The 56,115-nt window shown below is 72.6% G+C and carries 50 protein-coding genes and 1 pseudogene (1 of these 51 only partly in view); 21 read left to right on the top strand and 30 right to left on the bottom strand.

All coding sequences use genetic code 11. From position 1 onward, the window contains the following. On the top strand, positions 1-350 hold the 3' portion of the coding sequence (locus CR938_RS03435) for an HD-GYP domain-containing protein (protein WP_162123672.1). The gene continues 256 nt to the left of window position 1, outside the view; only the last 350 of its 606 coding nucleotides appear in the window; its start codon lies off the left edge, out of view; the stop codon is at positions 348-350. A gap of 10 nt (positions 351-360) precedes the next feature. Here the strand turns inward: CR938_RS03435 and CR938_RS03430 are convergent, their stop codons facing one another. The 3 genes and pseudogenes from CR938_RS03430 to CR938_RS14755 all read right to left on the bottom strand — a co-directional run. Further along, positions 361-1,932: a phospholipase D family protein gene (locus tag CR938_RS03430; protein ID WP_162123666.1), complete on the bottom strand. Its 1,572-nt coding sequence runs from the start codon at positions 1,930-1,932 to the stop codon at positions 361-363. 82 nt (positions 1,933-2,014) lie between these two features. Continuing rightward, positions 2,015-2,320: a LysR substrate-binding domain-containing protein gene (locus CR938_RS14760; protein WP_281350210.1), complete on the bottom strand. Its 306-nt coding sequence runs from the start codon at positions 2,318-2,320 to the stop codon at positions 2,015-2,017. A gap of 121 nt (positions 2,321-2,441) precedes the next feature. Beyond that, positions 2,442-2,954: pseudogene (locus CR938_RS14755) on the bottom strand (LysR family transcriptional regulator); the annotation flags it as partial. 95 nt (positions 2,955-3,049) lie between these two features. Between CR938_RS14755 and CR938_RS03420 the strand changes: the two are divergent. From CR938_RS03420 to CR938_RS03400, 5 genes are all read left to right on the top strand, one after another. Then, positions 3,050-4,210 (top strand): MFS transporter, encoded by a 1,161-nt coding sequence (locus CR938_RS03420; protein WP_246190954.1) that lies wholly within the window; start codon positions 3,050-3,052, stop codon positions 4,208-4,210. Positions 4,211-4,302: 92 nt separating this feature from the next. Next, positions 4,303-4,434 carry a hypothetical protein gene (locus CR938_RS14750; RefSeq protein WP_281350209.1) on the top strand — a complete coding sequence of 44 codons (132 nt, stop codon included), beginning with the start codon at positions 4,303-4,305 and terminating at the stop codon, positions 4,432-4,434. A 21-nt stretch (positions 4,435-4,455) separates the two neighbouring features. After that, the gene (locus CR938_RS03415; RefSeq protein WP_019398466.1) at positions 4,456-4,965 is read left to right on the top strand and encodes a GNAT family N-acetyltransferase; all 510 of its coding nucleotides are present in this window, start codon (positions 4,456-4,458) and stop codon (positions 4,963-4,965) included. After that, on the top strand, positions 4,962-6,176 hold the full coding sequence (locus CR938_RS14425; RefSeq protein WP_211365164.1) for an SDR family NAD(P)-dependent oxidoreductase: 1,215 nt from the start codon (positions 4,962-4,964) through the stop codon (positions 6,174-6,176). The genes CR938_RS03415 and CR938_RS14425 overlap by 4 nt, the downstream gene beginning before the upstream one ends. Before the next feature lie 60 nt (positions 6,177-6,236). After that, positions 6,237-6,734: an arsinothricin resistance N-acetyltransferase ArsN1 family B gene (locus tag CR938_RS03400; RefSeq protein WP_162123664.1), complete on the top strand. Its 498-nt coding sequence runs from the start codon at positions 6,237-6,239 to the stop codon at positions 6,732-6,734. Here CR938_RS03400 and CR938_RS03395 read toward each other — a convergent pair. The 5 genes from CR938_RS03395 to gpmA form a co-directional block, all read right to left on the bottom strand. Beyond that, positions 6,676-7,050 (bottom strand): DUF3325 domain-containing protein, encoded by a 375-nt coding sequence (locus CR938_RS03395; protein WP_162123663.1) that lies wholly within the window; start codon positions 7,048-7,050, stop codon positions 6,676-6,678. The two genes, CR938_RS03400 and CR938_RS03395, sit on opposite strands and share 59 nt — an antisense overlap. Continuing rightward, entirely contained in the window at positions 7,043-8,731 is a 1,689-nt protein-coding gene (locus CR938_RS03390) for a PepSY-associated TM helix domain-containing protein (RefSeq protein WP_162123662.1), read from the bottom strand. Before CR938_RS03390 ends, CR938_RS03395 begins: the two co-directional genes overlap by 8 nt. Positions 8,732-8,743: 12 nt before the next feature. Beyond that, positions 8,744-9,055, bottom strand: a complete 312-nt coding sequence (locus CR938_RS03385; protein ID WP_019398461.1) for a hypothetical protein — start codon at positions 9,053-9,055, stop codon at positions 8,744-8,746. A gap of 31 nt (positions 9,056-9,086) precedes the next feature. Then, positions 9,087-11,210: a TonB-dependent siderophore receptor gene (locus CR938_RS03380; RefSeq protein WP_246190953.1), complete on the bottom strand. Its 2,124-nt coding sequence runs from the start codon at positions 11,208-11,210 to the stop codon at positions 9,087-9,089. A 797-nt stretch (positions 11,211-12,007) separates the two neighbouring features. Then, the gene (gpmA, locus tag CR938_RS03370) at positions 12,008-12,757 is read right to left on the bottom strand and encodes a 2,3-diphosphoglycerate-dependent phosphoglycerate mutase (RefSeq protein WP_162123661.1); all 750 of its coding nucleotides are present in this window, start codon (positions 12,755-12,757) and stop codon (positions 12,008-12,010) included. Between gpmA and nfi the strand changes: the two genes are divergently transcribed. The 6 genes from nfi to CR938_RS03340 all read left to right on the top strand — a co-directional run bounded on the left by nfi (position 12,728) and on the right by CR938_RS03340 (position 19,123). After that, positions 12,728-13,552: a deoxyribonuclease V gene (gene nfi / locus CR938_RS03365; RefSeq protein ID WP_246190952.1), complete on the top strand. Its 825-nt coding sequence runs from the start codon at positions 12,728-12,730 to the stop codon at positions 13,550-13,552. The two genes, gpmA and nfi, sit on opposite strands and share 30 nt — an antisense overlap. Before the next feature lie 88 nt (positions 13,553-13,640). After that, a complete protein-coding gene (locus CR938_RS03360) occupies positions 13,641-14,501 on the top strand; it encodes a pirin family protein (protein WP_162123659.1) in 861 nt (286 codons plus the stop codon). Positions 14,502-14,622: 121 nt separating this feature from the next. Beyond that, positions 14,623-15,867: a polyhydroxyalkanoate depolymerase gene (locus CR938_RS03355; protein ID WP_162123670.1), complete on the top strand. Its 1,245-nt coding sequence runs from the start codon at positions 14,623-14,625 to the stop codon at positions 15,865-15,867. Positions 15,868-15,944: 77 nt separating this feature from the next. Continuing rightward, positions 15,945-16,859 carry a peptidylprolyl isomerase gene (locus tag CR938_RS03350; protein WP_211365163.1) on the top strand — a complete coding sequence of 305 codons (915 nt, stop codon included), beginning with the start codon at positions 15,945-15,947 and terminating at the stop codon, positions 16,857-16,859. Between the two features lie 76 nt (positions 16,860-16,935). After that, a complete protein-coding gene (locus CR938_RS03345) occupies positions 16,936-17,265 on the top strand; it encodes a hypothetical protein (protein WP_162123658.1) in 330 nt (109 codons plus the stop codon). Between the two features lie 49 nt (positions 17,266-17,314). Beyond that, a complete protein-coding gene (locus tag CR938_RS03340; RefSeq protein ID WP_162123657.1) occupies positions 17,315-19,123 on the top strand; it encodes a DUF885 domain-containing protein in 1,809 nt (602 codons plus the stop codon). A gap of 229 nt (positions 19,124-19,352) precedes the next feature. On the opposite strand, the gene CR938_RS03335 is transcribed toward CR938_RS03340, so the two are convergent. Continuing rightward, entirely contained in the window at positions 19,353-20,993 is a 1,641-nt protein-coding gene (locus CR938_RS03335; protein WP_162123656.1) for a serine hydrolase, read from the bottom strand. Between the two features lie 141 nt (positions 20,994-21,134). Between CR938_RS03335 and CR938_RS03330 the strand changes: the two genes are divergently transcribed. Genes CR938_RS03330 through CR938_RS03320 form a run of 3 tightly spaced genes read left to right on the top strand, consistent with a single transcriptional unit; the run spans position 21,135 to position 23,679 of the window. Continuing rightward, the gene (locus CR938_RS03330; RefSeq protein ID WP_162123655.1) at positions 21,135-21,977 is read left to right on the top strand and encodes a DUF72 domain-containing protein; all 843 of its coding nucleotides are present in this window, start codon (positions 21,135-21,137) and stop codon (positions 21,975-21,977) included. 43 nt (positions 21,978-22,020) lie between these two features. Next, a complete protein-coding gene (locus CR938_RS03325) occupies positions 22,021-22,680 on the top strand; it encodes a DUF2238 domain-containing protein (protein WP_162123654.1) in 660 nt (219 codons plus the stop codon). Positions 22,681-22,725: 45 nt separating this feature from the next. Further along, a complete protein-coding gene (locus CR938_RS03320; protein ID WP_425502416.1) occupies positions 22,726-23,679 on the top strand; it encodes a DMT family transporter in 954 nt (317 codons plus the stop codon). Positions 23,680-23,686: 7 nt separating this feature from the next. On the opposite strand, the gene CR938_RS03315 is transcribed toward CR938_RS03320, so the two are convergent. From CR938_RS03315 to CR938_RS03285, 7 genes are all read right to left on the bottom strand, one after another. Beyond that, a complete protein-coding gene (locus CR938_RS03315) occupies positions 23,687-25,372 on the bottom strand; it encodes a GGDEF domain-containing protein (RefSeq protein ID WP_162123653.1) in 1,686 nt (561 codons plus the stop codon). 116 nt (positions 25,373-25,488) lie between these two features. Further along, a complete protein-coding gene (locus tag CR938_RS03310) occupies positions 25,489-27,291 on the bottom strand; it encodes a DEAD/DEAH box helicase (RefSeq protein WP_162123652.1) in 1,803 nt (600 codons plus the stop codon). 124 nt (positions 27,292-27,415) lie between these two features. Further along, complete coding sequence (locus tag CR938_RS03305) at positions 27,416-28,606, bottom strand: COG3904 family protein (protein ID WP_246190951.1); 1,191 nt, start codon at positions 28,604-28,606, stop codon at positions 27,416-27,418. A gap of 87 nt (positions 28,607-28,693) precedes the next feature. Beyond that, on the bottom strand, positions 28,694-29,086 hold the full coding sequence (locus CR938_RS03300) for an MAPEG family protein (protein WP_162123651.1): 393 nt from the start codon (positions 29,084-29,086) through the stop codon (positions 28,694-28,696). A gap of 104 nt (positions 29,087-29,190) precedes the next feature. Continuing rightward, on the bottom strand, positions 29,191-30,441 hold the full coding sequence (locus tag CR938_RS03295) for an STAS-like domain-containing protein (protein WP_162123650.1): 1,251 nt from the start codon (positions 30,439-30,441) through the stop codon (positions 29,191-29,193). Between the two features lie 67 nt (positions 30,442-30,508). After that, a complete protein-coding gene (locus CR938_RS03290) occupies positions 30,509-30,709 on the bottom strand; it encodes a hypothetical protein (RefSeq protein WP_028914764.1) in 201 nt (66 codons plus the stop codon). Between the two features lie 224 nt (positions 30,710-30,933). Continuing rightward, positions 30,934-31,218: a hypothetical protein gene (locus CR938_RS03285; protein WP_162123649.1), complete on the bottom strand. Its 285-nt coding sequence runs from the start codon at positions 31,216-31,218 to the stop codon at positions 30,934-30,936. A gap of 186 nt (positions 31,219-31,404) precedes the next feature. On the opposite strand from CR938_RS03285, the gene CR938_RS03280 reads away from it, so the two are divergent. Beyond that, entirely contained in the window at positions 31,405-32,412 is a 1,008-nt protein-coding gene (locus tag CR938_RS03280; protein WP_162123648.1) for an integron integrase, read from the top strand. Positions 32,413-33,070: 658 nt separating this feature from the next. On the opposite strand, the gene hutU is transcribed toward CR938_RS03280, so the two are convergent. Both hutU and CR938_RS03270 read right to left on the bottom strand, forming a co-directional pair. After that, complete coding sequence (gene hutU / locus CR938_RS03275; protein ID WP_162123647.1) at positions 33,071-34,744, bottom strand: urocanate hydratase; 1,674 nt, start codon at positions 34,742-34,744, stop codon at positions 33,071-33,073. Positions 34,745-34,855: 111 nt separating this feature from the next. After that, on the bottom strand, positions 34,856-35,263 hold the full coding sequence (locus CR938_RS03270; RefSeq protein WP_162123646.1) for a hypothetical protein: 408 nt from the start codon (positions 35,261-35,263) through the stop codon (positions 34,856-34,858). Between the two features lie 195 nt (positions 35,264-35,458). On the opposite strand from CR938_RS03270, the gene CR938_RS03265 reads away from it, so the two are divergent. Next, complete coding sequence (locus CR938_RS03265) at positions 35,459-36,586, top strand: alkaline phosphatase family protein (RefSeq protein ID WP_162123645.1); 1,128 nt, start codon at positions 35,459-35,461, stop codon at positions 36,584-36,586. Positions 36,587-36,662: 76 nt separating this feature from the next. Here CR938_RS03265 and trpA read toward each other — a convergent pair whose 3' ends face one another. Next, a complete protein-coding gene (gene trpA, locus CR938_RS03260; protein ID WP_162123644.1) occupies positions 36,663-37,466 on the bottom strand; it encodes a tryptophan synthase subunit alpha in 804 nt (267 codons plus the stop codon). A gap of 41 nt (positions 37,467-37,507) precedes the next feature. After that, entirely contained in the window at positions 37,508-38,725 is a 1,218-nt protein-coding gene (gene trpB, locus CR938_RS03255) for a tryptophan synthase subunit beta (RefSeq protein ID WP_162123643.1), read from the bottom strand. A 97-nt stretch (positions 38,726-38,822) separates the two neighbouring features. Between trpB and CR938_RS03250 the strand changes: the two genes are divergently transcribed. Further along, positions 38,823-39,707, top strand: coding sequence for a LysR family transcriptional regulator (locus tag CR938_RS03250; RefSeq protein ID WP_162123642.1), 885 nt, complete (start codon positions 38,823-38,825; stop codon positions 39,705-39,707). 124 nt (positions 39,708-39,831) lie between these two features. Here CR938_RS03250 and CR938_RS03245 read toward each other — a convergent pair whose 3' ends face one another. The 9 genes from CR938_RS03245 to prmB all read right to left on the bottom strand — a co-directional run bounded on the left by CR938_RS03245 (position 39,832) and on the right by prmB (position 51,137). Then, positions 39,832-41,952: a peptidase domain-containing ABC transporter gene (locus CR938_RS03245; RefSeq protein ID WP_162123641.1), complete on the bottom strand. Its 2,121-nt coding sequence runs from the start codon at positions 41,950-41,952 to the stop codon at positions 39,832-39,834. Positions 41,953-42,059: 107 nt separating this feature from the next. Further along, positions 42,060-43,325 (bottom strand): HlyD family secretion protein, encoded by a 1,266-nt coding sequence (locus tag CR938_RS03240; protein WP_162123640.1) that lies wholly within the window; start codon positions 43,323-43,325, stop codon positions 42,060-42,062. Between the two features lie 175 nt (positions 43,326-43,500). Further along, on the bottom strand, positions 43,501-44,157 hold the full coding sequence (locus CR938_RS03235) for a phosphoribosylanthranilate isomerase (protein WP_162123639.1): 657 nt from the start codon (positions 44,155-44,157) through the stop codon (positions 43,501-43,503). Continuing rightward, a complete protein-coding gene (gene truA / locus CR938_RS03230; RefSeq protein WP_162123638.1) occupies positions 44,154-44,927 on the bottom strand; it encodes a tRNA pseudouridine(38-40) synthase TruA in 774 nt (257 codons plus the stop codon). Before truA ends, CR938_RS03235 begins: the two co-directional genes overlap by 4 nt. 12 nt (positions 44,928-44,939) lie before the next feature. Further along, complete coding sequence (locus tag CR938_RS03225) at positions 44,940-46,646, bottom strand: motility hub landmark protein FimV (RefSeq protein ID WP_162123637.1); 1,707 nt, start codon at positions 46,644-46,646, stop codon at positions 44,940-44,942. 94 nt (positions 46,647-46,740) lie between these two features. Next, positions 46,741-47,766, bottom strand: a complete 1,026-nt coding sequence (locus tag CR938_RS03220) for an aspartate-semialdehyde dehydrogenase (RefSeq protein ID WP_162123636.1) — start codon at positions 47,764-47,766, stop codon at positions 46,741-46,743. A 122-nt stretch (positions 47,767-47,888) separates the two neighbouring features. Beyond that, on the bottom strand, positions 47,889-48,929 hold the full coding sequence (locus CR938_RS03215) for a 2-hydroxyacid dehydrogenase (protein WP_162123635.1): 1,041 nt from the start codon (positions 48,927-48,929) through the stop codon (positions 47,889-47,891). 2 nt (positions 48,930-48,931) lie between these two features. Next, positions 48,932-50,056 (bottom strand): chorismate synthase, encoded by a 1,125-nt coding sequence (gene aroC, locus CR938_RS03210; protein WP_162123634.1) that lies wholly within the window; start codon positions 50,054-50,056, stop codon positions 48,932-48,934. A gap of 148 nt (positions 50,057-50,204) precedes the next feature. Then, entirely contained in the window at positions 50,205-51,137 is a 933-nt protein-coding gene (gene prmB, locus CR938_RS03205) for a 50S ribosomal protein L3 N(5)-glutamine methyltransferase (RefSeq protein ID WP_162123633.1), read from the bottom strand. A 116-nt stretch (positions 51,138-51,253) separates the two neighbouring features. On the opposite strand from prmB, the gene CR938_RS03200 reads away from it, so the two are divergent. Continuing rightward, positions 51,254-51,907, top strand: a complete 654-nt coding sequence (locus CR938_RS03200) for an SCO family protein (RefSeq protein WP_162123632.1) — start codon at positions 51,254-51,256, stop codon at positions 51,905-51,907. After that, entirely contained in the window at positions 51,904-52,749 is an 846-nt protein-coding gene (asd, locus tag CR938_RS03195) for an archaetidylserine decarboxylase (protein WP_162123631.1), read from the top strand. Before CR938_RS03200 ends, asd begins: the two co-directional genes overlap by 4 nt. A gap of 28 nt (positions 52,750-52,777) precedes the next feature. Here the strand turns inward: asd and CR938_RS03190 are convergent, their stop codons facing one another. Continuing rightward, entirely contained in the window at positions 52,778-54,343 is a 1,566-nt protein-coding gene (locus CR938_RS03190) for a transglycosylase SLT domain-containing protein (protein WP_162123630.1), read from the bottom strand. A gap of 110 nt (positions 54,344-54,453) precedes the next feature. On the opposite strand from CR938_RS03190, the gene CR938_RS03185 reads away from it, so the two are divergent. Continuing rightward, entirely contained in the window at positions 54,454-55,968 is a 1,515-nt protein-coding gene (locus CR938_RS03185) for a helicase HerA-like domain-containing protein (protein ID WP_162123629.1), read from the top strand. The last annotated feature ends 147 nt before the right edge of the window (positions 55,969-56,115 follow it).

Raw genomic sequence — 56,115 nt, 5'->3', positions numbered from 1 at the left:
ACGAAGCCAAGCGCGCGGCCATGCACGCGCACAGCGAGCTGGGCGAACGCCTGTTCCTGGCCACGGGGCGCGACGACGCGGTGCCGGTGGCCGCGATCATCCGCTCCCACCACGAGACCTTCGACGGCAGCGGCTACCCGGACGGCCTGGCCGGCACGGCGATTCCCCTGGAAGCGCGGATCCTGTCGGTGGCCGACCGTTACGACGCGCTGACCTCGCTGCGCCCGTACCGCGCCCTGCTGGGCGCCCACGCCGCCATGGCCGTGCTCGACGGCGAATCCGGCCACAAGATCGACCCGGACGTGTTCCGCAAGCTGCAGGTGCTGCTGCGCCGCCACTCGCACCTGTGACGGCGGCCGGCTAGAGCTGCGACTCCACCGGCAGCCAGCCCACCAGCGCGGCCCCAAGGCGGCGCCAGAACCCGGCGTCCGGCTCGCGGTCCCAGGCCAGCGGCGGCTGCGCCGCATCGTCGTGCCAGCGCAGCCGGCCCTCGCCGTCCAGCGCCAGGCGGTAGGCCAGTTCCGGCGCGGTCTTGCGCCGGTACAGCGCCTCCAGCTCGGCCGCCGCCTGCTCCGACTCGAACAGCAGCCCCATCTCGGTGTTGAGGTTCATCGAGCGCGGGTCCAGGTTGAACGAGCCGACGAAGCCGCCGCGCCCGTCCACCACGAAGGCCTTGGTGTGCAGGCTGGCGCCGCTGGAGCCGAACAGGCTGCCCTCGCGCTCGCCCTGCGCCTTCAGCTCGTACAGCCCCACCCCGGCCCGCAGCAGCGGCACGCGGTAGCCGGCGTAGCCGCCGTGCACCGCGACCACGTCGTTGGCGGCCAGCGAGTTGGTGAGGATGCCGACCTCCACCCCGCGCCGGCGCATGCCGGCCAGCCAGTCGACCCCGGCCTGGCCGGGCACGAAGTACGGCGAGATCAGCCGCAGACTGCGCTCGGCCCGGTCCATGCGCGCCAGCAGCAGTGGCGTGGTCCAGTCCGGGCCCGGCTCGGCGCCCTCGGCCTTCTCCGGCGAATCGGACACCAGCCGCGCGTGCCGGGTCCAGAGCAGGGGCCGGCGTCCCTGCAGCAGCTCGCGCACCTGGCTGGAGCCGCGCAGCCGTTCCAGGTAGGGCCCGGCGCGGTCGGAGCCGTGGCCGGCGCCGAGGCTGCGCCGCGTCCGCTCCAGTGCGCCCTCCGGCGCCCGCACCAGCGCCGCCAGCGGGATGGCCGAGGCGCTGTTCCAGTAGGCGTCGAACACCGCCTCGGCCTGCCCCACCGCATCGCCGACCAGGGCCAGGTCGGTGTCCATGAAGTTCACGTCGGCGGCGGCATCGAAGTACTCGTCGCCGATGTTGCGCCCGCCGACCACCGCGACCCGCCCGTCCGCCAGCCAGGTCTTGTGGTGCATGCGCCGGTTGAGGCTGAAGAAGCGCAACAGCAGCTCCGCGCCGCGCGCCAGCGTGCCGCTGCGCGCGCGGGTCGGGTTGAACAGGCGCACCTCGATGTTGGGATGGGTGTCCAGCGCGGCCAGCGCCGAGTGGCTGCCATGCGCGTTCATGTCGTCCAGCAGCAGGCGCACGCGCACCCCGCGGTCGGCCGCGCGCAGCACTTCGTTGTGCAGCATGTTGCCGGTGAAGTCGTCGTGCCAGATGTAGTACTGCAGGTCCAGGCTGCGCCCGGCCGAACGCGCGGTCATCGCGCGCACGGCAAAGGCGTCGAGGTTGTCGCCCAGGATCACCATGCCGGTCTGGCCCGGGCGCGCGTCGGTGAGCGGCACCACCGCGCGGTCGATCGCGGTCTGCGCGTCGGCCAGCGGCAGGGCCATGACCACCTCGCCGCGCGCGCGCTCGGCGAAGCGGCCGTAGGCGTACAGCGACAGCAGCGAGGCCATGGCGAACACGGCCAGGCCGAGCGCGAGCCACTTGAGGACCTTCTTCGCCTTCGCCTTCATCGCGCCCTCGCCGGTGTGGATCGGCGGATTGTAGGCACGGACCCGCGAGGACGCCGCATGCGGGCGCGCCGCCGTGTCCGGCCTACTCGGCCAGCAGCCGATGCAGCGGCGCGGTCGCCTCCTGGCCTGCCTCGTCCTCGATCCAGGCAGCCCCCGCCGCCACTTCCGGGCGCAACTCGGCCTCGGCCTGCAGCAGCCAGTAGCCATGCCCGGAAGACGCCGGCGCCGGCAGCTGGTCCAGCACCACCAGCCGCCCCTCCTCCAGCAAGGGCCGCACCAGTTCGCGCCGGCCCAGGGCGATGCCCTGCCCGGCCAGCGCGGCCTGGATCACCAGGTCGTACTGGTTGAAGTGCAGGATCGCGCGCGGGCGTGCCTGGCCCCAGCCGATGGAGGCCAGCCAGGGCAGCCACTGGATCCAGGGATAGCCGGGCTTCTCGAAACTCCAGCAGGGTCAGCCCGGCCAGCGCTTCCGGGCCCTCCAGCGCGCCCACTCGCAGCGCCGGGCTGGCGACCGGGACCACGGTCTCATGGAACAGCAGGCGTGCCCCGGGCGGCGCGCGTTCGGCGCTGGTGTAGCGGATCGCCAGGTCGACCCCGTCGTTGCGCAGGTCGACCACGCGGTTGTGCGCCGACACCCGCCCGTCCACGCCGGGATGCCGGGCCTGGAACCGGCTCAGGCGCGGCAGCAGCCACAGCCCGGTGAAGCCGATGGTGGCGCTGACCGTGACCGGCCGGCTGCGGGCGCGCTCGCGCACCGCGCCCAGCGCGTCCTGCAGCTGCTGCAGGGCGGCGTCGGCGCTGCGGAACAGGCGTTCCCCCTCGGCGGTGAAGGCCAGCGAGCGATGGCCGCGGCGGAACAGCCGGGTCCCCAGCTGCTCCTCCAGCGCCTGCACCTGGCGGCTGACCGCCGACTGGGTCAGGCACAGTTCGCGCGCGGCCTCGGTGATGCTCAGCCGCCGTCCGACGGCGACGAAGCCGCGCAGCAGGTCCAGCGAAGGCAAACGGTGCAGGTCCACTCGCATTCCTCCAGCGCATGCGTGTAGTCCGAAATCTCGTTTGAGCCGGACGCTCCGACCACGGTTAATGGCGGCAACCGCAGCTTACACGGATCGCCGCCATGACTTCCCGCATCCCCGAGGATTCCATGACCGCATGCGAACCCGGACCCGGCCGGGCCCGGGTGTGGATGGTGGTGGCGGCGGCCGGCGTGGTGATGGGCCTGGCCCGGGGCCTGCGCCACGTGCAGGGCCTGTTCCTGTTGCCGGTCACCGGGACCCGCGGCTGGTCGCGGGAACTGTTCGGCCTGGCCCTTGCAGTGCAGAACCTGGTCTGGGGCCTGGCCCAGCCGCTGGCGGGCATGGTCGCCGACCGCCACGGCTCCGGGCGGGTGGTCGCCAGCGGCGTGGTGCTGTACGTGCTCGGGCTGTACGGCATGACCCGCGCCACCAGCGCCGCCGGGTTCGTGCTGGCGGCGGGCGTGGTCACCGGCCTGGCCCTGGCCGGGACCGCGTTCGGCGTGGTCTATGCCGCGGTCAGCCGCCAGGTGCCCGGCGAGCGCCGGGCCTGGGCGGTGGGCATGGCCGGCGCGTTGGGCGGACTGGGCCAGTTCCTGCTGGTGCCGGCGACGCAGGGGCTGATCGAAGGCCTGGGCTGGCAGGGCGCGCTGCTGGCCGGTGCCGCGGCGTTCGCCCTGGTGCTGCCGCTGGCGCGGGTGCTGCGCGAACCGCGCCCGGCCGCCGGTGCGCAGTCCGCTCCCCCGCAGGCGCTGGGCGAAGCCCTGCGCGAGGCCTGCGGCCATCGCGGCTTCTGGCTGCTCAACCTGGGCTTCCTCGCCTGCGGCTTCCAGCTGGCCTTCATCGCCAACCACCTGCCCGCCTACCTGGCCGACCGCGGCCTGGCGCCGGAGGCGGCGGTGGCCGCGCTGGCCACGATCGCGCTGGCGAACGTGGCCGGGATCTACGCCTGCGGCGTGCTCGGCGGCCGCTACCGGCCCAAGTACCTGCTCGCCGGGATCTACCTGGCGCGCAGTGTCGCCATCGCCCTGTTCGTGCTGCTGCCGCCGGGGCCGTGGACGCTCTACCCCTTCGCCGCGGTCATGGGCCTGATGTGGCTGGGCACGGTACCGCTGACCAACGGCGTGCTGTCCGGGGTGTTCGGGCTGCGCTACCTCGGCACCCTGTTCGGCCTGGTGTTCATCGGCCACCAGCTGGGCTCGTTCCTGGGCGTGTGGATGGGCGGGCGCGTGTTCGAGGCGACCGGTTCCTACGCCCTGGTGTGACTGCTGGCCATCGCCCTGGGCGTGCTCGCCGCCGCCCTGCACTGGCCGATCGACGACCGCCCGCTGCTCCGCTCCCCCGCGCCGGCCGCCGCATGAGCCGCCTCCGCGCCGCCGTCGCGCTGCTGGCCGCCTCGGTGGCGTGCGTGCTGCTGTTCGCGGCCTGGCTGCACCCGCGCGTGGTCGCCGCCTGGCTGGGCGCCTGGACCACCGCGCTGTGCGGATGACCCCCGCTCCATGGAGTTCCGATGCGCATCCACTACGACAACGAACAGCATGCCGCCGACTTCATCCGCCTCAACGAAGCCTGGATCGGCGAGTACTTCCGGCTCGAGGAAGCCGACCGCGCGCTGGCACGCGACCCGATGCGGATCGTGCGCGAGGGCGGCTCGATCCTGACCCTCAGCAACCGCGGCGAGGTCATCGGTGCCTGCGCGCTGCTGCGCGAGGAGGACGGGGTGATGCAGCTGGCGCGCATGGCCGTGGCCGCCGGCGAACGCGGCAAGGGCTGGGGCCGGATCCTGCTGGCCACGGCGCTGCAGCGGGCGCGCCAGCTGGGCGCCAGGCGCGTGCGCCTGTTTTCGAACACGCGCCTGGGCGCCGCCATCCACCTCTACGAGGCCTTCGGCTTCCGCGCGGTGCACCGCGGCCCGCACCCCCGGTACGCCCGCTGCAACATCGTGATGGAATGCGAGCTGCCGCCGGTCGAGGCAGGCGGCACGCCATCCACGGATCCGGCCCCGGAGGTCGAGGCATGAGCCCTTCCCACACGCGTCCGGTGGCGATCGTCACCGGCGGCAGCCACGGCATCGGCCGCTGCGTCGTCGAACGGCTGCATGCCGGCGGCCATGCGGTGCTGTTCACCCATTCGTCCCCGGATGCGGAAGCGGCCGCGCTGCAGGCGGCGCTGGATCCGTCCGCGCGCAGCTGCCGGGCGCTGCGCCTGGACGTCACCGCCGCCGATGCCGCGCCCCGGCTGTTCGATGCCGCCGAGGCACTGGGACCGGTGGCCGCGCTGGTCAACAACGCCGGCGTGACCGGGCGGCTGGGCCCGATCGAGGCGCTGGACGACGCCGACCTGGAACGCATCCTCGCGGTGAACCTGGCCGCGCCGGTGCGCCTGTGCCGCGAGGCCGCGCGGCGCTGGCGCGGGCGCCAGGCACGCTCGGACATCGTCAACATCAGCTCGGTGGCCGCGCGCACCGGCTCCCCCGGCGAATACGTGGCCTATGCCGCCTCCAAGGCCGCGCTGGAAGCGCTCACCGTGGGCCTGGCGCGCGAACTGGCGCCACACCGCATCCACGTCAACGCGGTGGCACCGGGCACCATCGACACCACCATCCACCATCCACGCGCACGCCGGCGAACCCGGGCGCGCGGCGCGGGTCGCCGCGCGCATCCCGATGCAGCGTCCCGGCCAGCCGGAGGAAGTCGCCGCGGCGGTGGCCTGGCTGCTGTCCGCGCAGGCGTCCTGCGGGACCGGCAGCGTGCTTGCGGTCACCGGCGGCCTGTAGCGCGCCGGTCCGCCGTTCCGCCACCGGAACATGGCGGACGTATGCTGCCCGCATCCCCCACTAGGAGCACCGCCATGTCACGGGTGACCGCCACCGTCCGCAAGCCCAAGAGCGCGGAATTCAAGACCCGCCTGCTCGATGCCGTGCACGCCGCCCTGGTCGCCTCCGGGGTTCCGGAAACCGACCGCTTCCAGCGCGTGCTGGAGCTGGAAGCGGCCGACTTCCGCTACGACCCCAGCTATCCGGACCTGTCCTCGCCGCGCGGCGAGGACTTCGTCCTGATAGAGATCCTGTGGTCGGCCGGACGCAGCGTGAAGGTGAAGAAGAAGCTGCTGGCCGACCTGATGCAGCGGCTGGAAGCGCAAGGCCTGGATCCGGAGCAGGTGATGGTCTGCTTCAAGGAGACCACCTGGGAAAACTGGGCCTTCGCCGGTGGCCGGCTGATCCACGCCTAGCCCGCATCCGGCCGCATCGCGCGCTAGCATCGCCGCGACGCGCCCCGACACGGAGCCCCCATGCAGATCCGCAGTGCCACGCCAGAGGACGCCGCGGCCATCGCCGCGATCTACAACCCCTACGTCGCCGACACCTGCATCACCTTCGAGACCGCGCCGGTATCGGCGGCGGAGATGCGGACGCGCATCGGCGAAACCCTCGAGGCCGGCCTGCCATGGCTGGTGGCTGCCGAAGCCGGCGCGGTCCGCGGCTATGCCTACGCCTCGCGCTGGAGGGGCCGCTGTGCCTACCGCTACTCGGTCGAAACCACGGTCTACCTCGACCAGGCCTGCACCGGTCGCGGCATCGGGCGGACGCTGTACTCGGCCCTGCTCGGGCAGCTGCGCGCGGACGGCATGCGGACCGCCATCGGCGGCATTGCCCTGCCCAACCCCGCCAGCGTGGCCCTGCACGAGCGCCTGGGCTTCCGCAACGTGGCCCGCTTCCGCGAGGTCGGCTTCAAGCAGGACCGCTGGATCGACGTCGGCTACTGGCAGCTGATGCTGCAGGGGTCCTGACCGCCACGCCGATCCACGGCGCCAGCCAGCGCAACCAGCGCGGACGCCAGGCCAGGGCGAACGCCACCGCCAGCGCCGCACCGGCCAGGGCCATCACCCAGACCAGTACCGCCATGCTGGCGTGGTCGGCGGCCAGGGCCAGCAGGAGGCCGACGAAGAGCGCCGTGCCGCCCAGCACCCGCAGTAGTCGCGCAGCACCCGGTCCAAGCGCCCTGCCCCAGGCCTGGCGCGCGTGCACGTCCATGGCCAGCGCCAGCCAGCCCATGCCGGCCACGCAGGCCAGCAGGGTTGCGGCATGCAGGAGGGCATCAGGCATGCACCGCCTCCCCCTGCCCGGCCGCGGCCCCACGCAGCGCGGCTGCGGCCGCGGCAGGGCGGGCCTTGCGCCCAAGACGGACTGCGACGGAAGCGGAAATCGCCGCGGCCGCCAGCAGCGACAGGTCCACGCCCGCCACCGGCCAGTAGCCCTGGCCGATGGTGCGCAGCAGGTGGTCGCCAGTGGTGATCCAGTTCAGCACCGGCGCGGCCACGGCCAGCAGCGCAATCGCCCAGGCCTGCTCGCGCCAGGCCGGATTGGGCAGTCCGCGCGCCACCGGCGCGCTGCGCCAGGCGGCATGCACCAGCGAAGCCAGCCAGGTGCCCCAGAACGCCCAGCGCTCCCAGTCGCCACGCCCGGGCAGGTCTTCCGGCAACACGCGGTTGGCCACCAGGATGCCCAGGGTCGCCAGGACCATGCCGGTCACCGCGGCCACCGCCAGTGCGTCGACGATGCGCGCCCCCTGGCTGCCGCGCGCGGCATGCTGGCGCTTGCGCTTCTCCACGAAGAACAGGAAGCCGGTGGCGATGCATGCCGCCCCGCTGAGTCCGCCCAGCACGTACAGCCAGCGCAGCAGCCAGTGGCGGAAATGCTGCAGGTGCAGGCCGGTGAGGAACTCCGCCACCCGCGCCGCCGGCGTGGCCGGCGGATCCTCGCGCAGCAGCTCTCCGGTATCGGCCTTGAAGTGGATGCCCTGCCCGACCAGGGCGATGCGGTCGGTGCCGGCGCGGTACACGCTGACGTAGCCGTTGGCATCGCCCACGTGCTGCAGCACCAGGAAGCCGACATCGCCGGCCATGCCCCGCGCCTCCCAGCGTCGCTGCGCCTCGGCCACCATCGCATCCACGTTGGCCAGCCCCGCAGGCACGCCGGAACGGCCGTGCGGCAGGCCCAGTGCGGCGGCCTCGTGCTTCTCGTGCAACTCGTGCAGGTCGTGCAGCTGGGTGTGGCCAACCGGGAAGTAGTAGGTCGAAGCGAAGATCAGCAGTCCGGTGAAGGCGAAGAAGAAGTGGAACGGAAGCGCGACCACGCCGGTGAGGTTGTGCAGGTCCAGCACGCTGCGCAGGCGGGCACGGTCGGGGCGGAAGGTGAAGAGCTCGCGGAACAGCCTGCGGTGCATGACCGCGCCGCTGACCAGGGCCGCCAGCATCGCCATGGCGGCCAGGCCCACGATCCAGAAACCCAGGTTCTTCCAGTCCACGGTCAGGCTGTAGTGCATCGGGTAGAAGAACCCGCTGCCGATCTTCAGCTGGTCGTCCCGCAGCGCCGAGCCGTCACGCGGATCGATCGTGCCCAGCGCGTACAGCTGCTCGTCCGGGTCCCTGGCGCCAGGCACTTCCCAGCCGGCGTAGATCGCCAACACCGGATCGCGATGCGTGGTGTAGGCGCTCCAGTAGGCGATGCGGTCGAAGCGTTCCGGCATCGGCCCATCCACCCGCGGGCGCATCGCCTCGACCAGGGCCGGATCCGGCTGCAGGCGCTCGAACGCCGGCCGCAGCACCCGTTCGAACGAGGGCATGGGCTGCGGCTCGAAGCGCGTGGCCGGCAGCGCCCAGCGGTCGATCTCGCGGTCGAACACCGACAGGGCGCCGAAGAAGAACGCAGCCATCAGCACGAAGCCGAGGACCAGGCCGAACCAGGTATGCAGCCATGCCATGGCCTGGCGGAAGTTCTGGAACATGCGTGGTCTCCTTCAGGCCATCGTCGATTGCACGAACGAGCCCAGCGCCGCCAGCAGCGCACCGCCGCCGAGCAGCCCCAGCCAGGCCCAGGCCGGATTGCGGCGCCCGGCCACCACGCCCAGCAGCACCGCCAGCCACAGCAGCAGGCCCAGCGCGCTGGCGACGAACTCGGCATCGTGGAATTCCATCCCGGCCTTGAACATCAACGCCATGCCAGCGGCAATGAAGCCCCAGGCGAAGACATAGCCGCCCACCACGCCGGCACCGACCCGCGCGGCAAGCTGCAGGCGTGGATGGCGGGAACGGATCGACGTGGCGGACATGGCTGCGTGGTTCCGTGGGGAGCGTGGTCGATCAGAAGCGCCAGTCGAGGGTGACGCTGTAGTTGGCCGGCGCGCCGTAGTAGCCGCTGTAGCGCAGGGTGTTGATGTACTTCTCGTTGAACGCGTTGTTGACGTTCAGGCGCAGGCTGGCGTTGTCGAGGAAGTCCCAGGCCATGAACGCATTGACCACGGCGTAGCTGTCCTGGCGCACGCGCAGGCCGCTGCTTTCGACGTTGGAGACCTCGCTCTGCCAGCGCCCGCCGATGCCATAGGACAGCGGCGCGTAGCCGGGCGCACGCGCGCTCAGCACCAGGTTCGCCGAGCGCCGCGGCACCCACGGATAGGTGTCATCGCCGTTGAGGCCATCCAGCTTGAGCGCGGTATAGCCCAGCACCAGGTCGAGGTTGTCGGTGAGCCGGCCGACCGCTTCCAGCTCGATGCCGCGGGCTTCCACGTCCACCGGCGCGTAGATGCTCTGGCCGTATTGGTTGTACTGGCCTGTCGGCGTGGCCAGGCCCTGCTGGTCGGCCTTGAACACGGCCACGGTGGTCAGCAGGCGCTGGTCCAGCCATTCGGCCTTGATGCCGGCCTCGTAGTTCACGCCCTTGCTGGGATCGAGGTAGCGGTCGTTGGCGTCGACCTGGTCCTGCGGCTGGTAGATGTCCGAATAGCTGACGTAGCCCAGCACGTGGTCGCTGAAGTCGAAGGTCAGGCCGGCATAGGGGCTGGTATGGCTGGTGGTCTGGTCGAAGCCGAGGTCGTAGGACCAGCCGTCGCGGCGGTAGCGCGCGTGGTTGGCGCCGACGATGAGGTTGAGGCGTTCTGTCAGCGAGATGCGGGTGGCGCCGAACGCGCGTGCCAGGCGCTGGTTGAGCAGCGAGTACTGCGACCGTTCGCTCCAGGCCGGTTCCGGGATCGCTTCGGTCGGGTACGGGAACGGCGGCAGCGGGCCCCAGGCCGGCGAGGAGAAGTCGGCGGTGCGCTCGTGGTTGATCGCTTCGCTGCGCGAAAGGGACACGCCGACCATCGCCTGCTGCTCGCGCCCGAACAGCTCGAACGTGCCATCCAGGCTGACCTGGCCCAGGTGCGCGGTCGATTCGTCGTCGCCGCCCCATGGATAGCCGACCAGGCCCAGGCCGGTGCCAGGCTCCAGCCCCGTGCCCTGCCCGTCATAGGCATAGAACATGCGCTCGTCGCCGGTGGCGCGCCGGTAGTTGTAGGCGGCCTTCAGCTGCCAGGCGTCGCCGAGGCGGTGTGTGTACTCGACGAAGGCGGTGTGGTTGGTGGTGTTCCACCAGGTCCAGTCCTGGGTGGTGGTGGCATCGCGCGGCCATTCGTTCTGGGTTCCGTCGCTGTCCATGAACACCAGCGCGCCCCACATGATCCCGTCGGACTTCGCCCGCTGGTACGAGTAGCCGATGGCCAGCGTGCCGTTCTCGCCGACCTGGCCATCGACCACGCCGTAGACGAAGTCGCGCTGGTTGCTGTTGGCGCGCAGCCAGGAATCGCCGTCCTCGTGCGCGGCCACCACGCGGCCGGCCCAGGTGGCGTCGGCGGTGAACGGCGTGGAGTAGTCCGCCTCGGCGCGCATCGTGCTCCACGAGCCGTAGCTGAGGCCGAACATGCCCTGCGCATGGTTGGTCGGGCGCTTGCGCACGTAGTTGATCGTGCCGGCGGCGTTGCCCACGCCGGTCAGCAGGCCGTTGGCGCCGCGGATCACCTCGACCTTCTCGTAGCCGAAGGTATCCATCGCGCCGGTGGCGATCCCCCAGCTGTTGGGCATGCCGACGCCGTCGATCTGGGTGTTGAGGATATCGAAGCCGCGCGCGCTGTAGCTGGTGCGGTTGGTTTCCCATTCGTCCACGCGCACGCCGGTGGCCAGGCGCAGCGCGTCGTTGACGCTGTTGGCGCCGAACTGGCGCATCAGTTCGCTGGACACCACGCTGATCGACTGCGGCGTGTCCTTGATCTCCAGGTCCAGGTTGGTCGCGCCGTTGCTGACGCGGCTGGCGCGCTGCGCGACCACCAGGACCGCGTCCAGCTCGGTGGCGGCCGGCTCGCCGCTCTCCCCGGCCAGCACGGACGCGGCGGGCGCGGCCAGCACGACGGCCATCGCCACCCACGCGGCAAGGGTGCGGCGGCGGGGGGCAGGCATCGGGACGGGAAACGACGGGTTGCAGCGAGGACTCATGTGACGACTCCGGGAAGGACATGGGAGGCCGGCCGCCGGGCCACGGCCCCGCCCGCGCAAGCCAACTGCGATGGCGGCTTCAGGCATGGGCGGCATGGACCAGTGGCATGGCGGTGGCGGCAGCGGAAGCGCCCCGGCCGGCCGCTCATGCGTCCGGTGCCGGGCTGTGCAGCCTGCTGCCTTGGAGTGCCTCGCCTTTCCCCGCGCTGCATCGGCGGGTGCGGGTCCGTGCGGCCGTCCTGGGTGGCGCTGCTGCACGCATTAAATGCGAATCGATCTCATTCCGCAAGCGCCATGGCCCTGCCCCGGCAGTACGGCGCGGATCAGGGATCGATGGCGATGCCCAGCCGGCGGCACACCGGCCCGGCCAGGACCGCACCCAGCACGGCGCTGGGGAAGCCGTACGGCAGTACCGGCACATACGCCATGGACGCCCCCCGGCATCGGGCCGGATGCAGTCCACGTAACCGGTCCACAGCCGCCAGGGCGCGAACAGCGCGCAGGCGCCCACCGCGCGCAGCGGATTGGCGGTGGCCAGCGAGGCCAGCGCCGGCAGCAGCGGCGGCAGGACGAAGACACCCGGGCCGATGGCGAACCGGCGCAGGTCCCGGCCATGGCAGGCGAACCCCGGCACGGCCTGGAAGCCGATCACCGCCGTGACCGCGAGGAGGCCGGCAAGCCGCGCGCGGGATCGTCGGATACGCAGGGGCCTGCCGCACGAAACGAAACACCCGGCCGGGGCCGGGTGTTTCGATGGTTGCCTACCTGGCCTTGCCCTGGGCGGCGACCGCCGCGGCGGCGCGGGCCGCGGCTTCCGGGTCGCCCAGGTAGCGGTGCGAGACCACCTTCAGCTCGTCGTCCAGCTCGAACAGCAGCGGGATGCCGGTGGGAATGTTCAGTTCGAGGATGTCCTCGTTGGAGACGTTGTTGAGGTACTTGTACAGCGCGCGCAGCGAGTTGCCGTGCGCGGCCACCAGCACCGTCCTGCCCGCCTTCAGCGACGGGGCGATGGCGTCGTGCCAGTACGGCAGCACCCGGTCCAGGGTGGTGGCCAGCGACGCGGTCGACGGCAGCGCGTTGCGGTCCAGCCCGGCGTAGCGCGGGTCGTTGGCCGGATGGCCCGGGTCGGCGGCGGCCATCGCCGGCGGCGGGGTGTCGTAGGAGCGGCGCCAGATCTTGACCTGCTCCTCGCCGTGCTTGGCCGCGGTCTCGGCCTTGTCCAGGCCCTGCAGCGCGCCGTAGTGGCGCTCGTTGAGGCGCCAGCTCTTGTGCACCGGGATCCAGTCCTGGTCCAGCTCGGCCAGGGCCAGGTTGAGGGTGCGGATGGCGCGCTTGAGCACCGAGGTGTAGGCCACGTCGAAGCGCAGGCCCTCCTCGCGCATCAGCCGCCCGCCGGCCACCGCCTCGGCGCGGCCCTGGTCGGTGAGGTCGACGTCGACCCAGCCGGTGAAGCGGTTCTCGAGGTTCCACTGGCTCTGGCCGTGGCGCAGCAGGACAAGCTTGCGGGTCACTGTGGGAATCTCCGGGTGGGGATGACGGACGGGCGCCGATTGTACCGGCGCGGCCGCGCCCTCGCCCGCGCTTCACCGCGCCCGGCCATAATCGGGCCGATGAGCGTTTCCGCCTCCGATCCCTTCCCCGGCTGGGACGGCAGCATCGCCGGCGCGCGCCAGCTGCAGCGGCAGCTGGCCGCGCAGGTGCGCCTGCAGGACGCGCTGGCGGACGCGCCGCGCACCGTGGCCGGCTTCGATGTCGGCTTCGACGACGGCGGTGCCACCACCCGCGCCGCCGCGGTGCTGCTGGACGCGGACACGCTGCAGCCGCTGGAGCGCCATCTGGTGCGGGTCCCGACCCGGATGCCCTACGTGCCGGGCCTGCTCAGCTTCCGCGAGCTGCCGGCCCTGCTGCACGCGCTGGACCGTTTCTCCACGGCGCCGGACCTGGTGATGGTGGACGGCCAGGGCATCGCCCATCCGCGCCGGCTGGGCATCGCCGCGCACTTCGGCGTGGCCACCGGCCTGCCCACCGTGGGCGGGGCCAAGCGCCTGCTGTGCGGCCACTTCGACCCGCCCGGCCCGCGGCCCGGCGACCGCAGCCCGGTGCTGCACCAGGGCGAGGTGGTCGGCATGGCCCTGCGCAGCAAGGCGCGCTGCAACCCGCTGATCGTCTCGCCGGGGCCCCGCGTCTCGCTGGACGGCGCGGTGGCGCTGGTCCTGCGCTGCCTGGCCGGCTACCGCCTGCCCGAGCCCACTCGCCTGGCCGACCGCCTGGCCTCCCGGCGCGACGGGGCGGCACGCCGGGGCTGACCCGGTGCAACACTGCATCGCCGGCATACACGCGTCGCGGCACCCGCTCCGTGCCATGCTGCGGGCAGTCCCACCGGAGGTCGCCGCCATGACCACCTTCATCGAACCGCGCGTGCACGAGCTGGGCGAGGGATTCCAGGTGCGCCGCGCCGTACCCACCCTGCAGGCACGCAGCGTCGGCCCGTTCGTGTTCGTGGACCACATGGGCCCGGCGGTGTTCGAGCCCGGCCGCGGCATCGACGTGCGCCCGCACCCGCACATCGGCCTGGCGACGGTGACCTTCCTGTGGGACGGCGCCATCCGCCACCGCGACAGCCTCGGCTCGGACCAGGTGATCCGCCCGGGCGACGTGAACTGGATGACCGCCGGCCGCGGCATCGTCCACTCCGAACGCACGCCCGCGCCCGAACGCGCCCACGGCGCCGGCGTGCACGGCATGCAGACCTGGGTGGCCCTGCCCCGCACGCACGAGGAAGCCGAGCCGTCCTTCCACCACCACGCCGCCGACACCCTGCCGTGGCAGCAGCGCGGCGGCGCCCTGTTGCGGGTGATCGCCGGCCGCGCCTACGGCGAGGAAGCGCCGGTGCGGGTGTTCGCCGACACCCTCGCGGTGGCCCTGGACCTGGAACCGGACGCGGAGCTGGCGCTGGACGCCGGCCACGCCGAGCGGGCGCTGTACATCCTCGAAGGCCAGGCGCAGCTGGATGGCGCGGACGTGCCGGCGCGGCACCTGATCCTGCCCGACCCCGGCCAGCCGAAGCTGCGCGCGCTCACCCCGCTCAAGGCGGTGCTGCTGGGCGGCGAGCCGCTCGACGGCCGCCGCCACCTGTGGTGGAACTTCGTCTCCAGTTCGCGCGAGCGCATCGAGCAGGCCAAGCAGGACTGGCTGGAGGGCCGCTTCGGCCGGATCGAGGGCGACGAGGAGTTCATCCCGCTTCCGCCCTACTGACCCGTATGCCGACCCGCGGCTGGCGCCGTCTCAACGCGATATGCGACTCTTATCGCCTTGCATACGCCCGGCGGGTTAGGATGTTGCGATGCAACACCATCAGCCCAAGCGTGGTCAGTCCATGCTCTACCAGCTGCACGAACTCAACCGCGCGATGATGGCGCCCTGGGTCCACCTGGCCGAGGCCAACGCGCGCATCTTCTCCGACCCGTCGAGCTGGGTGTCCACCCTGCCGGGGGCCGAGCGGATCGCCGCCTCCAACGAGCTGATCCACCGGCTGGGCAAGGACTACGAGAAGCCGCCCTGGAACATCCACGAGGTCGAGGTCGAGGGCCGGGTGGTGCCGGTGCTGGAGCAGGAGGTCATCCGCAAGCCCTTCTGCCGGCTGGTGCGGTTCAAGCGCTTCAGCGACGACGCCGCCACCATCGCCGCGCTCAAGGCCGACCCGGTGGTGCTGGTGGTGGCGCCGCTGTCCGGCCACCATGCCACCCTGCTGCGCGACACCGTCCGCACCCTGCTGCGCGACCACAAGGTCTACGTGACCGACTGGATCGACGCGCGCATGGTGCCGGCCGCCGAGGGTGCCTTCAGCCTGGACGACTACATCGCCTACGTGGAGGAGTTCATCCGCCACATCGGCGCCGAACGCCTGCACGTGGTCTCGGTGTGCCAGCCGACCGTACCGGTGCTGGCCGCGGTCTCGCTGATGGCCGCGCGTGGCGAGCCTGTGCCGCGCTCGCTGGTGATGATGGGCGGCCCGATCGACGCCCGCCGCAGCCCCACCGCGGTCAACAACCTGGCCACGCGCAATCCGCTGTCCTGGTTCGAGAACAACGTCATCCACACCGTCCCGCCGCCGTACCCCGGCGAGGGCCGCGCGGTGTACCCCGGTTTCCTGCAGCATGCCGGCTTCATCGCCATGAACCCCAGCCGCCACTTCATGTCGCACTGGGACTTCTACTGCAACCTGGTCAAGGGCGACCTGCAGGACGCCGAGGCCCACCGCCGCTTCTACGACGAGTACAACGCCGTGCTGGACATGCCGGCCGAGTACTACCTGGACACCATCCGCATCGTGTTCCAGGAGTTCCTGCTGCCGCGCGGCAAGTGGAAGGTGCGCGGCGAGCCGGTCAGGCCGGCCGCCATCCGCGGCACGGCGATGATGACCATCGAGGGCGAGCTGGACGACATCTCCGGCCTCGGCCAGACCCGGGCCGCGCACGACCTGTGCACCGGCATCGCCGAGGCGGACAAATGCCACCTCACCGTCGAGGGCGCCGGCCACTACGGCATCTTCAGCGGCCGCCGCTGGCGCGAGAAGGTCTACCCGCAGGTGCGCGACTTCATCGCCCGCCACGCCGGCTAGCGCGGCGTGGCGGTGGCTGGCCGGCGCCCCCGGGGACGGGCCAGAATCGGGGGCACGTCCACCGACCGGAGCCGCCCATGTCCCTGCGCCTGCGTCCGTCCCTGCTGGCCTGCGCCCTGCTGCTGGCCCCCGCCCTCGCCGGCGCCGAGCCGCCACCCTACCGCGGCATGCAGGAGATCCTGGACGCCGCGCCCGCCGGCGACTGGCGCGAGCTGGACCCGGAGCGGACCCTGTACCTGGAGCTGGAAGCCGGCCGGGTGGTGATCGAGCTGGCCCCCGGCTTCGCCCCGGAGCACGTGGCCAACATCCGCACCCTGGCCGCCGGGGGCTTCTGGGACGGCGCCCACGTCTACCGCGTGCAGGACAACTTCGTGGTCCAGTTCGGCGACGCCCACGCCGACGACCCGGCGCGCGCCAGACCGCTGGGTTCGGCACGCACGAAGCTGCCGGCCGAGTTCGAGCGCGACGCCGCCGGCCTGGACTTCGACGCCCTGCCCGATGCCGACGGCTGGGCGCCCGAGGTCGGCTTCGCCGACGGCTTCCCGGCCGCGCGCGATCCGGCCGCGGGCAAGGCCTGGCTGGCGCACTGCTACGGCATGGTCGGCGCCGCCCGCGACATGGCGCCGGACACCAGCACCGGCGGCGAGCTGTATGTGGTCATCGGCCAGGCGCCGCGCCAGCTGGACCGCAACATCACCCTGGTCGGGCGCGTGGTCCAGGGCATGGAGCTGCTCTCGTCCCTGCCGCGCGGACCGGAACCGATGGGCTTCCTCGAGGACCCGGCGCGCTGGGTGCCGATCCGTGCCGTGCGCCTGGCCGCCAGCGTGCCGGAGGCAGGGCGGGAGCGGCTGCAGCTGCTGCGCACCGGTACGGCCACCTTCCGCGAGCTGGTCGAGTCGCGGCGCAACCGCCGCGACGGCTTCTACGTGCGTCCGGCCGGCCACATCGACCTGTGCAATGTGCCGCTGCCGGTCCGCCGCGCGCCGGACTGACCCCGGCCGGGCGGCCCTCACCCGGCCTTGATGCGGCGCTGGGCAGGCTCGTGCCGCTCCCCGGGAGGAACACGCCATGCCGCAGTTGCGCATCCGCATCATCGGCAGCGAGGACGACCTGCGCGCCGTGGTCGACCTCCTGCAAAGCCTGGAAGGCATCGAACACGTCGAGGAGGTGGCCGACCTGATGCCGCACATGGACGACGAGGATTCCAGTTCGGCCGGCCTGTCCGACGACCTGGGCCCCGGCGTCCACGACATCGAGGTCGAGGCCCCGAACGCGTATACCGCCCGCCGCGTCCGCCAGGCGGTGGAGGAGCTGGCCTGGCGCCTGGGTGTGGTGGCCGAGTTCGAGCACGACGGCCTGTGGGGCGACGGGGACGGGGAGGAGGACGGCAAGGACTGACCGGGGCGGCTATGCTTTGGGGGATTGCCAAACCCTACGGGAGCCGTCCATGCGCCGCACCCTGCTTGCCGCTGCACTGCTCGCCTGCCTGGCCGGTTGCCAGCAGGCCGAATCCCCCAACGCCACCGCCGACGGCGCCACCCGCGCCGAGGCCGTCGACCCGCAGGCCGACGCGCGCTTCGCCGAACTGGCCCAGCGCGCCCTGGAGACCTGGCTGCGGCTGTCGCCGACCTTCGCCACCAGCGTCGGCGACCACCGCTACGACGGCGAGCTGGACGACCTCAGCGCCGAAGGCCGGCAGCGCGCCCTGGAGGCGCGCAAGCAGCTGCTGGCCGAGCTGGACGCGATCGACGTCTCACGCCTGTCGCGCGAGAACCAGGTGGATGCGGCCATCCTGCGCAACCGCCTGGAGGCCGACATCTGGAACGCCGAGGTGCTCCAGTCCTGGGCCTGGGACCCGCTGCTGTACAACAGCCTGGCCGGCGGCTCGATCTACGACCTGATGGCGCGCGAGTTCGCGCCGCTGCCCGACCGCCTGCGCTCGGCCACGGCGCGCATGGAGAAGCTGCCGGCGCTGCTGGCCCAGGCCCGCGCCAACCTCGACCCGGCGCGCGTGCCCAAGGTCCACGCCGAGACCGTGGCCCGGCAGAACCAGGGCATCCGGGCCATCGTCGACTCCTTCATCGTCCCGCACGCCGACCAGCTGCCCGACGACGAGCGCACGCGCCTGGAGGCCGCCGTCGCCCGGCTGCGCGCGGCCGTGGCCGAGCACCAGGCGTGGCTGGACCAGGTGCTGGTGCCCAACGCCGCCGGCGACTTCCGCCTGGGCGCGGAGCTGTACGACCAGAAGCTGAAGTTCTCGCTCAACTCCTCGCTCTCGCGCAGCGAGATCCGCCAGCGCGCCGAGGCCGAGCTGGCGCGCGTGCGCGCGGAGATGTACGCGATCGCCCGCACCGTGCTCGAGGACCGCGCCGACGCGCCGCCGTTGCCGGAGGACCCGGACGAGGCGCAGCGCCAGGCCGCGATCGAGGCGGCCCTGGAGCTGGCCTACGCCGAGCGTCCGGCGCGCGACCAGGTGGTGGAGGCGGCCAGGGCGGCGCTGGAGCAGGCCACCGCGTTCGTCCGCGAGAAGGACCTGGTCACCCTGCCCGACGCGCCGGTGGAGATCATCCTGATGCCGGAGTTCCAGCGCGGCGTGGCGGTGGCCTACTGCGACTCGCCCGGCCCGCTGGACAAGAACCTCAAGACCTTCTACGCGGTCTCGCCCATCCCCGACGACTGGACCGACGCCCAGGTGGATTCGTTCCTGCGCGAATACAACTCGCGCATGATCCACCTGCTGAGCATCCACGAGGGCACCCCGGGCCACTACCTGGAGGGCTGGCACTCGGCACGCCATCCCTCGACCCTGCGCGCGGTGCTGCGCTCGGGCCCGTTCGCCGAGGGTTGGGCGGTATACACCGAGAAGGTGATGGCCGATGCCGGCTACCTGGACAACGACCCGCTGTTCCGCCTGGTGCAGCTGAAGTTCTACCTGCGCACCATCGCCAACGCCATCCTCGACCAGGGCGTGCACGTGGACGGCTGGAGCCGCGAGCAGGCCATGGACCTGATGGTGCGCCAGACCTTCCAGCAGGAGAGCGAGGCGGCCGGCAAATGGGTGCGCGCCCAGCTCAGCTCGGCGCAGCTGCCGACCTACTTCGTCGGCGCGCAGGAGCACTTCGACATGCGCAAGGCGGTGGAGGAGAAGCTGGGCGACCGCTTCGACGCCAAGGCCTACCACGACCGGGTGCTGTCCTACGGCGCCCCGCCGGTGCGCTTCGTACGCCAGCTGATCCTGGACGAGCCGATCCGCTGACGACGCTCCGGCAGGCCGATCCCGCGACGCACGAAGGGCGCCGTCACCACGACGGCGCCCTTTTTCCCCTTCCCGCAGGGGAGTCGGGCCGGGCACCGGCGGCACCGGCCGCCGGCGCCCAACCCCGCCGTTCCACCGCCATCGGTGCGAACGGATGCGCCGCGACCGGAAGCGGCCGCCGCGTCCCTCCGCCCGTCTCCCGCCGGGACCCGGGCCCGGTCTGGAGGACCTACCGCACCGGCCTGAGCACCAGGTCCTGGAAGTCGAAGCTGAAGTCGGTCAGCTCCGAGGCCGCCTCCATCCGCGCCTCGCGCACCTTGCCGTCGGCGTCCAGGTGGAAGGTGACGAAGGCATCGCCGTTGAGCGTGCGCTCGCGCCACTTCACCAGGAAGGTGTCGTGCTGCCAGTGCTGCAGCTCGCCCACCAGCAGCGGACTGCGGGTGAAGCGCATCAGCAGGCGCCCGTTCTCCTGCTTCACCTCGACGTCGCCGTACCAGGCATCGCGGTAGGTCGCGGCGTAGCCAGACAGCGGCAACGAGGGCCTGGAGCGCGCATCGCGCGCGGCCACGCGCCTGGCCCAGGCCTCGTCGGCACGGGCCTTCGACTTCTCCGCCGCCGCGGCGTAGGCGGCCACCCAGTCCACGCGCGCGGCCGGCTGCAGGAAGGCGTCGAGCACGTGCAGGGTGATGGCGTTGAAAGCGCCGCCGGCCTCCTGGTTGGTCAGCACCACCACGCCCAGGTTGCGGCCCGGCACCAGGGTCACGCGCGAGACCATGCCCGGCCAGCCGCCGGTGTGCCAGACCAGCTTCTCGCCGCGGTAGGTGGACAGCATCCAGCCCTCGCCGTAGCCGAGGAAGTCCGGTCTGGACGCGGCCAGCTCCGGCACCGCCGGCTCGGGAATGGGCATGGGCGAGTGCACGGTCCACATGTGCTTCTGCCGCTGCGGCGAGAACAGCCGCTGCTGGCGGCCTTCGGCGTCGGTGTACACGCCGCCGGCCAGCTGCGCGTTCATCCAGCGCGCCATGTCGTGCACGCTGGAGTAGATGCCGCCGGCGCCGGCGGCGTTGTGCCAGGTCAGGGGGAAGGTCGGCCGCAGCGTGGTGAAGTCGGCCTTGGCGTGGCCGGTGGCGACGCGGTCGCCCGGACGCAGGGCGTCGGCGTTGAAGCGCGTCTCCGCCATCCCCAGCGGGTCGAAGAAGCGCTGCTGCAGGAAATCGGCATAACGCTGCCCGGACACGCGCTCGATCAGCAGCGTGGCCGCGGCGTAGAGGATGTTGTCGTAGGCGTAGCGCTCGCGGAAGCTGCTCTTCAGCGGCACGTCCTTCAGCCGGCGCACCACCTCCTCCGTGCTGTAGTCGCTGCCGGGCCAGAACAGCAGGTCGCCGGCGCCCAGGCCCAGGCCGCTGCGGTGGGTCAGCAGGTCGCGCACGCGCATCTCGGCGGTGACGTAGGGATCGGCCATGCGGAACTCCGGCAGGTGGTCGATCACCCGGTCCTCGAGCTTCAGCCTGCCCTCGTCGGCCAGCATGGCCAGCGATGCGGCGGTGAAGGCCTTGGTGTTGGAGGCGATGGCGAACAGGGTGTGGGCGTCCACCGGGTCGGGCCTGCCCAGCTCGCGCACGCCCCAGCCGCCCTCGAACACCACCTGCCCGTCCTTGACCACGGCCACGGCGATGCCGGGCACCTCGAAGCGCTCGCGCGCCGCCTCCACCCACGCGCCCAGCTGCGCCGGATCCAGCGCCGCCGCAGTCTGGGCGGTGGCGGCCGGCGCGGCCGTACCGTCGGCGGACCAGGCCGGGGCATGCGCCAGCACGCCGAAGCCGAGCGCAAGCAGGCAGGAAAGACGCAACGTGGACGGGCGAAGGACCATGGGCGGCATCCGTGATGGGGACCAGCCCCCGATTCTAGGCGCCGCCCCCGCGCCCGCCGCAGTGACGGAAGTCCACCCCGCCCTGCACCGGCCACCACGTCCGGTCCGCTACGATCCCCGCTTTCCCGGACTCCCGCGACCATGCCCGACCTGTTCGACACCCCGCCCGCCGCCCCGTCCCGCATCCACATCGGCATCGGCGGCTGGACCTACGCGCCCTGGCGCGGCGGGGGGTTCTACCCGGAGAAGCTGGTGCAGCGGCGCGAGCTGGAATACGCCAGCCGCCACGTCACCGCCATCGAGATCAACGGCACCTACTACGGCGCGCAGAAGCCGGAGACCTACGCCCGCTGGCGCGACGAGACCCCGCCGGGCTTCGTGTTCACCGCCAAGGCGCCCAGGCGGATCATGGCCAGCCGCCGTCTGTCGTCCACCGGCGCGCAGGTCGAGGACTTCCTGGCCGGCATCGCCACCCTCGGCGATCGGCTGGGTGCGGTGCTGTGGCAGTTCGACCACGGCCAGAGCCCGTCACTGGACGAGCTGGCCGGCTTCCTCGCCCTGCTGCCACCGGAGGTGGACGGGGTGCGCATGCGCCATGCGCTGGAACTGCGCGACGCGGCGCTGTTCACCCTGGCGCTGCCGGCCCTGCTGCGCCGCCACGGCGTCGCCCTGGTGTCGGCCGCTTCCGACGCGCATCCCTCCTTCGGCGACATCACCGCCGACTTCGTGTACGCGCGGGTGATGCAGGCGCGCGCCGGGCTGCCATGCGGCGGCTACACCGAAGCCGAGCTGGACGCCTGGGCGGCGCGTGCCCGCGCCTGGGCCGACGGCCGCGACCCGCCCGACCTGGCCCACGCAGGCCCGCCGCTGCCGCCGGGACCTCCGCGCGAGGTGTTCGTGTTCTTCATCGCCGCGGCCAAGGAGCGCAATCCAGCCGCGGCCATGGCCCTGCTGCGGCGGCTGCAGGCGCCGGCCCCGGCCTGAGGGCCGGTGCCGCGGCCGCGGCGGCATGCGATCATGCGCCGCCATGAGCGCGGCTCCCCTGCACACGCCCGTCCCCCCCCGCCATGCCCTGGCCCTGCTGGCCGTGTACGTGGCGGCCTGGACCGCGCTGGCGGTCAATCCCCGCTACCGCGAGGACTGGGCCCTGGAGAACGTGCTGGTGGTGCTGGCCGTACTGCTGCTGCCGGCGCTGTGGCGGCGCCTGCCGCTGTCCTGGCCGGCCTGCATCGGCCTGTTCGTGTTCGGCCTGCTGCACGCCGTGGGCGCGCATTACACCTACGCCGAGGTCCCCTACGACGCGTTCTTCCGCCAGCACCTCGGCTTCTCGGTGGACGCCCTGTTCGGCTTCACCCGCAACACCTACGACCGCCTGGTGCACTTCAGCTACGGCCTGCTGCTGGCCCCCACCTGCGTGCAGCTGCTCGAGCGCGCGGCCGCCCCGCGCGGGGCCTGGCGCTACGTGCTGCCGGTCAGCTTCATCATGTCCCACGCCCTGCTGTTCGAGCTGTTCGAATGGGCCGCGGCCAGCGTGTTCGGCGGCGACCTCGGCCAGGCCTACCTGGGCACCCAGGGCGACGAGTGGGACGCGCAGAAGGACATGCTGCTGGCCGCCCTCGGCGCCGCGCTCTCGGTCGCGCTGATGGGCCTGGCCGGCTGGCTGGCGCCGCGCCCGGCGCGGCCGTGACGGTGCGCGCAGCCTGCCCGGCCGCCGCCGTGCGATAATGCACCGATGTCCATGACCGACCGCAGCCGCGCGCTCCTGCAGATCCACTTCTGCGTCCTGCTGTGGGGCTTCACCGCCATCCTCGGCAAGCTCATCTCCCTGCCCGCGCTGCCGCTGGTGTGGTGGCGCATGCTGCTGGTGGTGGCCGCGCTGGCGCTGCTGCCGCGGGTCTGGCGCAGCCTGCGCGCCCTGGACGCGCGCCTGGCCACCGGCTATGCCGGTGTGGGCGTGCTGGTGGCACTGCACTGGTTGACCTTCTACGGCGCGATCAAGCTGGCCAACGCCTCGGTGGCGGCCACGTGCATCGCCCTGGCGCCGGTGTTCACCGCGATCATCGAACCGTGGGTGGCGCGGCGCCCGTTCCGCCCGCGCGAGCTGCTGCTGGGCCTGGCGGTGCTGCCGGGCGTGGCGCTGGTGGTCGGCGGCGTGCCGGACGGCATGCGCCTGGGCGTGGCGGTGGGCGCGCTGTCGGCGCTGCTGGTGGCGGTCTTCGGCTCGCTCAACAAGCGCCTGGTGGACCACGCCGACCCGCTGGCGGTCACCGCCCTGGAGCTGGGCACCGGCGTGCTGGCGCTGACCGCGCTGGCGCCGTTGATGCCGCTGCTGGTGCCGGCCTTCGCCGGCAACCTGCTGGCGGTGCCGGGCCTGCGCGACGGCGTGCTGCTGGTGCTGCTGGCCCTGGCCTGCACCCTGCTGCCCTTCGCCCTGGCCCTGGTGGCCCTGCGCCGGCTCAGCGCCTACACCGTGCAGCTGGCCACCAACCTGGAGCCGGTGTACGCCATCGCCCTGGCCATGCTGCTGCTGGGCGAGCAGCACGAGCTGAGCCTGCAGTTCTACCTGGGCGTGTGCATCGTGCTGGCGGCGGTGTTCCTAGCCCCGCTGCTGGAACGCCGCCGCGGCGCCGCGGCGGGCGGCGCGGGGCCCCTGGGCGCGGCCGGCTCCGGGCGCGTGCCGGACTGATCCGGGCTCAGCCCCCCGGCGGCGCGCCGTCGGCGTCCGCCACCCGGTCGCGGCCGGCGCGCTTGGCCCGGTACATGGCCTCGTCCGCGCGCCGCAGCAGGGTCCTGGCATCCTCGCCATCCTCCAGCGAGGCCAGACCGATGCTGGCGGTGACCCGCAGCCCGGCCACGCCCAGGGCCGCGGTGGCGGCGGTGACCCGGCCGCGCAGGGTCTCCATGCGCTCGCGCGCGGCCTGGCCCGCCACGCCCGGCAGCAGCACCAGGAACTCCTCGCCGCCCATGCGGATCACATCGGCGGCGTCACGCACCGAGGCAGCCAGCGCACGCGCCACCGCCACCAGCACGCGGTCGCCGGTCTCGTGGCCGTGCACGTCGTTGATGGACTTGAACAGGTCGATGTCCACGAAGCCCACGCTCAGCGGCATGCCGGTGGCCAGGGCCTCGGCCACGCGCCCCTCCAGGCGGCGCAGGCCGGCACGGCGGTTGGTCAGGCCGGTGAGCGCGTCGGTGGCGGCCAGCAGCTGCATCTCCTCGCGCCGCCGGCGCAACCGGCCCAGGCGCTGGTTCAGCGCGTAGGCGCTGACGATCAGGAACCAGGTGATGGCCAGCTGCATGGCCTCGACCCGGTATTCGATCAGCAGCAGGTTGCCGGTGCGGTCCAGCGCCGCCATCACCAGGAACGGCAGCACCGCGGCGATGCCGGCCAGCGCCCCCATCCAGCCCTGCCACAGCATGTGCAGGCCCAGCGCCAGGATGACCAGGCAGGCCAGTGCGAAGGCCTCGTCCACGCCGCCGATGACCACCGCCAGCGCCGGCAGCGGCAGCCACACGGCCGCGGCCAGCCCCGCCAGCCAGAACACGGCCACGCCCACGCTCAGGCCCCGGCGCGAGCGCGGCCAGCGGCGCGCGCCGCCGACCAGCAGCCACATCACCAGGGACGCCAGCGACAGGCCGATGCAGGACAGCGCGGCCACCCAGCGCCACTCGTTGTCGCCGATCGGCAGCCACGGCTCCGGGTAGCCGGCCAGGCCGCTGAGCACCGCCTGCCACAGGATGGTCCCCACGCACAGCACGGTGTAGCCGAGGAACACGCTGTCGCGCGCGCTCAGGAAGCCCATCAGCGCGGTCACCGCCAGCGCCAGGGCCACCGCCAGGCAGGCGGTGCGCACCAGCAGGCGCGCGGTGTCGATCTGCTGCACCGGACTGGGCGCGCCGATGCGCACGGTGGGGATCCAGCCGGTCTTCAGCGGCTGCGCCCAGGCCACCCGCACCGGCTCGGTGTCTCCGGCCCGGGGTACCAGCACCATGCCCACGCCGGCACGGAAGCGGGAGTCGCGCGTGCGCGCGTCGTGCATGCGGCCGCATACCTGGCGGTCGCCGTAGTGGACCATCACCTCGCCGGCGAACACGTTGAACACGTTGACCGCCTGCGGCACGCCGGACCAGCCGCCCGGCGGAGGCGGCAGCTCGATGTGGCGGTCCAGCGCAGCCAGCGCCGCGGCGTCGCAGGTGCGGCCGGGGAACGGGTCGGAAGCCGGGGCACCGGAGACGATGTAGTCCGGGCCGCGGGTGCGCACGGGCGCGCCGGCGAAGGCGACGTCGGCCAGCAGCCACGCCAGGGCCAGCAGGCACCACGCCAGGCCCCGGCGGACGCCGCCGTGGCCGTTGACGCGTTCCTTGCAGGTTCGTCGCATGGGTCCCCCTGCGGCCATTCTAGTGCCGCTCCGTCCATCCGGGACGGACGCGCGGTCCGGGGAGGTCCGGACACGCGCGGCGCGGCGCCGGCCTGGGGCCCAGAATACCCGGGGGCTCAGCCATGCGGTCGCGGCCTGCCCTTGCGGTGGGGGCGCAGGGTGCGACCCGGACCCGGGCGCGGGAACCGGCGGGCACCGCCCTCTTCCCCGATCCGCCCGTTCCAGCGCTGGATGCGCAGCTGGCAGCCGACCACCCAGGTCTTCTGCAGGTGGGCCAGGATCTCCGCCGGCATCCCGGCCGGCAGGTCCAGCAGCGAGTGGTCGTCGTGGATGTCGATGCGGCCGATGTGGCGGCTTTCCAGCCCGGCCTCGTTGGCGATGGCGCCGACGATGTTGCCGGGGCGCACGCCGTGGAAGCGGCCGACCTCGATGCGGTAGGTCTCCATGCCCGGCTCCGGCTGCGGGCGCGCCTCGCGCGCGCCGCGCGGCGGGCGCGAGGGGCGCGGCGCGGGCCTTTCGCCGTCACGGCCGGGCCGCGGACCGCGCGCCTCGCGCACTGGATGCTCGCGCGGCGGCTCCCCGGCCGCCTCCAGCAGCAGCGGCACGTCGCCTTGCAGCAGCCGCGCCAGGGCGGCGGCCACGTCCTCGGCGGCCACCTCGTGCTCGGCCACGTAACGCTGCACCAGGGTGCGGTACTCGTCCAGGCCGCCGGCCTCCAGGGCGCCGGCGATGCGCTCGAAGAAGCGCGCCACGCGGCGATCGTTGACCGCCTGCACGGTCGGCAGGCGCATCTCCTCGATCGGCTGCCGGGTGGCGCGCTCGATCGCGCGCAGCATGCCCTTCTCACGCGGGGTGACGAATAGGATCGCCTCGCCGCTGCGCCCAGCGCGGCCGGTGCGGCCGATGCGGTGGACGTAGCTCTCGGTGTCGTACGGGATGTCGTAGTTGAGGACGTGGCTGATGCGCTCCACGTCCAGGCCGCGCGCGGCCACGTCGGTGGCCACCAGCACGTCCAGGCGGCCGTCCTTGAGCTGCTGGATGGTGCGCTCGCGCTGCTGCTGCTGCATGTCGCCGTTGATCGCCGCGGCGGCCACGCCGCGCGCCTGCAGCTTGTTGGCCAGCTCCTCGGTGGCGGCCTTGGTGCGCGCGAACACGATCATCGCGTCGAACGGCTCGGCCTCGAGGATGCGGGTCAGCGCGTCGAGCTTGTGCACGCCGCTGACGAACCAGTAGCGCTGGCGGATGTTGGCCGAAGTGGTGGTCCTGGCCGCGATGGTCACCTCGGCCGGGTCGCGCAGGTAGGTCTGGGCGATGCGCCGCACCGGCGCCGGCATGGTCGCCGAGAACAGCGCCACCTGGCGCTGCGGCGGGGTCTTCTGCAGCACGGCATCGACGTCGTCGATGAAGCCCATGCGCAGCATCTCGTCGGCCTCGTCCAGCACCAGCGCGCGCAGGGCCGACAGGTCCAGCGAGCCGCGCTCGAGGTGGTCGATGATCCGGCCCGGGGTGCCGACCACCACGTGCACGCCGCGGCGCAGCGCATGCAGCTGCGGGCCGTAGCCCTGGCCGCCGTAGATCGGCAGCACCTGGAAGCCGGGCATCTTCGCCGCGTAGCGCTGGAAGGCCTCGGCCACCTGGATGGCCAGCTCGCGGGTCGGAGCCAGCACCAGCGCCTGCGGGCGGGCCCGCTCCAGCTCGAGCCTGGCCAGGATCGGCAGGGCGAAGGCCGCGGTCTTGCCGGTGCCGGTCTGGGCGGTGCCCAGCACGTCGCGGCCGGACAGCAGCGCCGGGATGGTGGCGGCCTGGATCGGCGACGGGGCCTCGTAGCCGACCCCGGCCAAGGCCGTGAGCAAAGGCGCGGGCAAGCCGAGATCGCCGAAGCCCGGCGCGGCGGTGGTTTCCTGGTGGGGGGCGGACATCGGACTCCGGGGGCACACGCCCGGAGGCGCGGCGGACACTTGGCTTGAAACCGCCATTGTGCCGCCCCCGCCGCCGCCTGTCGCGTGCGGGCCGGACACCGCCTCGGCGGGCGTTCAGCCGGGTTCAGTCGCCGCCGCCGGCGCCCTCGTTCCCGGCCGGCGCCTGCGCCGCCACCTCGGCGCCGGCCGGCAGCGCGGACGCATCGCCGGTGGCGGTGTCCGCGGGCTCCTCGGCCGCCATCCGCTCCAGCACGTTGAACTCGGCCAGCGGGCTCTCGGACGGGCACTCGTCGTCCGGGAAGCCAAGCGCGCGGCGCAGCTCCAGGCCGCAGGCGTTGCGCGCGTACACCGCCGAGGCGCCGCGGCAACGCTCCTCGAAGGCGCGCACCCAGCGGTCGCGGCGGCGCATGAAGTCGTCCCCGCACTTGGCCAGCAGGCGCACCCGGTCCAGGTCGTCCTGGGCGGCGTTGTTGCCGTCCAGGCCGTAGGCGGCCAGCTCGTCGGCGGTCAGCAGGCGCAGGCTGCGGTTGGGCACGGTCTTCATCACGTCGGCCAGCAGCGGCGAGGCGCCGTTGCGCTCCAGGTAGGCCCGTACCGTGGCGTAGACCGCCTGCAGCTCGGTGTTCAGCTCCTGGCGGCTGGTGGCGGTGGAACTGAGGCGGATGATGCGGTGGATGCCCACCCGTCCGGCCAGCACGCGGTTGTCGCCACCGGCCAGCACGAACACGCAGGCGCTGTGGCAGACCGAGTCCTCGCGCACCCACAGCGTCCAACGGTGGCCGCCGATCCAGTCGCCGGCGCGGATCGCGTCCTCCACCTGGCCGCCGGTGGAGTCCAGGTCCAGCACGCGGTGGCGGATGTCCAGCGTCTCGGCCATGCGCGTGACCCGCTCCACCAGCGCGGTGAAGTCGGCGGCGATCTTGCCGCTGTAGCGCAACCGCACCACCTGGCCCTCGCGGCACGGCTCCATCAGCGCCTGCAGGGTGTCCCGGCCCAGGTCCGGCAGGGCCTGACCGTCGCCCTCGCGGTAGTCCAGCCCGCAGCCGAGCCAGGCGCGCCCGGAGGCCAGCTCCAGCGGCGACCAGTCCGGCTCCGGCTCGGGCGCCGGTTCCGGCGCCGGCGGCGGTACGGGCGCGGCCGCTTCCTCCGGCATCGGGTCGCGGCTGACCGCGCCGCCCTCCTCGGGCGACTGCACGGTCTGCGTCTCCACCGCCGCCCCCCCGCCGGACGGGCGCAGGCACGCGGCCAGCGTCACCAGCACCGCGACCAGCAGCAGGAGGACGGGCAGGAGGCGGCGCGGCGGCAGTGCGGGCACAGGGCGTGGTTCCGGCGTGAAGAAACCCCAGTCTAGGCGGTGCCGTGGCCGCCAACGCAACCGGTCATGAATGCCACGCCGTATGGTTCAGCGCAGCAGCGGCGCCAGCACCATCAGCAGCCCAGCCACGGACACAGCCCAGGCCAGCGAACGCAGGTACGGGATGCCGGCCAGGTACAACGGCACGTACACCACCCGCGCCCAGAAGTAGAGCTGCGCGCCCAGCGCGGTCCAGGCATCGCCCCGTTCCGCAGCCACCACGCCCAGCGCGGCGGCGGCGAAGAACGGGAAGGTCTCCAGCAGGTTGCGCATGGCCCGCTCGGCGCGCCCGGCGACCGCCGGCACCGGCCCCGGCGGCTGGTCGCGCGGGCCGGCATTCCACGCCAGGCCGCGGTGCCGGGTGGCCAGCGCGGTGGCCAGCACCAGCTGCAGCAGCCCCAGCACCACCGTCCAGGCCAGATATTGGATTTCGATCGCCATGGGCATTGCTCCATCGGGGGACCGCACCCGAGGGTACTACCACGGCGTGATGACGCAGCCGCTGCGCCACCTCCGGAAGTCTCAACCGCGGCTTGGACGAATTGTTAGCTCCCTAAGCCGGCAGCTACCCGCTGCGATATGGCTTTATCAATAAGCAGACGAACCGTGTGCTCAACGTTCTTAAAGCGAATGCGCTGCATGAACTCCAGAGGCCCAAGCTTCACGAAGAGCTTTCCGAAGACTTCATCGGCAAAACTACTCGAGACCAGAGGAACCTGCGAAAAATCAATCTCGATAGCTTGGCCTGGGCACATCCGCACCAAATTGTAGAGCTTGTTTTGAACTGGTGTGCCCGCCACTCGGCTGCCAAAGGACGATGCTTCATCGATCATCTTTAGCTGAAGAAGATCGGATCCGTGGCTTTCGTAGCGCGTTTCAATGTAGTCAACAGGAGTGTACGACTTTCCCGAGAAATTCAAGGCGTCTTTGAGCAGGTCTGGATCAGTGAAGTTGATCTTCGCGATGACGAGCGTGCCGTGGACGGGCACCTTTTGGTCCCTGATTTCAAGGCCGTATGGGCCCGGGCGATAGAGGAGGCGTGCATGACCGGATTCGATCTGGAACGCGCCGCCGCTGTGGCAACAGATCTGATAGCTGCCATATAGGCCGTTGCCTTGGCCGACAGACTTGTCGCGCGTCACGCCCTCGCGAATTGCCCGATCTAGTGCATCTGTGTCAGAGCCGGTGAACCCTCCGGACCGTAATGTTGCCGGAATGCCAAGCCCTGCATCCGCGATGGTTAGTTCAATCACCTTCGAAGTTCGCTTGAAGCTGGAGACCTGCACCAGACCTCCAATTGGCGACTCAGAGTGAACAATCACGTTGTCGGTGAGTTCGTTGACCGCCCACTCCAGCGCCGCGAAGTTCTCACGCCGAATGTCCGGAATGCCGCCGAGGATGGCGTTCACAATTCGATTTACCGCATCATTTTGCTCGGCCGGCGATTCGAAGCGCGTCGCGGGAATTTGAGTGTGACCGCGAAACCTAGAGGCGTTGTAGCGCCGCGGCTCGATGAGGTTCGCCCAGTTCGCATTTACGAATAGGCGGGCTAGGGCTTCTCGCTTGGGAAGAATGAGCTGTGCATCGACTTGCTGGCCTCGCAACCGCAAAATTTCTGCGCAAAGTGCTAGCATCGGCCCTGGATAGGTTTCGACGCACTCCGAAAAGTCCAGAACAACATCGCTGTACCCATGGTCGTTGACTGCGTGGTGCAGGCACACTAAGGGATGATGTAGGTCAGCATCTCGGTACTGACCTTGGAACCGAATAGTGTTGCCTTCGCGAATGACCGTCATAGGGAGCTAACACCTGAGTTAAGCCGCGCCGCGAAGCGGCGTCGGCTTGGGCGAATTGTTAGACCAACTATTTCGTCTTCTTGGGTTTCCCCGGGTTCTTGTGCGGCACGGCCTTGTGGACCTCCCGGATCTTTTTGTCTAGTTCCTCAAAGGCTGTGCGAGCGCCGTCCTTCTTGCCCTGAGTGTAGACCGCCTCAAGAACCTGCGAGAGACGAACGCCGTGATAAAGCGTCATGTCCTCCGTAATCTCATCGAGGGCGCGGGACACTCGCGGACTCGCGTAAACGGCAACATGCCCCGACTGCACGGGGATCAAGTTCTTCTGGTTTCTCGGCGCGCCCTTGGCTTTCGCTGGAGCCGCCGTCGTTCCCGACGTAGACGCAGACTTCGTAGGCTTCTTGGATCGAGTTGCCATGACACCTCCCATGTTGGTCTAACACCTGAGTTAAGCCGCGCCGCGAAGCGGCGTCGGCTTGAACGAATTGTTAGCTCTCACCTGAGCCTCAACCCAGCGCTGAAAAGTATGAGCACGATGCCCATAATACCGGCCGCGAATGCTAGCCAACCCAGCACGGTGGAGGGTCGCTCAGTGAGTTTTGTTGGTGTCAGCGGATCGAATACTCCCGAGAAGAAAGCCAGGAACACCATGCCTGCGGTGAGGAGCACCATCGGAGCATCGGGCTGCTTCCGCCCAAGACCAAAGACAACAGCTGCGAATCCAAGCATGACCACGAATCTGCCGACGCTGAAACGTGAGCTGGGCACTTTTTCCTGCATAGACCTGAGGTCCTTCCTGTGAGAGCTAACTACCAGTAGACCCCAAGGCGGGGCGTAGCACCGAGCCTACGGCTCGGCCCTGACGCCGTCAATTGGCAAAGTCCTATGCGGATCAGGCATTTGCCTGATGGGAACGTGGTCGAACGCGGGGCACGCTAGCCGTTTCGACGGCAAGGAGGCCCCGATATGTCTTATGACGGCGAGCTCGCCGCGATAACAGGGGGCGTAGCACCCCGTGGGGCACCCCGGTTACTGGACCAGGTTCGCGGGCGGTTGCGTCTGAAGCACTACAGCCTGCGCACCGAACAGGCGTACCTGTACTGGATTCGCCGGTATATCCGGGCGTGGCTGCCGCGGCATCCGGCGGAACTGGACGGATCGGCGGTGGAGGCGTTTCTCACCGGCCTGGCCACGCGCGACCAGGTCGCCGCCAGTACCCAGAACCAGGCGCTGGCCGCCCTGCTCTTCCTCTACCGGGAGGTATTGGGGATCGAGCTGCCGTGGATGGAGAATGTCGTCCGGGCGAAGCGTGCGCGGCGGCTGCCGGTGGTGCTGTCGCGGGCGCAGGTGGCGCGGCTGCTGGAGCGGCTGTCGGGCCGTGAGGCGCTGATGGCCGGGCTGCTCTACGGCAGCGGGTTGCGGCTGATGGAGTGCACGCGGCTGCGGGTCAAAGACGTGGACCTGGAGCGCAACGAGCTGACCATCCGCGATGGCAAGGGCGGCAAGGACCGGATGACGGTGCTCCCGGGCGCGCTGCGCGAGGCGCTGCTGCGCCAGCTGGCGGAGGTGCGCCTGCTGCACGCGCGCGACCTGGCCTGCGGACTGGGCCGGGTGCACCTGCCGCACGCGCTGGCACGCAAGTATCCCAACGCGGCCGCGGAGCCGGGATGGCGGTACGTGTTCCCGGCCACGCGCATTTCGGTCGACCCGCGCGACGGGGTGAGGCGGCGCCACCATATCGACGAGAAGGTGCTGCAGTCGGCGGTGCGCCGGGCGGCGCGCGAGGCCGGCTTCGACAAGCCGGTCACCCCGCACACCCTGCGCCATTGTTTCGCCACGCACCTGCTGGAGTCCGGCGCCGACATCCGCACAGTGCAGGAGCTGCTGGGCCACAAGGACGTGGCCACCACCCAGATCTACACGCACGTGCTCAACCGCGGCGCGCTCGGTGTGCTCAGTCCGCTGGACCGTTGACGGCCCTGCCCGCGCGTGCCCTGCCGCCGGATACGCGCCAATGTCTGCCACCGGGCCTCGACTGGAAATCACTGGCAGTCGACTGATTTCCATGCGCGCGCGTATCGAAATCACTAGGACGCCGGTGATCTCCATTCACCGTCGTATGGAAATCGCTGGCGCGCCAGTCTTGATCACTGGTCGCCGTATGGAAACCGCTCGGCGTCCAGTGATTTCCATTCATCCGCGTATGGAAACTGCTCGACGGCCACTGATTTCCATTCGTCCGCGTATCGAAATCGCTCGCGCGCCAGCGATTGCCACTCATCGCCGGGTGGGAATCACGCAATCAACCGTTTCCGGCCTCTACCCGGCCGGCTGCCCCCCAGGTCGAGGCTGCCCCGCACCACCGTCCCGCGTCCCGCCACGCCAGAAGCGCCATGGCGTGTGCCGGCTGCCGGGAGGTAAAGGAGGAGGTGCTGGCCCGCGAGGGCCAGGACCGGGGGCGGGACGGCAGCAGGCCACACGCCAGGGCGCCCCCGGCGACCGCCGCCGTGCCTTGACCTCAGTCCCTCAGTCCCTCCGGCATTCCGGGCAATTCGGCAACCTGGCGACCCACTGAAGCGACGGGAACGACCGGCAGGGCCGTACCCGCCGCCACCCGGGGCGCCGGGCGCCCCTACCGCCCCACCATCGGCAGCTGCAGCCCCTGCTCCTTCGCGCAGTCCTGGGCGATCTCGTAGCCCGCGTCCGCGTGACGCATCACCCCGGTGCCGGGATCGTTCCAAAGCACGCGCTCGATGCGGCGGTCGGCGGCCTCGCTGCCGTCGCAGACGATCACCACGCCGGAGTGCTGGGAATAGCCCATGCCCACGCCGCCGCCGTGGTGCAGGCTGACCCAGGTGGCGCCTCCGGCAACGTTGAGCATGGCGTTGAGCAGCGGCCAGTCGCTGACCGCGTCGCTGCCGTCGCGCATGGCCTCGGTCTCGCGGTTGGGGCTGGCGACGCTGCCACTGTCCAGATGATCGCGGCCGATCACCACCGGGGCCTTGAGCTCGCCCTTGCGCACCATCTCGTTGAAGGCCAGGCCCAGGCGGTGGCGCTGGCCCAGGCCGACCCAGCAGATGCGCGCCGGCAGGCCCTGGAAGCGGATGCGCTCGGCGGCCATGTCCAGCCAGCGGTGCAGGTGGGGGTCGTCCGGGATCAGTTCCTTCACCTTGGCATCGGTCCTGGCGATGTCCTCCGGATCGCCGCTCAGGGCCACCCAGCGGAACGGGCCGATGCCGCGGCAGAACAGCGGACGCACGTAGGCGGGAACGAAGCCGGGGAAGTCGAAGGCGTCCTTGCAGCCGGCATCGAAGGCCATCTGCCGGATGTTGTTGCCGTAGTCGAACACCGGCACGCCCATGCGGTGGAAGGCCAGCATCGCTTCCACGTGCACGCGCATGGACTTCATGGCCAGGTCGCGCACGCGCTCGGGCACGACCTCCTGTTCCTCCTCCCACTCGGCCACGGTCAGGCCCTGCGGCAGGTAGCCGCGCAGCGGGTCGTGCGCCGAGGTCTGGTCGGTGACCGCGTCCGGGCGCACGCCGCGGCGCACCAGCTCCGGCAGGACGTCGGCGGCGTTGCCCAGCAGGGCGATCGAGCGGGCCTGGCCGGCCTTGGTGTAGCGCCCGATGCGCTCCAGCGCGTCGTCCAGGTCGGTGGCCTGCTCGTCCAGGTAGCCGGTACGCAGGCGGAAGTCGATGCGGCTTTGCCGGCACTCGACCACCAGGCAGCTGGCCCCGGCCATGGTCGCCGCCAGCGGCTGCGCCCCGCCCATGCCACCCAGGCCGGCGGTGAGGATCCACCTGCCGGTCAGGTCGCCGCCGTAGTGCTGGCGGCCCATCTCCACGAAAGTCTCGTAGGTGCCCTGGACGATGCCCTGCGAGCCGATGTAGATCCACGAGCCGGCCGTCATCTGGCCGTACATCATCAGGCCCTTGCGGTCCAGCTCGTTGAAGTGCTCCCAGGTGGCCCAGTACGGCACCAGGTTGGAGTTGGCGATCAGCACCCGCGGCGCGTCCGGATGGGTCGGGAACACGCCCACCGGCTTGCCGGACTGCACCAGCAGGGTCTGGTCGTCGCGCAGCTCGCGCAGGGTGGCGAGGATGGCGTCGAAGCATTCCCAGTCGCGCGCGGCGCGGCCGATGCCGCCGTACACCACCAGCCGCGCCGGATCCTCGGCCACCTCCGGATCCAGGTTGTTCTGGATCATGCGGTAGGCGGCCTCGGTCAGCCAGGAACGGCAATGCAGGGTGGTGCCGCGCGGGGCGCGGACGACGCGGGACGGATCATGGCGCGGATCGGTCATGCCGGCGGGGCCTGAAGACGGGGGATTGCCGCGATTATCGCCCCACCCTGCCTGCCACCGCTTGCCGCTGCGCCGCAGCACGGTCCGCGGATCCGGGCGGCGGCACCCCGGCTACGGCGGCGGCCCCCGGGCACGCTCGCGCTCCAGCGCCTCGCGCTCGCGTTCGTAGGCCTGGCGACGCTGCTCGAATTCCTGCCGCAGGTGCTCGGACTCGGCCAGCGACGGGGCGGCCGCGCGCAGGCGCTCGGTGCGCTGGCGGTCGGCCTCCAGCCGGCGGCGGGTGGCCTCGATCGCCTGGGCGTAGCGCTGGTCCGCCGCGCGGTCGGTGGCGGACTTCTGCGCCCGCTGCGCCGCCTCGATGGCGGGGCGCTGGCGCTGGTAGGCCGCGGCCGGGTCGTTGGACGGCGGAGTGGCCTGGCTGCCGTAGCGGTTGGGCTGCACCGACGGCTGCGCCTGCGCCCAGGCCGGCACCGGAACGGCCGCCAGCAGCCCCCACAGCAGGAACGCCTTGCGGTTCACGGTCTGGCTCCGGTGTGGGCGACTCCCTCCTTGTACCACCGCCCGCCATGCCCGGGCCGCCGGGCCGTCCCGGGTTTCAGGCACCCGTCAGCCCCGCCGCCACGCCGGAGTGGAATCCGCCCGTGCCGTCAAGGCCATGCATTCGTCATCGGACTCTGCCAAGCTCACCTGATTTTTGGTCCTTCCGTTCCCGTGATGGTTCCGCGACTGCATCGACTGCTCGGCTTCCTCCTGCTGCTGCTCCTCGCCGCCTGCTCGGCCTCCGGCGGCGTGCGCGCGCAGTGGATGCGCCCTTCGTATCCCTCGCTGACCTTCCCCAACCACTACACCCTGGTCACCGGCCTGCGCCCGGACCGCCACGGCATCATCCACAACACCATGTGGGACCCGGAGCTGGGCGAGTTCAGGCTGAACCTGCGCGAGGCGGTGGGCGACGGCCGCTGGTGGGGTGGCGAGCCGGCGTGGGTGGGCGCGCACAAGGCCGGCCTGCGCACCGCCACCATGTTCTGGCCCGGCGCCGAGGCCGAGATCGCCGGCGTGCGCCCGGACCGCTGGCGGGTGTTCGACCAGTCCATGCCCTCGCTGGCGCGCGCCGCGCAGGGGCTGGCCTGGCTGTCGGAGCCGCCGGCCACGCGCCCGCACCTGGTGACCCTGTACTTCGACATCACTGACACCGCCGCGCACTACTACGGCCCGCACTCGGAGCAGGCCCGCCAGGCCCTGCGCGAGGCCGACGCCGCCTTCGGCCACCTGCTGCAGGGGCTGGAGGAGCAGGGCCTGCTCGGGCGCATCAACATCATCGTGGTCTCCGACCACGGCATGGCCGAGGTGCCGGCCGCGCAGGTGATGGCCGTGGAGGACATCGTCGACCCGGCGCGGGCGAAGGTGGTCAGCGTCGGCCAGGTGCTGGGCATCGCGCCCCTGCCCGGCCACGAGGCGGAGGTGGAGCAGCGCCTGCTGGGCGCGCATCCGCAGTACGACTGCTGGCGCCGGACCGAGCTGCCGGCGCGCTGGCGGTTCGGCCGCCATCCGCGCGTGCCGCCGATCGTGTGCCAGATGCACGAGGGCTGGGACGCGCTGCCGCGCGAGTACGTCGCGCGCCGCGCCGCCGAGCCGGTGCGCGGCTCGCACGGCTACGATCCGGCACTGCCGTCCATGGGCGCGCTGTTCATCGCCGCCGGCCCGGCCTTCCGCCAGGGCGAGGTGCTGCCGCCGTTCGACAACGTGGACGTGTACCCGCTGCTGGCGCACCTGCTGGGCTTCGTCCCGGCGGACAACGACGGCAACCTGGAGAACCTGCGTCCGGCGCTGCAGGCGCCGTGACCGTGGCGGCGGCCACGCGCCGCCGCACGCCATCCCCGCGGGCAGGCCACAGGGCCTGCCCGTTTGCTTTGCGCCCTCAGCGCGCGTCGATGGCCTGGCGCAGCGGCGCCACGAAGGCGCGCGCGCGCGCGGCCGCCTCGTCGGCGCCGGCGGCGTCGGCCAGCGCCGCCACCAGCGCGCTGCCGACCACCACGCCGTCGGCATCGGCGGCCATGGCCGCGGCGCTGGCCGCGTCCTTGATGCCGAAGCCGGCCACCACCGGCACCCTGGCTTCCGCGCGCAGCGCCTGCAGGCGGCGCGAGGCGGCGCCGGCGTCCAGGCGGTCGGCGCCGGTCACGCCGGCGTAGCTGACGTAGTACAGGTAGCCCTGGGCATTGGCGCAGAGCATGGCCGCGCGCGCGGCGGTGGTGGTCGGCGCGGCCAGCATCACCAGGGCCAGGCCGGCGGCCTCGAACGGGACACGGAAGCCGGCGGCCTCCTCGGGTGGCAGGTCCACCAGCAGCACCCCGTCCACGCCCGCCGCCACGGCCTGGGTGGCGAAGGCGTCCGCGCCGCGGATCTCCACCGGGTTGAGGTAGCCCATCAGCACCACCGGCGTGGCGGCATCGCGCTCGCGGAAGCGGCGCACGCAGTCGAGCACGTAGGCCAGGCCGGCACCGCGTGCCAGCGCGCGCTCGGAGCTGCGCTGGATCACCGGACCGTCGGCCATGGGGTCGGAGAACGGCACGCCCAGTTCGATGATGTCGGCGCCGGCCTCCACCAGCGCGTGCATCACCGGCACGGTGGCCTCCAGCGAAGGGTCGCCGGCGGTGACGAAGGGGATCAGGGCCTTGCGCCCGGCGGCGCGCAGGCGCGCGAAGGTGGTGTCGATGCGGCTCATGGTCGGATGCGTCGTCGCGGTGGCGCGTGGCGGGATGGGCCTCACAGGGCGATGCCCTCGCGCGCGGCGATGGTGTGCACGTCCTTGTCGCCGCGGCCGGAGAGGTTGCACAGCACCAGCGCGTCCTTCGGCAGTTCGCGCGCCAGCTTGATCGCCTGGGCCACGGCGTGGCTGGACTCCAGCGCCGGCAGGATGCCCTCGGTGCGGGTCAGGCGGTGGAAGGCCTCCAGCGCCTCCCCGTCGGTCACGCCCACGTACTCGGCGCGGCCGGTGTCCTTGAGGAACGCATGCTCCGGGCCCACGCCCGGATAGTCCAGGCCAGCGGAGATGGAATGGGTCTCGATGATCTGGCCGTCGTCGTCGCACAGCACATAGGTGCGGTTGCCGTGCAGCACGCCGACCCGGCCGGCCGAGAGCGAGGCCGCGTGGCGGCCGCTGTCCACGCCGTCGCCCGCCGCCTCGGCGCCGACGATGCGCACCTGGCGGTCGTTGAGGAAGGCATGGAACAGGCCCATGGCGTTGCTGCCGCCGCCGACGCAGGCGGTGACCACGTCCGGCAGACGGCCGTACTCGGCCAGCATCTGCGCCCTGGCCTCGCGTCCGACCACGGCGTTGAAGTCGCGCACCATGCGCGGGTACGGGTCCGGGCCGGCGACGGTGCCGATGATGTAGAAGGTGTCGGCGACGTTGGTCACCCAGTCGCGCATGGCCTCGTTGAGCGCGTCCTTGAGCGTGGCCGAACCGGAGGTCACCGGCACCACGGTCGCGCCCAGCAGCTGCATGCGGTAGACGTTGATCTTCTGCCGCTCGATGTCGGTGGCGCCCATGTAGACCACGCACTCCAGCCCCAGGCGCGTGGCCACGGTGGCGGTGGCCACGCCGTGCTGGCCGGCGCCGGTCTCGGCGATGATCCGCTTCTTGCCCATGCGTGCGGCCAGCAGGGCCTGGCCGATGGTGTTGTTGATCTTGTGCGCGCCGGTGTGGTTCAGGTCCTCGCGCTTGAGCAGGATCTGCGCCCCGCCGACCTCGCGGCTCAGGCGCTCGGCGTGGTAGATCGGGCTGGGCCGGCCCACGTAGTGCTTCAGGTCGCGCTCGAAGGCGGCGATGAACTCCGGATCCTGGCGCGCGGCGTCGTAGGCGGCCGCCAGCTCCTCCAGCGGCCCGATCAGGGTCTCGGCCACGAAACGCCCCCCGTGCCGGCCGAAATGGCCCTGGGCATCGGGATAGGCGTGGAAGTCCTGGACGGGGGAAGCGGTCATGGGCGTGCGCGGGCAGGCGGAACGGGGTCTTGACCGTAGCGCACGCGTGCGCCGCTGAAAAGTGATAAAGTCTCGGCAATCCGTCAGTAAAACTCACATGTCACGGGACCTGCCGCCGCTCAACGCCCTGCGTGCCTTCGAGGCCGCCGCGCGGCTGGGCAGCCTGGCCGCGGCGGCGGCCGAGCTGTACGTCACCCACGGTGCGGTCAGCCGCCACATCAAGGCGCTGGAGGCGGAGCTGGGCACGGCGCTGTTCCAGCGCCAGGGCCGCGGCCTGGCCCTGACCCCGGCCGGGCACCGCCTGCACGAGGCTGCGGCCGCCGCGTTCGAGCCGCTGCGCCGGGCCTGGGCCGGCCTGCGCGGCGCCGGCGAGACCCCGCTGGTGCTGGGCTGCCCCGGCAGCCTGCTGGCGCGCTGGATGATCCCGCGCCTGGAGCGGCTGAAGGCCGATCTGCCGGGCCTGCGCCTGCACCTGGCCGCCAGCGAGGGCACGCCCGATGCGGCCCTCACCGGCCTGGACGCGGCGCTGCTGATCGGCACCCCGCCGTGGCCGCCGGGCTGGCAGGTGCACCGGCTGGGAGACGAGCGCATCGGCCCGGTGGTCAGCCCGCGCCATCCGGCCCATGCGCGCCTGGCCGGCGCCGGCCCGGAAGCGCTGCTGGACGAGCCGCTGCTGCACACCGCCTCGCGCCCCGGCGCCTGGCCGGAGTGGGCGCGCCGCAACGGCCTGGATCCGGCCGCGCTGCGCCTGGGCACCGGCTTCGAGCATCTGTACTACCTGCTGGAGGCCGCGGCCGCCGGCCTGGGCGTGGCCATCGCGCCGCAGGAGCTGGTGCAGGCCGACCTGGACAGCGGGCGCCTGGCCGCGCCATGGGGCTTCGTCGAGACCGGCGGCGAATGGGCGCTGTGCACCCGCCGCGGCGACACCGGCCCGCGCGTGGCGGCACTGGCCCAGTGGCTGCGCCGGGAGCTGCACGCCTGACCCGTGCGCCCGCGGCGGCGCCTGCCGCCGGGTGGCCTGGAACCGCCTTCCGGCACACCGGGGACGGAACACCGCTTTCTCGCGCCCTCCCTGCACCGCCTCCGGGTACACGCCGCACGTGCGCTCATGCCATCGCCATCCCCGGCTCCGGTGCCTGGCGGTTGCGCACCGCCTCGTAGATGCGCCCGCCGTGCAGCACCAGCACCCGATCCGCGCTGGCGATGGTTTCCGGGCGGTGGGCCACGATCACCCTGGTCAGCCGCAGCGCCTTGACCGCCTCGTTGACCAGGCGCTCGCTGGCCACGTCCAGGTGGCTGGTGGCCTCGTCCAGGAACAGCAGCTTCGGTTGCCGGTACAGCGCGCGGGCCAGGACCAGCCGCTGCTTCTGCCCGCCGGAGAGCGAGCTGCCCATGTCGCCGACCAGGCTGTGGTAGCCCATCGGCATGGCCAGGATCTCGTCGTGGATCGCAGCCTGGCGCGCGGCGGCCTCGACCCGCTCCGGATCGGCGTGCGGGTCGAAGAAGCTGATGTTGTCGGCGATGCTGCCGGCGAACAGCAGGTCATCCTGCATCGCCGCACCGACGATGGCGCGCACGTTGCGCGGCCCGGCCTGGTGCAGGTCGCAGCCGCCGATGCGGATGCGCCCCTCGCTCGGCTTCAGCAGCCCCGGCAGCAGCTTGACCAGGGTGGTCTTGCCGCACCCCGAGGCGCCGGTGATGGCCACCGACTCGCCCGGCTCGATGGTGAACGAGCAGTCCCGCAGCACCCAGGGCTCGCCCTCCGCGTAGCGGAACGACAGTCCTTCCACCTCGATCCGCGCCTGGTCCGGCGGCGGCAGCCGGGCCGGCACCGGGTCCTCCTCCGGCTCGGCCAGGACGATGTCGGCCAGGCGCTCGCCGTGCAGGCGCAGCATGCGGAACTCCACCCAGCGGTCGATCAGCGCCGCCATCCGCGTGGCGAACTGGTCCTTGTAGGCCAGGTAGGCCACCAGCATGCCCACCGAGAACCCGTTGCGCAGCGCCAGCAGTGCGCCGATCCAGACCACCGCGATGCGCTCGAGGCCGAACACCAGCTGGCTGGCGGCGCTGAAGGCCAGGCCCATGCGCGCCAGGCGCACGTCGTGGTTGACCGTCTCCACCATCAGGTTGGCGTAGGCGGCATGGCGCTGCGCTTCCGCGCCGGCCACCTTCAGGCTCTGCATGCCCCGCAGCGACTCCAGCAGGCAGCTCTCCTGCCGGGCGGCCGCGACCAGGCGCCGTTCGGTGCGGTCCCGCACCGGGCGCCAGGCCAGGGCGCGGATGCCCAGGTACAGCGCCACGGCCAGCAGCGTCACCAGCGCCAGCCTCCAGCTGTAGGCCAGCATCAGCCCCAGGGTCACCACCGCCATCAGGCCGTCGATGACCGCCTCGACGAAGCTGGTGGTGAGGGTGCGCTGGACCTCCTGCACCGAGCCCATGCGCGAGGTGATGTCGCCCAGGTGGCGTTTCTCGAAGAAGTCCAGCGGCAGCCTGAGCAGGTGGGCGAACACGTTCCCGGTCCATTGCAGGCCCAGGTGGCTGGACAGGTACACCACCGACCAGCCGCGCAGCAGGCCGATGGCCACCTGCAGCAGCAGCGCCAGGCCGAAGCCCAGGCCGACCACCGCCAGCAGGTCGCGGTCGGCCGAGACCAGCACCTGGTCCACGACCCACTGCAGCAGGAACGGGGCCAGCACCACGAACACCTGCAGCGCCGCCGACAGCAGCACGATCTGCGCCAGCGCCGGCCACAGGCCCCGCACCGGCCCGGTCAGCTGGCGCAGGCGGACCGCCGGCGGCGCGGCCTGCGGCCGGAACCCGGCCGTGGGCTCCAGCTCCAGGGCCACGCCGGTGAAGTGGCGGGAGACCTCGGCCAGGGGCAGCCTGCGCTCGCCGACGGCCGGGTCGAGGATGGTCGCCCGCGACCGCCCCACCCGGGCCAGCACGACGAAGTGGTCCAGGTCCCAGTGCAGGATGCAGGGCAGGCGCAGCTGCCGCAGGTGCTCCATCTCCAGGCGCAGCGGTCGCGGCGCGAAGCCGAGCTGCTGCGCGATCCGGATCAGCTGGCCGAGCGTGGCGCCCTTGAGCGACAGCGGGAAACGCCGGCGCATCTCCACCAGGCCGATGTGCATGCCGTGCGCCTGCGCGACCATCGCCAGCGCGGCCAGGCCGCCCTCGGCCGCCTCGGACTGCAGTATGGCCCGGGTCCTCGACCATGGCAGATCCATCCGCCCTTGCCTCCCCGCTTCCCTGCCGACAGCGCCGCCGGCGTCCGTCGCCGTGCGCGCCGCGATCTCCTCCACCATGCGCTGCCGCGACGGGCCGCCACCGCCGCTCATCCGTCGGCGATCCGCCCGCGCAGCGAATACAGCGGCTCGAACAGCCATTCGACCAGGCGGCGGCGCTCGCCGAGGATGTCCGCCTCCAGCAGCATCCCCGGCCTGAGCGGCTCGGGCCGGCCGTAGGCCAGCACGTCCTGGCGCGCCAGGCTCACGGTGACGCGGTAGAACGGCTCCCCCTGGTGGATGCCGCCCAGCAGCGCCTGCAGCTCGGCGCTGCCGAGCGCACTGCGGCTGATCCCCGCCACGCGGCCCTCGTGGTGGCCGAACTTCTGGTACGGGTAGGCCTGGTAGCGCAGCAGCACCCGGTCGCCCGGCGCGATGAAGCCGATCGCCCGGCTGGGCACCAGCAGCTCGGCCTGCAGGGGGCTGTCGTCCGGCAGCAGGCTCAGCAGCGGCTGCCCGGCCTGCACCGCCTGGCCGGGCCTGGCCAGTTGCGCCGAGACCACGCCATCCCCCGGCGCGGTGAGTACCAGCTCGCCGCGGGCGCGCGTCTCCACGCGTTCCTGCTCCAGCACCGCCATCTCGCCCACGAAGCCGGCCTCGGCCGCCTGCCCCTCCGCCTCCAGCCCGGCCAGGGCGTGGGCCAGCCGCGCCATGGCGCCGCGCGCGGCGGTGGCCTGCCGTTGCAGCGCCTGGGTCTCGGCCACGAGCGCCAGCGCGGCCGACTCCTGCTGGCGGATCTGCAGCTGGCTGACGTAGCGCCCGCCTTCCAGCTGGCGCAGCCGGTCCAGGGTGTCGTGGGCCAGCCGCACCTGCGCCTGGCGTGTCCGGATCTCGTCCTCGATCTGGGCCAGCTCGCGCCGCGCCGCGGCCAGTTGCGCGCGCAGCCCGGCCTCCTGCGCCCGCAGCTGCCGCTGCCGGGCCACGTGGCCCTGGCGCAGGCCTTCGGCCCGGCGCCCCAGGCGCGCTTCCAGCGCGGCGAGGGTGTCGCCCTCGCCGGGAATGGCGCGCGGCACCGCCACCACCGCCAGGCGCTGCCCGGCCCGGACGTGGGCGCCCTCGGCCACGTCCAGGCGCGCGACCACGCCGGCCGCGGGCGCCAGCACCGTGGACAGGCCGCGTGCGGGGACCAGCTGCCCCACCACCGTGGACCGCCGGGCGTAGCTGCCCAGCAGGAGGAAGGCGACCACGGCGGCCGCGGCCAGCGCGGCCGCCACAGCCAGCACCCACAGCCGCAGCGGTTGGGCCAGCGAGATCGCGCCCAGCCAGCCGTTGCGGCGTGCCTCGACCACTTCCCTGCGGAACAGTGCCTGCGTCATCCACGCCTCCATCCGCGACGGCGGATGCGCCCGTCCTGGGGCGGCGAGGCAGTGTATGGACCGGCGGGGCGTGCGCCATCGGCGCGGCCGCCGTTCGGGCCTCAGGCTTTCCCGACCGGGCCTGGGAATCCGCCGTGGCGGCCGGCGGGGTCCAGGGTGCCGGATGCGATGCGGCCTACTCCAGCTCGGCGTAGTCGGCGCGCCGCACCTCGGCCACGAAGCGGCGCATCTTGTCGCCGTCCTTGATGCCCGGCGACACCTCCACCCCGCTGGCCACGTCCACCGCCCACGGCAGGGTGGCGGTGATGGCGTCGTGGACGTTCTCCGGGGTCAGGCCGCCGGCCAGCACGAACGGCCGGTGCAGGCCCGTGGGCAGGCGCCGCCAGTCGAAGGCACGGCCGGTGCCCCCGGCCTCGCCGGCACCGTGGGCGTCGAACAGGAACGCCGCCGCGTTGGGCCAGCGCTGGTGCAGGGTGGCCGCGTCCCACTGCGTGTTGCCGCCCATGGGCACGGCCTTCATGTAGGGCACGCGGAAGCTGCGGCAGAAGGCGTCGTCCTCCTCGCCGTGGAACTGCAGCAGGTTGGGCCGCACCTGGCGGATCACCTCGCGGATCTCGGCGGCGCTGTTGTTGCGGAACAGCGCCACCACGCCCACCAGCGGCGCCAGGGCCGTGCGCAGCTGGCGCGCCTCGGCCGGCGTGATCCGGCGCGGGCTGCCCTCGGCGAACACGAAACCCACCGCGTCCACGCCGAGCTCGCCGGCCAGGCGGACATCGCCCGGGCGGGTCATGCCGCAGAACTTGATCCGGGTCCGGTACAGGCTGCGCATCACAGGGTCACCTCCGCGGGCAGGCCCCACTCCGGGGGGTACAGCGGCCGCAGGAACACCAGCCCCTGCGGCGGTGCGGTCGGGCCGGCGAGGGTGCGGTCGCGACCGGCCAGGACCTCGGCGATCCAGTGCTCCGGCCGGGCTCCCGCGCCCACCTCCAGCAGCGACCCGACGATGTTACGCACCATGTGGTGAAGGAAGGCATTGGCCTGGACCTCGAACTCCACCACCTCGCCCTGGCGCCGCACCACGATCTCCTGCAGCTCGCGCCGCGCGTGCCGCGCCTGGCAGTGCACAGTGCGGAAGGCGCTGAAGTCGTGCTCGCCCACCAGCGCCTGCGCGGCGCGGTGCATGGCGTCCACGTCCAGGGGGCGGCGTTCCCAGGCCATGGTGTGACGATACAGCGCCGGCCGCACCGGCCTGTTCACAAGGCGATAACGGTAGCGGCGGGCGCGGGCCGAGAAGCGGGCATTGAAGTCGTCGGCCACCGGCACGCACCAGCGCACGCACACGCTCGGCGGCAGCCGGCCGGTGGTGCCCAGGGTCCAGGCGCGCGGGTCGCGCGGGGCGTCACTGTCGAAGTGCACCACCTGGCACTCGGCATGCACGCCGGCGTCGGTGCGGCCGGCGCAGACCACCGAGACCGGCGCGTCGGCCACCGAGGACAGCGCCTTCTCGAGCACGGCCTGCACCGAGGGCGGGCCGGACCTGCCGAGCTGCTGCCAGCCCTGGAAGTCGGCGCCGTCGTACTCGACGCCCAGCGCGTACCGCATCGTCCGCCCGCCCTAGCCGATCTCGCGCAGCAGCTGGGCCGCCTCTTCGCGCGCGGCCGGGTCGGCGCCGGCGACCACCTCGTTGAGCAGGGTGCGGGCGGTCTCCACGTCGCCCAGGTCCAGGTAGGCGATGGCCAGTTCCAGCCGCTCGCGGCCGGCCGGCAGCGGGTTCAGCGGCGCCCCGGCGTCCGGCGCCTGCGCGGTGTGCCAGGCCGGGGCCTCCGCGGCCGGCGCGGGCGCGTCGGGCGCCGCCTCCGGCTCGGCCGGGGCCTCCTCCGGCCCGGCGGCGGGGTGGGGCTCCTCCGGCGCGCCCACGGCCACCACCGGATCGGCCGGCGCGGCCCCGGGCACCGCCGCCGCCCGGCTGGCGGCGGCGAAGCCGGTGCCGCGCTGGACCGGGATCGGCAGCGGCCTGGGCCGGCGGCCCAGCCACCCGACCACTGCGGCCCCCACCAGCAGGCCCAGGCCGCCCCACAGCCACAGCGGCGTGCCGCCGGCGGACTGCTGCTGCTCCAGCTGCGCCAGGCGCTGCTGGGCGGCGGCCAGCTCGCTGTCCTTCAGCTCGATCAGCCGCATCTGCTGCTGGTGCAGCTTTTCCAGTTCCTCGACGCGGCTGCGCAGTTCCTGCAGTTCCGAGTCGCGCGCGGCCAGGTCTTCCCGGGCCTGGCGCAGTTGTTCGTTAGCCAGCATGTCGCCCTCGCCACCGGCGCCAAGACCGGATCGTGTCGCCTGTGCGCCTTCGGCGGCCGCCGCCGGCGCGATTTCCAGCCGCGCGCCGGCCACCGGCGCGGGAGCCGCCGCCGGTGCACTGCGCGGCGCGGCCGCCGCTTCGCCCGCCCCGGCCGGCTGCGGCACGGCCGCGGTGGCCGGCCGCCACTGCGCGGTCTGCTCGCGCACCAGCGCCGCGGCGGTGGCCGCGTCCAGGCCAGCGTAGTCCTCCGCCGTGGGCATGCGCAGCCCCGCGCCGGCGCGCAGGCGGTGGATGTTGCCGCCGATGAAGGCCTGCGGATTGGCCCGCAGCAGCGCCACCATGGCCTGGTTGAGGTCGTGGCCGCCGCGGTCCATGCCCGCCGCCAGCTGCGACAGGGTCTGGCCGCGCTGCACGCGCAGGCTGCCGTCGGCGGCGGCCGTCGGCGCCGGCGCCGGAGCCGTCGCGGCGGGCCGCGGCGGCACGGAGTCCGCGGCAGGCGCCGGTGGCGCGGCCGCCGGGGCGGTCACCGCCGGCGCCGGCTCGCGCGCGATGGTGTTGGACGGCGCGGCCTGCGGCGCGGCGATGGAAGGCGCCTCGATCGCCACCGCCGTCTCCGGGGCGGCGACCAGGGCCGAGTACTCCCGCACCAGCCGGCCCCGGCCCCAGTCCACCTCGACCAGGAAGGCCACCGCCGGGGTGTCCACCGGCCGGGTGCTGGTGACCCGGACCACGGCCCGCCCCTGGGCGTCGGAGGCGATCTCGAAGCGCAGGTCACGGACCAGGCCCTGCGGCGGCTGCAGACCGACGCGGACGAAGGTCTCGGGGGAGGCCAGGCGCACCTGAGCGCTCTCCAGCTCGCCCGGTTCGTTGGAGATGATCGGGATCTCGGCCAGCAGCGGCTGGCCGGGCCCGGAGAGCACCCGGATCTGGCCCAGTCCGAGCGCCATGGCGCCGCCGCTGAGCAGCCACAGCGACAGCGCCAACAGCCATTGCCACGGGCGCAGTGCGCCCTGTCCCCTGTTGTCCATGCGCCGACTATACCGGCGGGCCGCCCGCGGCGGGAGCCATGCCGGGTGCGCGTCCGGCCGCGGGGGCGCCTCGGCCGGGCGCGCGGCCGGCCACTCAGCCCTCGGCGGCGACCAGTTCGGCCAGCTGCACGGCGTTGAGCGCGGCACCCTTGCGGATGTTGTCCGAGACGATCCACAGGTTCAGGCCGCGCGGATGCGACAGGTCCTCGCGGATGCGGCCCACGTACACCGCGTCGCGGCCGGAGGCGTGGGTGACCGGGGTGGGATAGCCGCCGGGCTTGCGCTCGTCCACCACCTCCACGCCCGGGGAGCGGGCCAGCAGCTCGCGCGCCTGCTCCACGGTGACCTTCTTCCGCGTCTCGATGGCCACGGCCTCGGAATGGCCGTAGAACACCGGCACGCGCACCGCGGTCGGGTTCACCTGGATGCCGTCGTCGCCCAGGATCTTGCGCGTCTCCCAGACCAGCTTCATCTCCTCCTTGGTGAAGCCGTTGTCCAGGAACTCGTCGATGTGCGGGATCAGGTTGAAGGCGATCTGCACCGGGAAGCGCTGCGGTGCCGGATCCTGGAAGTTGAGGATGCCGGCGGTCTGCCGGCCCAGCTCCTCCAGTGCCGAGCGGCCGGCGCCGGACACGGACTGGTAGGTGGCCACGTTGATGCGCTCGATGCCGTACTCGCGGTGGATCGGCGCCAGCGCCACCAGCATCTGCATGGTCGAGCAGTTGGGGTTGGCGATGATGCCGCGCGGGCGCTGCCGCGCCGCCTCCGGGTTGACCTCGCTGACCACCAGCGGCACGTCGTCCTCGTAGCGGAAGGCCGAGGAGTTGTCGATCACCACCGCGCCGGCGGCGGCGAACTTCGGCGCGTATTCCCTGGACACGCTGCCACCGGCCGAGAACAGGGCGATGTCCACGTCCTTGGGGTCGAAGGTGGCCAGGTCCTGCACCCTGACCTTGCGCCCGTCGAACTCGACCTCGCTGCCGGCCGAGCGCTCGGAGGCCAGCGGGATGATCTCGGCCACCGGGAACTTCCGCTCGGCCAGGATGGACAGCATGGTTTCGCCGACCGCGCCGGTGGCGCCGACGACGGCGACGTTGAAGCGACGTTGTGCCTTGCTCATGTGGGGTGCTCGTGCTCTCGGGTTCGGAATCGGGGATGCGGTGCGCGCGCCGCGCGCGGGAGGCCGGTTTCGGGGAACCTCCTCCTTTCGGTGGCGCCCTGGAGGCGCGGGACGGAGGTTCCCTATCGTTTGTGCGCGGCAATGCCGGCCATGCCGCCGCCGGCGGTGCCGGTGGTCTTGCGCGCGGTGACCGGGTTGGCCGGGCGGCCGGCGTTCGGGCCGAAGCCCAGCGCGGCCAGCAGGTTGTCCACCGCCAGCTGCGCCATGGCCCGGCGCGTGGCCAGGCTGGCGGAGCCGATGTGCGGGGTCAGCACCACGTTGCGCAGCGCCAGCAGCTCCGGCCGCACCGCCGGCTCGCCCTCGTACACGTCCAGGCCGGCCGCGCCCAGGCGGCCGCCGGCCAGGGCCTCGGCCAGCGCCAGCTCGTCCACCAGGCCGCCGCGGGCGATGTTCACCAGGGTGGCGGTGGGCTTCATCCTCGCCAGCGCCGCCGCGTCGATCAGGTGGTGGTGGCGCGGCGAATACGGCAGCGCCAGCACCAGGGGGTCGGACCGCGCCAGCAGGGTGTCCAGGTCCACGTAGTGCGCGCCGACCTCGCACTCGGCCGGCTCCGGCAGGCGCGAGCGGGTGTGGTACAGCACCTTCATTCCGAAGCCGTGGTGGCCGCGACGGGCGATGGCGCGGCCGATCCGGCCCATGCCGAGGATGCCCAAGGTGCTGCCGTGGATGTCGCTGCCGAGCATGGTGTCGAAGGTCCAGCGCCGCCACTGCCCTTCCCGCAGCCAGCGCTCGGCCTCGGTGATGTGGCGGGCGGCGGCCATCAGCAGGGCGAAGCCCAGGTCCGCGGTGGTCTCGGTGAGCACGTCCGGGGTGTTGGTGGCCACGATTCCGGCCTCGTCCAGGGCGGCGATGTCCAGGTTGTCGTAGCCCACGCCGATGTTGGCGATGGCGCGCAGGCGCGGCGCGTGCGCCAGCTCGGCCGCGCCGATGCGGTCGTTGACCGTGACCAGGGCGCCGTCGGCCCCGTGCAGCGCGGCGGCGATCGCCCCGGGCGCATGGGTGGTGGCGGCCGCCACCATGTCCACCTCGCAGTGCGCTGCCAGCCGCCCGACGATGTCCGCCGGCAGCGGCTGCGACACCCACACGCGCGGACGGGCGCCCATGCTCAGCCCTGCCCTGCCCCGCCCAGCGCGCCGGCCCCGGCCGGGATGCGCGGTTCGACCGCGCCCACGTCGCCGCACTGCGCGCGGTGGCGCAGGGCCTGGTCCATCAGCACCAGCGCCACCATCGCCTCGGCGATGGGCGTGGCACGGATGCCCACGCACGGGTCGTGGCGGCCGGTGGTGACCACCTCCACCGGGTTGCCGTGCACGTCCACGCTGGCCCCGGGCAGGCGCAGGCTGGAGGTGGGCTTGAGCGCGATCGAGGCCACGATCTGCTGGCCGGTGGAAATGCCGCCGAGGATGCCGCCGGCATGGTTGCTGGCGAAGCCCTGCGGGGTGATCAGGTCGCGGTGCCGGGTGCCCTTCTGCTCGACCACGGCGAAGCCGTCGCCGATCTCCACGCCCTTGACCGCGTTGATGCCCATCAGCGCGCCGGCCAGCTCGGCGTCGAGCTTGCCGTAGACCGGCTCGCCCCAGCCCGGCGGCACGCCGTCGGCCACCACGGTCACGCGCGCGCCCACCGAGTCGCCGGACTTGCGCAGTGCGTCCATGTACGCCTCCAGCTCCGGCACCTGTTCGGCATGCGGCCAGAAGAAGGGGTTGGCCTCCACCGCGTCCCAGTCGAAGCCGCGCGGGCGGATGTCGCCCAGCTGCGCCAGGAAGCCGCGCACGGTCACCCCGTAGCGCTGGCGCAGCCACTTCTTGGCGATCACCGCCGCGGCCACGCGCATGGTGGTCTCGCGCGCCGAGCTGCGGCCACCGCCGCGCGGGTCGCGGATGCCGTACTTCTGCCAGTAGGTGTAGTCGGCATGGCCCGGGCGGAACTGCGCGGCGATGTTGGCGTAGTCCCTGCTGCGCGGGTCGGTGTTGCGGATCAGCAGCGCGATCGGGGTGCCGGTGGTGCGGCCCTCGTACACGCCGGAGAGGATCTCCACCTCGTCGGCCTCGCGCCGGGCCGAGGTGTGGCGGCTGCGGCCGGTGGCGCGGCGCCGCAGGTCGTGGACGAAGTCCTCCGGCGCCAGCTCCAGGCCAGGCGGGCAGCCGTCGACCACGCAGCCGATGGCCGGGCCATGCGACTCGCCGAAGGTGGTGACCGACAACAGCTTGCCGAAGGTGTTGCTGCTCAAGGCGCGCTCCGCGCGGGGTGCCGATTCACAGGGAGTCCCCCAAGCATCGCACATCGCCCTGCTGCGGTGCAGCGGCCGTTGCCGCGGCAACCGATGCCGGCCCGCCGGCCAGGCCGGGGGCGGCCGTCGCGGCCCCGCCGGACGCGGATCAGCCGCGCGCGGCGGCCAGCTCGGCGATGCGGGCGTGGTGCGCGATCAGCTCGCGGCACTCGACCGCGAACACGCCCATCTGCCCCACCTTGAACTCGATCCAGGCCAGGTCCAGCTCCGGCAGCAGCCTGACCAGGTGGCGCTCGGACTCGCCCACTTCGCAGATCAGCAGGCCGTCCTGGTTCAGGTGCAGCGGCGCGTCGCGCAGGATCCTCAGCACCAGGTCCAGGCCGTCCGGGCCGGCGCGCAGGCCCAGCTCCGGCTCGTACGAGTACTCCTTCGGCAGGGCGTCGGTTTCCGCGTCGGTGACGTACGGCGGGTTGGTGACGATCAGGTCGTAGTGGCGGCCCTGCAGGTTGGCGAACAGGTCCGACCTGATCAGGGTGACGTTGTCCGCGTGCAGGCGCGCCTTGTTCTCCGCGGCCAGGGCCAGGGCGTCGTCGCTGATGTCCACGCCGTCCACCTCCCACTCCGGGTTGTAGTGGGCCATGGCGATGGCGATGCAACCCGAGCCGGTGCACAGGTCCAGGGCGCGGCGCACCTGGCGGCCACCCAGCCACGGCTCGAAGCCGGACTCGATCAGCTCGGCGATGGGCGAGCGCGGCACCAGCGCGCGCGGATCGGTCTTGAAGCACAGGCCGGCGAACCAGGCCTCGCCGGTCAGGTAGGCGGCCGGCACGCGCTCCTCGATGCGGCGGCGGAACAGGGCCAGGATCTTCCGCTTCTCCTCCATGGTCAGGCGCGCCTGGCCGTACACCGGGCTGAGGTCGTGCGGCAGGTGCAGCGCGTGCAGCACCAGCTGGGTGGCCTCGTCCATGGCATTGTCGTAGCTGTGGCCGAAGGTGAGCCCGGCCTCGCTGAAGCGGCTGCCGCCGTAGCGGATCAGGTCGATGATCGTGTGCAGTTCGGCGGCCGGATCGGAGGTGTTCATGGCGCGGCGCCGCGCGGGCGCATTCTCGGAAGGGCCGGCGATTATAGGCCATCGCCCGTCCCGGCCCGGGCATGCCGGTATCATGTGCGGCCAATCCGGAATTCCGCACGCCACGCATGTCCAACCGCACCCTCGGCTACGTCCTGCTTGCCGCACTCGCCGCCGGCGCGGGCCTGCTGGCCGCCCGCCACTTCCTCGGTGGCGAGCCGGCTGCGCCGCAGCCGGCACTGCAGGCCGTGACCCTGCTGCCCAGGCCGCGCGAGCTGCCGCCGTTCAACCTGCGCCAGTCCGACGGCACTCCGCTGGTGCCCGGCGAGCTGGCCGGCCACTGGACCCTGGTGTTCCTGGGCTTCACCTTCTGCCCGGACGTGTGCCCGACCACCCTGGCCGAGCTGGCGCTGGCACAGAAGCAGTGGGAGGCGCTGCCGGAGACCATCCGCCCGCGCGTGCTGTTCGTCTCCGTGGACCCGGAGCGCGACACCCCGGCCAAGGCCGGCGAGTACGCCCACGCCTTCCACCCGGACACCCTGGCGGCCACCGCCGACGTGCCGGCGCTGGAGAAGTTCGCCACCTCGCTGGGCTTCGTGTTCATGAAGGTGCCCGGCCGCCACTACGAGCAGAACCCGCAGGACTACAGCGTGGACCATTCGGCCAACATCGCCGTGCTCGACCCGCAGGGCCGCCTGGCCGGCCTGATCCGGCCGCCGCTGCAGCCGCAGGCCATCGCCGCCGACCTGCTGCGCCTGACCGAGATGGACCGCGCGCCGTGAGCCTGGTCACCACCCTCACCTGGGCCCTGCCGCACCGCCTGCTGTCCTCGCTGGCCCGGCGCGCGGCCTATTCGCGCAACCCGCGCCTGCGCCGCTGGCTGATCGGCACGGTGGTGCGCCGCTTCGGCGTGGACCTGTCCGAGGCCGCCAACCCCGACCCGGAAAGCTACGAGAGCTTCAACGCCTTCTTCACCCGCGCCCTGCGCCCGGGCGCGCGCGTGCCGGACCCGGACCCGCGCGCCCTGCTGGTGCCGGCCGACGGCCGCATCAGCCAGTGCGGGCCGATCGAGGACGGGCGCTGCTTCCAGGCCAAGGGCCACAGCTTCGGCGTGGACGAGCTGCTGGGCGACGCGGCGGCGGCGGCCGCCTTCGCCGGCGGCCGCTTCGCCACCGTGTACCTGTCCCCGCGCGACTACCACCGCGTGCACATGCCCTGGACCGGCACCCTGCGCGAGACCGTGCACGTGCCCGGCCGCCTGTTCTCGGTGGGCCCGGCGGCGGTGGCGAAGGTACCGCGCCTGTTCGCCCGCAACGAGCGGCTGGTGTGCCACTTCGACACGGACTTCGGGCCGATGGCGGTGGTGATGGTCGGCGCCCTGCTGGTCTCGGGCGTGGAGACGGTCTGGAGCGGCGTGGAGATCCCGCGCTACGGGGACCGCACCACCCGCAAGGACTGGCGCGGCAAGGGCATCCGCCTGGAGCGCTTCGCCGAGATGGCGCGCTTCAACTACGGCTCGACCGTGATCGTGCTGCTGCCGCCGGGCGTGGCCGAGCTGGCCCCGGGGCTGGCGGCGGAGACGCCGGTGCGGGTCGGCCAGGCCCTCGCCTACCGGAGCGCATGAGCCCCGCGGCGCACCGCCGGGCGGGCCTTCAGCGGGTGCACCCTTCCAGCCGCAACTGCTGGCCCTGGCGCAGGGTGTAGGCCGGCGCCTTGACCCCGTTGGCGCGCGCCAGCACCTGCACCTGGCAGCCGTGGCGCCGGGCGATGCCGGCCAGGGTGTCGCCGCGCGCCACCTTGTATATGCGTGCCTGCCGCGCCTTCGGCGTGGCCGGCTGCGGCCGGCCGGTGGCGATGGTGGCCGGCACGCCGGCCGGCAGCGGGGTCGCCTCGCCCACCGCCACGCTGCCGGCGGGCACATCGCGCACCAGCGCCGCGTTGACGTCGGCCGTGACCAGGGCGCGGGCCAGCTCGGCACGCGGCCCGTCCACGCAGTGGCGCTGGTACAGCGCGGCCACCCGGGTGGTGGCGTGGAGCACGGTGCCGGCCGGGATGGTCTCCTCGGCCGTGTAGCGCGGGTTGAGATTGCGCAGCACGCGCATGTAGCCGTCGCGGCTGCCGGCATTGCCCAGGCACACGGTCAGCTCGTAGATGCTGGCCGGGCGCGCCAGCCGCAGCGTCGCCGGCTGCGCATCCACCCTGGGGAACTGCACGCCGAACTGGCGCGGGTGCAGGTAGATCCACGCCGCGGCGATCACCATCGGCACGTAGTCGCGCGTCTCCGCCGGGAACTGGTCGTAGACCGAAGCGTGCCAGAAGCTGCCGCCGCCGCTGCCGCGGTGCACGCGCAGGGCGCGGCCCTCGCCGCCGTTGTAGCCGGCCAGGGCCAGCTCCAGCTCGTTGTTGAGCTCGCGCAGGCGTTCGTTGAGGTAGGTGGCGCTGGCCTCGGCCGCCGCGCGCGGGTCGTAGCGGGTGTCGAAGCCGGTGCCGTCCGGGCCCAGACCGAAGCGGCGGCCGGTGGCCGGCATGAACTGCATCGGCCCGGCCGCGCCGGCGCGCGAGACCGAGTGCACGCGGCCGTTGGACTCCTTGGCCAGGATGCCGAACAGCAGCGCCTCGGGCAGGCCGCGCTTCTCGAACTCCGGCCACATCAGGTGGCGCATGGCCTGGTAATTCTCGTAGCTGGTCATCAGCTGCGGCCGCATGTCGGTCAGCCAGCGGCGGATGCCGGCCTGGATGGCCGGGTTGTAGCGGACCATGCGGTCGAAGGCGTGGCGGTTGTCGCCACCCAGCAGGGCCACGGTGCGCGCGGCCTCGGGCACGTCGGCGGCCAGCTCCGGGTCCGCCCCCAGAGGCTGGTCCTCGTCGCCAGGCTCGTCCAGCGCCCCGGCCTCGGCGTCGGCACGGGCCTTGAGCAGGCGCTTGTAGGTGGCCAGCAGGTCCGACAGCGGGCAGCCGCGCAGCTTCACGCAGGCGTCCACCACGTCCTCCATGTCCTCCAGCGCGGCGTTGCCTTCCCCGGCGCCGCGCGGATCGCCGTTGCCGGCCAGCACCAGGGCGTCGCGGTAGCGCTGTTCGGCGGCGGCCATGCGCTGCACCAGCGCCTCTGCCGCGGCCTTGTCGCGGGCGGAGACGCGCTGGGCGGTGGCGGGTGGAACGATGCAGCAGAACAGCAGCGCGGCCGCGAGCGGCCGGAGAAACGGATTGCGGCGGGACATCGACCAGGCCGGGAAAGAATGCCCCGGCAGGGTAGCCGCCGCCGCCGCGCCGCGGCAACCCGCGCCGGTCTGCGTAGAATCGCCGGCATCTTCCGCCGCGAGGGCCGCCTATGGAACCGATTCTGCTGGGCAGGGGCACCACCGACGACATCCCGGTCACCCTGCTGCCCCGCTACGGCAACCGCCACGGGCTGGTGGCCGGCGCCACCGGCACCGGCAAGACCGTGACCCTGATGACCCTGGCCGAGGGCTTCTCGCGGCGCGGCGTGCCGGTGTTCATGGCCGACGTGAAGGGCGACGTGGCCGGCCTGGCCGTGCCCGGCGAGGGCGGCGGGAAGCTGGCCGCGCGTGCGGCCGAGATCGGCGTGGCCGACCATGCACCCGAGGCCAGCCCGGTGGTGTTCTGGGACCTGTACGGCCAGCTCGGCCATCCGGTGCGCACCACCGTCAGCGAGATGGGCCCCACCCTGCTGGCGCGCATCCTGGAGCTGAACGACACCCAGTCCGGCGTCCTGGACATCGTGTTCAAGCTGGCCGACGACCGCGGCCTGCTGCTGCTGGACCTGGACGACCTGCGCGCCCTGCTCAACCTGGTGGCCGGGGAACGCAAGGAGGTATCGGCCGCCTACGGCCTGGTCAGCGCCCCGTCCATCGCCGCGATCCAGCGCGCCCTGCTGCGCCTGGAGCAGGACGGCGGCAAGCAGTTCTTCGGCGAGCCGGCGCTGGACCTGGCCGACATCATGCGGGTCAACCACGACGGCCGCGGCGTGATCGGCATCCTCGCCGCCGCGCAGCTGGTCCTGAAGCCGCGCCTGTACTCCACCTTCCTGCTGTGGCTGCTGAGCGAGCTGTTCGAGCGTCTGCCCGAGGTCGGCGACCTGGACAAGCCGAAGCTGGTGTTCGTGTTCGACGAGGCGCACCTGCTGTTCGACGACGCGCCGCCGGCGCTGGTGCAGCGCATCGAGCAGGTGGTGCGCCTGATCCGCTCCAAGGGCGTGGGCGTGTACTTCTGCTCGCAGTTCCCCGACGATGTGCCCGCCCCCATCCTCGGCCAGCTCGGCAACCGCGTCCAGCACGCGCTGCGCGCCTACACTCCGCGCGACCAGAAGGCGGTACGCACCGCGGCCGAGACCTTCGTGCCCAACCCGAAGCTGGACGTGGCCCGCACCATCTCCAGCCTGGGCACCGGCGAGGCGCTGGTGTCCACCCTGCATGACAACGGCGTACCGGCGCCCGTGCAGTACACCCGCATCGCCCCGCCGCGCTGCCGCATGGGTGCCATCACCGAGGCCGAGCGCGCCCGGGTGCGTGCCTCCAGCCCGGTGGGCTCGCGCTACGACACCCCGGTCAACCGCGAATCGGCCGCCGAACTGCTGGCCGCGCGCGCGGCGCAGCAGACGCAGGCGGCGCCGCAGGGCGGTGCCGCGCCGGCGGCCACGGAGGGCGGCGGCCTCGGTCGGAAGATCAGCGAGTTCCTGTTCGGCACCGGGCGCCGCCAGGGCGTGGTCGAGTCGGTGGCCAGGCAGACCGCGCGCAACGTCGGCGGCTCGATCGGCCGCAGCGTGGGCAGCAGCATCGGCGAGCGCGTGGCCGGCAGGACCGGCAAGAAGTACGGCGGCCGATGATCCCGCCCAGGATGCCGCGCAGGATCTGGGTGCCGATCTGGCCGCCGGACTTCTTGCCGGTCCTGCCGGCCACGAACGCCTGCAGGCCGCGCTGGCCGGGCTGGTGCGGGGGGCGTGCGGCGGGGGGGGGGGAGAGCGGCGCGGGGG

It is taken from the genome of Pseudoxanthomonas taiwanensis, from assembly GCF_010093135.1.
GTDB classification, from domain to species: domain Bacteria; phylum Pseudomonadota; class Gammaproteobacteria; order Xanthomonadales; family Xanthomonadaceae; genus Pseudoxanthomonas; species Pseudoxanthomonas taiwanensis.
The sequence above is the reverse complement of the archived record's forward strand: the minus strand, read 5'-3'. Positions and strand labels throughout refer to the sequence as shown.

Bases quoted from the DNA above. Each gene is read 5' to 3' on its own strand.
- CR938_RS03265 (WP_162123645.1), top strand. From the start codon at position 35,459: ATGGTTCCGCGACTGCATCGACTGCTCGGCTTCCTCCTGCTGCTGCTC.
- CR938_RS03420 (WP_246190954.1), top strand. From the start codon at position 3,050: ATGACTTCCCGCATCCCCGAGGATTCCATGACCGCATGCGAACCCGGA.
- CR938_RS03325 (WP_162123654.1), top strand. From the start codon at position 22,021: ATGAGCGCGGCTCCCCTGCACACGCCCGTCCCCCCCCGCCATGCCCTG.
- hutU (WP_162123647.1), bottom strand. From the start codon at position 34,744: ATGACCGATCCGCGCCATGATCCGTCCCGCGTCGTCCGCGCCCCGCGC.
- trpB (WP_162123643.1), bottom strand. From the start codon at position 38,725: ATGACCGCTTCCCCCGTCCAGGACTTCCACGCCTATCCCGATGCCCAG.
- CR938_RS03220 (WP_162123636.1), bottom strand. From the start codon at position 47,766: ATGAGCAAGGCACAACGTCGCTTCAACGTCGCCGTCGTCGGCGCCACC.
- CR938_RS03335 (WP_162123656.1), bottom strand. From the start codon at position 20,993: ATGGTCCTTCGCCCGTCCACGTTGCGTCTTTCCTGCCTGCTTGCGCTC.
- prmB (WP_162123633.1), bottom strand. From the start codon at position 51,137: ATGAACACCTCCGATCCGGCCGCCGAACTGCACACGATCATCGACCTG.
- CR938_RS03215 (WP_162123635.1), bottom strand. From the start codon at position 48,929: ATGGGCGCCCGTCCGCGCGTGTGGGTGTCGCAGCCGCTGCCGGCGGAC.
- CR938_RS03250 (WP_162123642.1), top strand. From the start codon at position 38,823: ATGTCACGGGACCTGCCGCCGCTCAACGCCCTGCGTGCCTTCGAGGCC.
- CR938_RS03320 (WP_425502416.1), top strand. From the start codon at position 22,726: ATGTCCATGACCGACCGCAGCCGCGCGCTCCTGCAGATCCACTTCTGC.
- CR938_RS03330 (WP_162123655.1), top strand. From the start codon at position 21,135: ATGCCCGACCTGTTCGACACCCCGCCCGCCGCCCCGTCCCGCATCCAC.
- CR938_RS03310 (WP_162123652.1), bottom strand. From the start codon at position 27,291: ATGTCCGCCCCCCACCAGGAAACCACCGCCGCGCCGGGCTTCGGCGAT.
- CR938_RS03430 (WP_162123666.1), bottom strand. From the start codon at position 1,932: ATGAAGGCGAAGGCGAAGAAGGTCCTCAAGTGGCTCGCGCTCGGCCTG.
- CR938_RS03350 (WP_211365163.1), top strand. From the start codon at position 15,945: ATGTCCCTGCGCCTGCGTCCGTCCCTGCTGGCCTGCGCCCTGCTGCTG.
- CR938_RS03400 (WP_162123664.1), top strand. From the start codon at position 6,237: ATGCAGATCCGCAGTGCCACGCCAGAGGACGCCGCGGCCATCGCCGCG.
- CR938_RS03355 (WP_162123670.1), top strand. From the start codon at position 14,623: ATGCTCTACCAGCTGCACGAACTCAACCGCGCGATGATGGCGCCCTGG.
- trpA (WP_162123644.1), bottom strand. From the start codon at position 37,466: ATGAGCCGCATCGACACCACCTTCGCGCGCCTGCGCGCCGCCGGGCGC.
- truA (WP_162123638.1), bottom strand. From the start codon at position 44,927: ATGCGGTACGCGCTGGGCGTCGAGTACGACGGCGCCGACTTCCAGGGC.
- CR938_RS03345 (WP_162123658.1), top strand. From the start codon at position 16,936: ATGCCGCAGTTGCGCATCCGCATCATCGGCAGCGAGGACGACCTGCGC.
- CR938_RS03280 (WP_162123648.1), top strand. From the start codon at position 31,405: ATGTCTTATGACGGCGAGCTCGCCGCGATAACAGGGGGCGTAGCACCC.
- CR938_RS03225 (WP_162123637.1), bottom strand. From the start codon at position 46,646: ATGGACAACAGGGGACAGGGCGCACTGCGCCCGTGGCAATGGCTGTTG.
- CR938_RS03245 (WP_162123641.1), bottom strand. From the start codon at position 41,952: ATGGATCTGCCATGGTCGAGGACCCGGGCCATACTGCAGTCCGAGGCG.
- CR938_RS03295 (WP_162123650.1), bottom strand. From the start codon at position 30,441: ATGACGGTCATTCGCGAAGGCAACACTATTCGGTTCCAAGGTCAGTAC.
- CR938_RS03395 (WP_162123663.1), bottom strand. From the start codon at position 7,050: ATGCCTGATGCCCTCCTGCATGCCGCAACCCTGCTGGCCTGCGTGGCC.
- CR938_RS03360 (WP_162123659.1), top strand. From the start codon at position 13,641: ATGACCACCTTCATCGAACCGCGCGTGCACGAGCTGGGCGAGGGATTC.
- CR938_RS03415 (WP_019398466.1), top strand. From the start codon at position 4,456: ATGCGCATCCACTACGACAACGAACAGCATGCCGCCGACTTCATCCGC.
- CR938_RS03390 (WP_162123662.1), bottom strand. From the start codon at position 8,731: ATGTTCCAGAACTTCCGCCAGGCCATGGCATGGCTGCATACCTGGTTC.
- CR938_RS14750 (WP_281350209.1), top strand. From the start codon at position 4,303: ATGAGCCGCCTCCGCGCCGCCGTCGCGCTGCTGGCCGCCTCGGTGGCG.
- CR938_RS03300 (WP_162123651.1), bottom strand. From the start codon at position 29,086: ATGGCGATCGAAATCCAATATCTGGCCTGGACGGTGGTGCTGGGGCTG.
- CR938_RS03200 (WP_162123632.1), top strand. From the start codon at position 51,254: ATGTCCAACCGCACCCTCGGCTACGTCCTGCTTGCCGCACTCGCCGCC.
- CR938_RS03380 (WP_246190953.1), bottom strand. From the start codon at position 11,210: ATGCCTGCCCCCCGCCGCCGCACCCTTGCCGCGTGGGTGGCGATGGCC.
- CR938_RS03190 (WP_162123630.1), bottom strand. From the start codon at position 54,343: ATGTCCCGCCGCAATCCGTTTCTCCGGCCGCTCGCGGCCGCGCTGCTG.
- CR938_RS03385 (WP_019398461.1), bottom strand. From the start codon at position 9,055: ATGTCCGCCACGTCGATCCGTTCCCGCCATCCACGCCTGCAGCTTGCC.
- CR938_RS14425 (WP_211365164.1), top strand. From the start codon at position 4,962: ATGAGCCCTTCCCACACGCGTCCGGTGGCGATCGTCACCGGCGGCAGC.
- CR938_RS03240 (WP_162123640.1), bottom strand. From the start codon at position 43,325: ATGACGCAGGCACTGTTCCGCAGGGAAGTGGTCGAGGCACGCCGCAAC.
- CR938_RS03315 (WP_162123653.1), bottom strand. From the start codon at position 25,372: ATGCGACGAACCTGCAAGGAACGCGTCAACGGCCACGGCGGCGTCCGC.
- CR938_RS03285 (WP_162123649.1), bottom strand. From the start codon at position 31,218: ATGCAGGAAAAAGTGCCCAGCTCACGTTTCAGCGTCGGCAGATTCGTG.
- CR938_RS03340 (WP_162123657.1), top strand. From the start codon at position 17,315: ATGCGCCGCACCCTGCTTGCCGCTGCACTGCTCGCCTGCCTGGCCGGT.
- CR938_RS03185 (WP_162123629.1), top strand. From the start codon at position 54,454: ATGGAACCGATTCTGCTGGGCAGGGGCACCACCGACGACATCCCGGTC.